Origin of the sequence: Citrifermentans bremense R1 (assembly GCF_000426865.1) — a bacterium.
Classification (GTDB): Bacteria; Desulfobacterota; Desulfuromonadia; order Geobacterales; family Geobacteraceae; genus Geomonas; species Geomonas bremensis.
On sequence record NZ_KE384581.1, the window covers coordinates 226,800 to 280,477 of the forward strand.

Sequence of the window (53,678 nt, forward strand, 5' to 3'; positions counted from 1 at the left end):
AATGGCGCAGAAGCTCGGGTTGCTTCCGGCCGCAGGGAAGTGACACGGGGGAAGGACTAGCCCGCATCTAACGACAAATGAATCTCGTTCCCAAGGCGTTCCCAAGGTTCACCTTGGGAACGCAATGCCAGTTGAAGCTCCAGCTTCCGTCGGGCGCCAAGCTGGAGCTTGCGCTGCCTTGGGTTCCCAAGCTGGAGCTTGGGAACCAGAAAAATGAACTTTTGCAAAAGAATGCTGGCAGGCAATTAATGAAGCTGGAGCCGGGCGCTATTCATGATAAAATACCTCAAGCGGGAATGCCCCGGGGCCGATACGTTGAAAGGCATGTTCCGACCCGTTTCGGGCTCATTCTGAAAGGATAATCGACGAGGAGGTTGCATGAGCATGGTAGAGAAGCGGTTCATCCCCATAGCGTTGGTCCTCTGTCTGGCACTGGGACGGGGACAGGCGGCACCGGCCCAGGAGATTGTAAGGCTCAGCGGCACGGGAGCGGGAGTGGCCCTGATGGCGCCGCTCGTCGAGGCGTTCGAGAAGGAGAATAAGGGGATCAAGGTCCACCTGGAGAAAAGCCTGGGGAGCACGGCCTCCATAAAGGCGACGGGCAGGAGCGCGCTGGACCTTGCCATTTCCGGGCGTCCGCTGAAGCCGGCCGAGAGCGCGGAGGGGCTGGTCCAGCTCGAATACGGCAAGAGTCCTTTCGTGGTGGTGGCCCATGCCGGTACCAAGCAGAGGAACATCTCGCTGAAAGAGGTGATCGACATGTACTCCGGGAAGATCCCCAAGTGGCCCAACGGCGACTACGTCCGCGTGGTGCTGCGCCCCAACGAGGATGTCGACACCAAGCTCGTGCGCGCCATCTCGCCCGATATGGACATGGCCGTGACAGCCGCACAGGCGCGCAAGGACATGCTGCTCGCCATCACCGACAACGATGGGTTCGACGCGTTGAAAAGGACCCCGGGGACGATCGCCTTCCTGGCGCTCACCCTTCCCCTCTCCCAGCCTGGGAGCGTCAAGGTCCTGCGCCTGGACGGCATGCAGGGAAGCGTCGCCACCCTGGCCGGGGGGAAGTACCCCTACGTCAAGCCGCTCTACCTGGTGACCAGGAAAGAGAACTCCGCCGCGACCGAGAAGTTCGTGAAGTTCCTCTACTCTAAGAAGGGAAAGTCGCTGGCAGTCAGGTACGGGCTGCTGCCGACCGGGAATAAATGACCCAGGAAAGCCAAAACATCCGGCGCAGGACCACCTTCATCGCGCTGATCGTCTCCACGATGCTGACGGTGGTTCCCCCCGCCATCTACTTCGTCATGTCCTTCTCTCATATGAAGGGCGTGGTCGAGGCCGAAGGGGAAATCAACGCCCGCCTCGTCGGGGCGCTCGTGGTGGCGAACCCCCAGATGTGGGAGTTCGAGGAACTGCGCCTCAAGGAGTTGCTCGGGCGTCGCTCCAAAGCCGGGGTGAAGGAAATAAGAAGGATCTACAACCTGAAGCACGAGGTGATCGCTGAGAGCGGAGAGCCGCTGCCGCGGCCGGTCTTCGCCCTCTCCTTCTCCGTTCACGACGCAGGGCACGAGGTGGCCTTGCTCGAGGTCTCCCGCTCTTTGCAGCCGGTTCTGCTCAAGACGCTCCTGGCCCTTTTGGGGGGCGCCCTCGTGGGGGCATACGCCTTTTTCCGGCTGAGGACCGTGCCGCTGCGCGCACTCGACGAGGCGTACCGAGTCCTGAAGCAGAGCGAGGAGAAGTACCGCTCCGTGTACGAGTCGCTCAACGAAGGGCTGGCGCTGTACCGGGCCTCCCGTCGGGAGGACGGCACCGCCGACCTGGTCCTGACCGACGTGAACCCCGCCGCCATCAACGTGTTCGGCTTCAGCAGGGACGACATCGGCGGCTGGATCAGCGAGCTTCTGGACGGCCTCTTCGAGGAATGCGCCGAGCAGGTCTTCGGGGCGCTGCAGGCCCGGGGCGAGGTGAGCCTGGAACTGGAGCAGAACTCCACCGGCCGCATCTTCTCGCTCACCGCGTTCCCCATGGGGTACGGCATGGTGGCGACGCTCCTTGAGGACGTGACGGAGAAGAAAAGGACCGCGGAGCAGTTGGAGCGGCTCGCCTACTACGACAGCCTCACCGGGCTTTTGAACCGCCGCATGCTGTTGGACCGGATGGAGCAGGCCATCGGGACCGCGCAGCGTGAGGGGATGAAAGTGGCCACGCTCTTCATGGACCTGAACGGCTTCAAGGTGATCAACGACACGCTCGGGCACAAGGCGGGGGACCAGATACTTGTCGAGGTGGCAAAGCGCCTGCAGAAGATGGTGCGCAAGAGGGATACTCTGGCGAGGCTTGGGGGGGACGAGTTCGTGGTGGCGGCGACCTTCGAGAAGGACGAAAACGCGAGCGCCATCGCCAAGAACCTGATCAACGCCATCACCCCGGTTTACCAGGTCTGCGACCGGGAGGTCTACGTGGGGGCGAGTGTTGGGATCTCCATTTTCCCCGACGACGGGGATGTACCCGAGACCCTCTTGAAGAACGCCGACATCGCCATGTACAACGCCAAAAGACAGGGGCAGGGCGGCTTCTGCTTCTACAGCGCGCAGCTGAACGAAAGGCTGCACGAACGGATGCAGCTGGAATTCAAGCTGAGGGGGGCCGTGGAGCGCGAGGAATTCTTCCTGGAGTACCAGCCCATCCTGGACAGCAAGACCGGGCGCATCACCGCGGTGGAGGCGCTGTTGCGCTGGAACGACCCGGAAAAGGGGAGGGTGATGCCCGACTCCTTCATCCCGCTCGCCGAGGATACCGGCGTCATCCTCCCACTTGGGGAATGGGTGCTCCGCACTGCCTGCGCCAAGCTCAGGCAGTGGCAGGACGCAGGGGTCATGCCGGTGCGGATGGCGGTGAACATCTCGGGGAGACAGTTCACCCAGGGGGACCTGGCGAAGACGGTGGAAGATGCCCTGCTGCAAAGCGGCGTCCACCCCTCCTGGCTGGAGCTGGAATTGACCGAGACCTGCCTGATTAAGAACGTCGAGGAGACGGTGAAAAAGCTCTGCCGCCTCAAGGGGTTGTGCGTCTCCATCTCCATCGACGACTTCGGGACCGGCTACTCCTCGCTGCAGTACCTGAAGAACTTCCCCATCGACCACCTGAAGATCGACAGGGGGTTCATCAACAACGTCTGCGAGCTCCCGGACGACAGGGCCATCGTGGACGCCATCATCGGCATAGCGAAGGCGATGGATCTCCACGTCATCGCGGAAGGGGTCGAGACGAGGCAGCAGGCGGAGCACCTGATGCGGCGCGGCTGCGACGAGTTCCAGGGGTACTACTTCTACCGGCCGCTCCCCGAGGAGAAGCTCCTGGAGGTGCTGGCGAGCAAGGCCGCCGCGGGCCTTCCCGCCGGCGAAGACGCCGACTGGCTGGAGCTTCAGGCCTAGAGGCAAGGTCAAAGGCGCAGCACGCGGATAGGACGGATAGGACGGATAGGACGGATAAGGCGATACAGGCGGAATAAAGGCTAAACGAAAAAGGGGGGCTCTCAGGAGCCCCCTTTTTTTATTCGCCGCAGCCGCACCCTTTGTTTTTGGGGTCGAGCGGGGTTTTCTTGCCGCACTTCTGGCACCGCCAGAAGAGGCCCCCTCAACCGGGTATCAGCACCATGAGCCCCTGGCAATCGGGGCACTGTTGTTCGTTTTTCATCCGATTCTCCTTTTTCTATTTATTTGACCGAGACCTGCAGTCTCCCCACTTGGGTAATTTCGGCGACGACGCTGTCCCCGCTTTTGATCGGGCCGACGCCGGCCGGGGTGCCGGTCAGCACCAGGTCGCCCGGCTCCAGGGTGAAGATGGAGGAGAGGTAGGAGATGAGCTCCGGGATGCGGTGGATCATGAGGCCGGTCGAGCCGTCCTGCCGCTTGACCCCGTTGACGCTGAGCGTGATGGTGAGCGCCTGCGGGTCGGCCACAGCGCCTGCCGGCACGAAGTCGGAGAGGGGGCAGGCGGTGTCGAACCCCTTGGCGATCTCCCAGGGGAGCCCCTTTTTCTTCTGCTCCGCCTGCACGTCCCTGAGGGTCAGGTCGATGGCGACGCCGTACCCGGCCAGGTGGCCTAACGCCTGCGCGGGGGGGATATTGCTCCCGCCGGTGCCGATCAAAAGCGCCAGCTCCGCCTCGTGGTGGCAGTCGCTGGAGTAGGGGGGGATCACGATCTCTTCCCCTTCGCCGATGACGCTGGAGGCCGGCTTCATGAAGATCACCGGGCGTTCCGGGGTCTCGTTCCCCAGTTCCTTGATGTGGTCGGCGTAGTTCCTCCCGATGCAGAGGATCTTGCCGATCCGGTACTCTTTTGCTGCTCCCTTGACCCTTGCCGTCTTCATGTTTCTCCTCGCTTTAGCTAGCCGTTCACCGCGCGCATCTCGCAACCCACCCGGCACCCCTGCCAGCTCCCGCGCCTTTTCAGCTCGTTCACCACCGCGTACCACATCTGGTTGTTCTTCAGGTTCCAGTTGGGGGCGACCCGGATGGAGAGGGGCGCCGAGCCGTAGAGCCTCTGGATCGAGACCCTGGGCGAGAGCTCTTCCAGGAAGTCGCAGGCCGCAGCTACGTATTCGGCAAGCGAGATGGGGAGGTAGCTCCCGTCGCGGTACATGCGGGCGAGCTTGGTTCCCTCCACCGCGTGCAGTTGGTGCAGCTTTACCGCGGTCACCGGGAGCGAGGAGATGAGACGCGCCCCCTTGACGAAGCCGCTCCTTTGTTCCCCGGGAAAGCCGTAGATGAGGTGGGTGCAGATGTCGATGCCGCGCCCGGCAAGCCGGTCCACGGTCGAGAGGTACTCGGCGAAGCTGTGGCCGCGGTTGATCCCGGTGAGGATGGCGTCGTCGATGGACTGAAGCCCGAGTTCCACGCAGACGTAGCGGTCGCGGGCAAGCTCGGTCAAAAGCGCCACGGCGTCGTCGTCGATCGAGTCGGGCCTGGTGCCGACCGAGATCCCCACTACGTCCGGATGCGAAAGGGCGCGACGGTACAAATCGGAGAGCTTCTCCACCGGCGCGTAGGTGTTGGTGAATTTCTGGAAATAGACGATGAACTTCTCGCTCGCCAGGCGGGTCCGGTGGTAGGCCATCCCGGCCGCCATCTGCTCCTCGATGGGGATGACGGCTACCGTCTCCTTGGGGGAGAACGAGCTGTTGTCGCAGTAGATGCAGCCGCCGGTGCCGCGGCTGCCGTCGCGGTTGGGGCAGGTGAAGCCGCCGTCCACGTTCACCTTGGAGACGCGGCAGGAAAAGCGCCTTCTCAGGTAGGAGCCGTAGGAGTTGATGCGGAGCTCGCTATGGATGGGGGAATCGGCCATGTCAGTCGGCGTGCTCCAGGGGGGGGAGAAGGGCGATGAGCTTCTTCGCTGCCTCACGCGGGTCGGCTGCGGAGAGGACGGCGGAGATGAGCGCGACGCCGCGCACGCCGCAGCCGGCTGCCTCGGCGCAGTTCTCCTTTTTGATCCCCCCGAGCGCGAAGACCGGGACCTGCAAAAGCCCCGCCACGGCTTGAAGCTTCGCGGTCCCCACCGGGTCGCCGTAGGAGGCCTTGGAGGGGGTGTAGTAGACCGGGCCGAAGGTGATGAAGTCGGCCCCCATCTCCTGGGCGGCGATGGCCTGCGCCTTGTTGTGGCAGGAGACCCCGATCAGCTTCCGCTCTCCCAGAATCCGCCGCACCTTGTAGATGGGCATGCTGGCGCTTCCTATGTGCACGCCGTCGGCGTCGACGGCGAGCGCTATGTCGGCGCGGTCGTTGATGATGAGCTTCGCGCCGTAGCGCGAGGTGAGGCGGCGCAGCTCGTGGGCCGTCTCGTAGAGTTCCTTGCTGGAGGCATCCTTGTCGCGGTACTGTACCGCGCGCACTCCCCCCTTGAGAGCTTCCTCGACCACGTACTCGAGGGGGCGCCCCTGCGTCTCCTCCCTGCCGGTGATCAGGTAGAGGTTGAAGTCTATCCAGGGTGATTCCAGCTCTTTCACCCGATGAGCCCAGCCAAGGGGGAGGAGGCGCTGGCGTAGAGCTTCCTGGGGATGCGCCCGGCCAGGTAGGCGAGCCTCCCCGCGCGCACCGCGCAGTTCATCGCCTCTGCCATGGCGACCGGGTCCTTGGCCCCGGCGATGGCGGTGTTCATGAGGACGCCGTGGCAGCCGAGCTCCATGGCGATGGCAGCGTCCGAGGCGGTCCCGACCCCAGCGTCAACGATGACCGGCACCTTGACGCTCTCCAGGATGATCTGGATGTTGTAGGGGTTGCGGATGCCGAGGCCGCTTCCGATGGGCGCTCCCAGCGGCATCACCGCGGCGCATCCCATGTCCTCCAGCTTTTTGCAGATGATGGGGTCGTCGCTTGTGTAGGGAAGGACGGTGAACCCCTCGGCCAGAAGCACCTTGGCCGCCTTCAGGAGCTCCTCGTTGTTGGGGTAGAGCGTCTTCTCGTCCCCCAGCACCTCGAGCTTCACGAAATCGGAAAGGCCGGCCTCGCGCGCCAGGCGGCAGGTGCGGATGGCGTCCTCGGCGGTGTAGCAGCCGGCGGTGTTGGGAAGGAGCGTGTACTTCTTCAGGTCGATGTGGTCGAGCAGCGACTCCTTGCTGCGGTCCGAGATGTTGACCCTTCTCACCGCCACGGTGATGATCTGCGCCCCGGAAACCTCGATGGCGCGCACCATCTGCTGGAAGTCGGCGTATTTCCCGGTGCCGACCATGAGGCGGGAGTCGAATTCGCGTCCTGCAATAACGAGCTTGTCGTTTGTCTGGGTCATCTCGATTCTCCAATTATCTGTTTCCGGGAAGGATCCGGGGGGCGCCGGCCCGGGTGCGGCGGACGCTCGTCATCCTGCCTTGGGCAGGGAAGCCGGAAGGCTTCCTCCTCCCACGAACTGGACTATCTCCAGGGTGTCTCCCTCTTTGAGGTCCGTGGTTTCGTACTGCGCCTTGGGAAGGATCTCCAGGTTCAGCTCGACGGCGACCCGGCGCGGGTCGATGCCCAGGGAGAGGAGGTACTCTTGAACGTTAAGGGGATCGATGGATACGGCTTCGCCGTTGGTGGTGATGTTCACTGCTGCTCCGGTATTGCGCGCGGCTGTTAGCGGTTCTCCCCCGCCGGGGCCTTCTCAGGGCCCGCGGGGCGAGGGGACGAATGCCGTAAACTATCAATATGCCTTGCCGCTGTCAATCGTTTTCTTCCGCGCAGTTGCGCTGCCGCGAGGGGGAGGAAGGGGGAATGGTCGTCTTGTATACAGGGTCAGGCGCAGGGACGGGAGGAAGGTTCACCGGGGGGGGAGAGCGGGGGGAGGGGCAGGGGGGTGACCGAGGCGCGGTCGGGGAGGGGGAGGGTGACGGTGAAGGCGGTCCCCACCCCGATTTCGCTGGTGACGTCGATGCGCCCGCCGTGCTCCTGCACGATCCCGTAGGAGACGGAGAGCCCGAGGCCGGTCCCTTTGTTGGCCTTGGTGGAGAAGAAGGGGTCGAAGATCTTGGTGAGGTTTTGCTCGGAGATGCCGCAGCCGTTGTCCACGATCCTGATGAAGGCCGCCCCCTCGCCAGGTTCCACATCGGTCGTTAGGTGCAGCACCCCTTCGCCGAGCATGGCGTGCCCGGCGTTGACGAACATGTTGACCAGTACCTGCTCGATCTGGTTCGCGTCGATCAAAAGCTTGGGGAGATCGCTTGCGTACTCGCGGATGATGGTCACGTCCTGGAACAGTATCTGGTGCTGGATCAGGGTGAGCGCCGCCTCCGCGATCTCGCTCAGGCTGTGCAGCTCCTTTTGGGGGGGCGCGCAGCGGGCGAACTCCAGGAGCCCCTTCACGATCCCCGCGCAGCGCTTGGTCTCCCTGATCACCGTCTCTATGTCGTTTCTGAGCGTTTCATCGAGCTTCTTGTTGCTCTGGATCAGCGAGGCGAAGACCAGGATCCCGGTCAGCGGGTTGTTGATCTCGTGGGCGATGCCCGCTACCAGCTCGCCTAACGAGGCGAGCTTTTCGCTGCGGATCAGTTGCGCCTGCATCTGGGTCACTTCGTAGGTCCTTTGCTGCACCATCTCTTCCAGGTCCCGCCCCCATCCCTCCAGGTCCTGGCGCGCCCTTTTCAGGTTCAGGGTCATGGCGTTGAAGGAGTCGGCAAGTTCCCCCAGTTCGTCGTTGGCGAAGCCTTGCACCAGGCCGTCCAGCTCCCCGCGCGAGAGCATCTGGGTGTGCTCCAAAAGCTCGCGCACCGGGCGGTTTACCAGCTTCTGGGTGAAGAGGGTGATGCAAAGGGCGGTGAGGGTGAGGACCAAAAGGGTGAGGGCGATGCTGCGGTTGCGGAAGGCGTCCAGGACCGAGTGCATCCGGTCCAGCGGGACCACCACGTCGAGAACCCCCAGCACCTTGAAGTTCTCCGGGTGGAAATGGCAGCTCGCCGAGTAGCAGCTCTCCTCGTTGTAGATGGCGCTGGTGATCCCCAAGAGTTCGCCGCCGCTTTCGCTGAAAAAGCGCCGGCTCCTGTGCTTGGAGGAGGCGGTCAGTAGAAGCTGCGAACCTCCATGGCAGACGGCGCAGACCTCGGCATCCTTTTTCAGCAGGAACCCGGTTTCGGCGTCTTTGGTGGAAAAGATGACGCGGCCGGTCTTGTTGATCAGCCTGATCCGCTCCACCCCCTGCTGGCTCCCCATCTCCTCTATGGTTTTGTAGAACAGCGGGCGGTCGTCCCTGAGCATCTGGTTGTGGGTGGTGCGCAGTATGGTTTCGCTGATGCGGTCCGCCTCGGAGATGGCCTCCTGCAAAAGCAGGCCCTGAAGGCTTCGGAAATTGAGATAGGCGAAGAGCGCCATGGTGCTCAAGAGCACCAGGCTGGTGGCGATGGCAAGTTTGGAAATCAGGTTGAGACGCACAGGGCTCTCCGTCCTTGGGAAGCTGCCTCAGTCGTGTTGGTCCTGTTTTAAAATCGCATGGGGACATGCTTTTTTGCTGCTTGACTTCTTTAGAACATTATTCTACATTTTCACTGCATACCGAAGCTATCCCCCGTCCGTGTCGCCGGGACTGCGGTTTACGCTGTTTTGGCGGGGGAGGGCGAGGGCGTCCGGGCGCGAGTTGGCTAGCGCGAGTTTAATCACATTAAAAGCGTTTATCAAGTTATTTATTTCCTTGACAGCTTTTATTAAATATCCTAGTTAATACTGTTTGAAATTTTTTCCATAACAGAATAGGTGCAGCCAATGGCGAAAAAAGAGAAATCCGAGTACATCATCCAGGCCGTTTCGCACGCTCTCGACCTGCTGGAGCAGTTTCACGACGAAGTGGACGAGCTGGGCGTGACGGAGCTGAGCAAAAGGCTCAAGCTTCATAAGAACAACGTTTTCAGGCTTCTCGCTACCCTGGAGTCGAGAAACTACATCGAGCAGAACAGGGTCACGGAGAACTACCGGCTGGGGCTCAAGACCCTGGAGCTCGGGCAGACCTTCATCAAGCAGATGGGGCTTTTAAGGCAGTCCCGCCCGGTGTTGGAGACGCTGGTGAAGGAGTGCAACGAGACCACCTACGTGGCGATCCTCAAGGAGTTCCACATCGTCTATCTCGACGTGGTGGAGACCGACCTGACCGTGAGGGTGGTGCCGAGGGTCGGCGCCCGGCTCCCCGCCTACTGCACGGCGGCAGGGAAGGTCCAGATCGCCTACATGACCGACGAGGAACTGGAGAACTACCTTCCCACCAAGGAGATGAAGCGCTACACCCCAAAGACGGTGACCGACCGCGAGGAGCTGAAGAAGCACCTCAAGGTGATTGCGGACCAGGGTTACGCCATAGACGACGAGGAGATGGATGTCGGCGTGAAATGCGTCGGCGCCCCGATCCGCGACTACACCCGCAGGATCATCGGCGCGGTGAGCATCTCCGGCCCCTCGATGCGCTTCACCGACGAGCGCCTGGAGAAGGAGCTGATCCCGCTGGTGATTCGCTCCGGCGAGGAGATCTCCCACAAGCTCGGCTATCACAAATAAAGAAAAGGCCCCGTTCGCGGGGCCTTTTTCTTATTCAGTTCTACGGCTCGGCGGCGGGGGCTCCCTCCCGGGCCGCGATCTCCTCGCGCCAGACCCTCAGCACCTCCGCCTCCAGATCCTCCCTGCTCCCCCGGTTGTCGATCACGACCCTTCCCAGCCGCTTCTTCTCCTCCATCGGCATCTGCGAAGCGATGCGCGAAAGCGCCGCCTCGCGCGAGAGCCCGTCCCGCGCCATCAGGCGGGCCAGCTGGGTCTCGTGGTCGAGGTAGACCACCCAGACCTCGTGCACCCTGGAGGTGATCCCGGCTTCGATCAGGAGCGGCGCCACGTAGAAGGCGGTCTTCGCCCCCGCAGCCTTTAGCCTTGCGAGCTTCTCCTCGGCCCGCTCCTTGATGGCGGGGTGGGTGATCGACTCAAGCCTTCGCCTTTTTCCCGGGTCGGCGAAGACGATTTCCCCCAGGGCCGCCCGGTTCAGCGTCCCGTCCGCATTCAGGACCCCGTTGCCGAAGCTCTCCGCTATCTGCGCCAGCGCCCGCTCGCCCGGTTCCACCACCTCCCGGGCCAACTGGTCCGCGTCGATGACCGGCGCGCCGAGCCGTTCCAGGAGGTTCGCCACGCTCGTTTTTCCCGAGGCTATCCCCCCGGTGAGCCCTATGATGCGCATCGTTCACTCCGGCGCAACGATTTGCAGTCAGGTGGGGTGGGTTTCATGAGTAGATGATTCCCTGTTCACCCAGGGCGAAGGTCGGGTTGGTCAGGTCCTCCTCGATCATCAGCGCCGTCGAGCCGATCCTGATCTGCGTCCCCAGGAAGGCGTCGCGTTCCACCTCCACCCTTGCCTGCGCGTTGATCTCCATTCTTTTCTCCAGTCGCTTCTTCTCGCCGGTGAGTTCGGCGATCTCCCCCTGGTACTTGGCGTAGATCCGCTCTTTGAGGGCCAGGAGGCCGGGCTCCATTTTTCCAGGGTTCTCGCGCACGTAGGCGAGCGTCTTGGCCAGTTCCTCGATGAGGCGCCCCTTCTCGGCAAAAGCGTCCAGCACTATCTCGAGCTTCTTGTTCAGCGCCGGGTCGACCCCCACCTCGATGACGGTGGGGACCCCGGCGTGGGAGCCGACCACCACGGCATGCACCAGCGAGACGGCGCGGCAGACCCCGCCGATGAGGTGCCCTTTGCGCGCCCCCTTTTCGCCGACCGTGATGCTGGAGCCGGAGGTGAGTTCGCTCTGCATGGAGAGTTCCTTGACCACGATCTCGCCCCCGGCGTTGATGAGGGCGTTCTCGGCGAACTGCACCCAGACCGTGCCTCCCGCCTCCAGCTGCGCCATCTCCTTGCGGTTCTCCACCTTCCCCTGCGCACCTTTGCCGTGGCCGATCACCCCGCCGCTGACCACGATGTTCCCGCCCGCCGTGACTCTCGCCGCCTCGACGATCCCCCCGACGTTGATGTCGTGGGTGGCGCTCACCTCCATCCCCTCCAGCACGTCCCCCTCGATATCGAGGGATCCCTTGAAGTGGAGGTTGCCGGTGGAGAGGTCGACCCGTTTCACCTTGAAGACCGGGTCGACGATCACCCCGCGGGGAACGATGACCGGGTGCCCCGAGATGGCGGCGACCAGGAGATCGCAGTCGGTGAGATCGCAGGCGATCCCGGTGAGGTTCTCGGCGAAGGAGAGCTCGACCCCGTCGGTGGTGGGGAGTTCGACCCCCAAAAGGTTCACCCCCGGGATCCCCTGAGTGGGGTGGGTGCGGCGCAAAAGCGGGTCCCCAAGGCTTACGCTGACGATGTCCCCGAGGTTGCGGTAGTCGGCCGTGTCGTCATCGGAGAGCTGCGGCGCCTGGGCGGTTATCTCCGGGATGAGCGAGATGAACTGGGTGTCCTCGCCAGGTACCGGCGGGGTGCCCGCGGCGATGACGAGCTTCGGCGCCTCGCCCGCTTCGACGGCGCACCTGATCTCGTCGTAGAGGATGCCGCAGACTACGCCCCGGGCGGCCAGTTCCTGCTCCACCTCCTCGACCGTGATGCGGCGCCCCCCGAAGGCGGGCTGGATGGTCATGACGGCCTGCATCATGTCGTCCGGGATCTGGATGGCGAGGGTGGCGTCACGCCGCTCCCCTATCTGCAGGGAGAACGCCATGGGGGAGACTTCCCACTTCTTCAGGAACTGCCCGAGCGCGTCCCGGGAGATGAAGAGGTCGCCGTAGCCTTCCTCGGCGATCGCCTCCTCCAGCTGTTCCTGGCTGATCCCCTGCTTGTTCACCACCGGGGTGAACGAAGCGGTGAGCACCCTCTGGTCGGGGCTCAATTTGAACGCGATTCCTGTCCCTTCGAGACGATTGCTCTGCATAACTCCTCCGCCCAAGGCGCCCGCCGCTTTGTCGGCGCGCTGTCGCAATATATATCGGCATTTCGCGGGAAAGATTTAATAAATGCTGTAGCTAGGCGCTTTTGCGTCGGAAAGGGTGCAGTCGCGGCGGTCGCCAAGGCGTCCGGGGGATGTTAGGTCGGAACCGGATTAAAAACAACAATTAAATCGGGCAGGGGAAAAGTGGACGCGCGCGGGGTGCACAGCCCGATGTTGTATACGAGCTACACCGGCGATAATCCGAGCGATTTTTCACTTGATTAGAGCTGAGTGATGTGATAAAAACTGGATACTGTATACAATCTGACCAATACGATTTGCTTAATAAATGTAAACATTTAGCCGTTAAAAAGGTGAAATCTAACAGCTATTTCGGAGGCCTAAGTGGCAGAGGTTGTTTTTTCCAGCTGGGGCAGAAACATAGTTGATAACCGCAAGGGGGGCGAGGCCAAAGAGGTCAGCTTCAAGCTCCCGGTCAGCTACGACGGAGAGCGCCCGCTTTCGGCCTTTATCGGCTGGGACGGGATCATCCTGTACAACAAGGACGTCGACGTCCCCGCCATGGTCGCCGAGTACATGAAGCGAGTGCAGACCAAGTACGTCTGCGGCAAATGCACCCCCGGCAAGAAGGGGACGCGGGTGATGATGGACGCGCTTCTCGCCATCGTCGAGGGGCGCGGCAGCGAGCAGGACCTGGACACCATCCTCGACCTGGGGGAGGTGCTCAAGCACTGCAAATGCACCCTCTGCCCGAGCTCGTCCGTGCCGGTCATCGATGCCGTCACCCACTTCCGCGACGCCTTCGTCAACTACGTCCGCGGCGCCAAGAGCCTCTCGAAGGAGTTCCGCTACATCGAGAAGTACACGGCTCCCTGCATGGACAAGTGCCCGGCCCACATCGACATCCCCGCCTACATCGAGGCGGTGAAGGATTACCGCTTCGGCGACTCGCTCTCCACCATCCGCGACTCCATGCCGCTTCCCTCTGTCTGCGGGCGCGTCTGTCCGCATCCCTGCGAGACGGCCTGCCGCAGGAAGAACGTCGACGAGTCGATCAACATCATGGTGCTGAAAAGAAGCGCCTCCGACTACGAGTGGCAGCACGGCCACCTCCCCCCCATGGTCCCCAAGGAGAGGAGGTCGAAGAAAGTGGCCGTCGTGGGCGCGGGTCCGGCAGGCCTTGCCGCAGCCTACTACCTGGCGCTGGAAGGGTACCCGGTAACCATCTACGAAGCGCTTCCCCTGGGAGGCGGCATGGTAGCGGTCGGGATTCCCCCGTACCGTCAGCCGCGCCACCTCTTGCAGCGCGACATCGACATCATCTCCTCGCTCGGCGTCGAGATCGTCTACAACACCCGGATCGGCAAGGACATCACGCTGGACGAGCTGAGGCAGAAGTTCGACGCGGTCTTTCTCGCCCCGGGCGCGCACCGCTCGAAACCGATGGGGGTCGAGGGGGAGGACAAGGGTTACAAGGGTTTCCTCACCGGCGGCATCGACTTTTTGAGAAACGTCTACCTGGGCCTTCCCACCGGTATGGGGAAGAAGGTCTTCGTGGTCGGCGGCGGCAACACGGCCATCGACTGCGTCAGGGTGGCGCTCAGGGAAGGGGCCGAGGAATCGGTGCTGGTCTACCGCCGCTCCAGGAAAGAGATGCCGGCTGACGTCTGGGAGGTCGACGGGGCGGACGAGGAAGGTGTGCGCTTCGAGTTCCAGGTGCTCCCGACCCGCGTCGTCGCCAACGACAAGAACGAGGTCACCGGGGTCGAGCTGATCAGGATGGCCATGGGCGAGCCTGACGCCTCCGGGCGCCGCCGTCCCGAGCCGGTCCCGGGCTCCGAGTTCGTCATCGAGTGCGACACCATCATCCCGGCCATCGGCCAGGATGCGGACCTCTCCTTCATCCCGGCCGAGGCGGGGATCGACACCACCAAGTGGAGCACCATCGTCACCAAGCACATCCCGCTCTCCGGGCACGACGGCAAGGCGCTGAAGGACGGCATGGGGAACGATCTCTCCAGGACGCTCATCACCAACTGCGACGGCGTCTTCGCCGGGGGCGACGCCGAGATCGGCCCGCTCACCGTCGTAGCCTGCGTGGGTAGCGGCCACCGCGCCGCCAACGTGATCGCCCGCTACCTAGAGGGGAAGGGGGTCTCTCTTACCGATCAGGAGCGGATGGAGGACATCCTCACCTACTTCGGCGTCTACGACAAAAACGAGAATGTCCAGTGGCTGGACAGCGCCTCCCGGGAGCACCAGGCGGAGGTGCACGGCAAGGAGAGGGCGAGCTACAAGAACTACTGCGAGGTGGAGCTTGGTTACGCCAACAGCCAGGCGGTGCGCGAGGCGGAACGCTGCCTGCGCTGCTACCGCGTCGCCATGGTCGCGGTCTAAGGGGCGCGCCGGCAGGACCTGTTAAATTCAATTCACGGAAATATTGAGGTTTCTTATATGGTCAGCTTAACCATCGATGGCAAAAGCGTGCAGGTCGAAAAAGGTACCACCATACTGGAGGCCGCGGCCACAGTCGGGATCAAGATCCCGACCCTTTGCTGGCTGCAGAAGGTCTCTCCGACCGGCGCCTGCCGCGTCTGCGCCGTGGAGGTAGCCGGCGTGGAGCGCACCATGACCGCCTGCAACACCCCGGTCAAGGAAGGGATCCAGGTCACCACCGACACCCCGGCGCTCAGGGAAGCGCGCAAGAAGATCATGGAGCTCATGCTGGTGAACCACCCGCTGGACTGCCCGGTCTGCGACGCCGGCGGCGAGTGCGACCTGCAGGATTCCTGCTACGCGCTGGACGCGACCAAGCAGGAGTATTCGGCGCTCCTCGAGCGCCGCCCGATCCGCTACGACTGGCCGCTCATCGAAAGCGACCCGAACCGCTGCATCCTCTGCGAGAAGTGCGTCAAGGTGGACCACGAGATCGTCGGCTGCGACGCCATCGAGGTGGTGAACAAGGGTGAGGCGGCCATCATCGACACGGTGGACGGAAAGCCGCTCAACTGCGAGTTCTGCGGCAACTGCGTCGCCGCCTGCCCGACCGGGGCTCTGATCACCAAGCCCTTCAAGTTCAAGGGTCGCCCCTGGTCCTTCAGCACGGTTCCCAGCGTCTGCGCCTTCTGCGGCGCCGGTTGCCAGATCGACTACCATGCCAAAAACGGCCGCGTCGAGCGCGTCACCAGCGACGACGGCAGCTACAACAACGGCAACCTCTGCATCAACGGCCGCTTCGGCTACCGCTACCTCCACTCGCTGGAGCGGCTCTCGGACCCGATGCTGCGCGACGGCTCCGGCCGCCTCGCCAAAGCCGACTGGGAAACCGCCCTTACCGCCGCGGCCGACAAGCTGAAGCAGATCGTCTCCCAAAACGGCGGCAAGGCCGTCGCCGGCTTAAGCTCCCCCAGGGTGACCAACGAGGAGAACTTCCTCTTCAAAAAGTTCCTCACCGAGGCGATAGGCTCCGCGAACGTCGACTCCGAGGCGCGCTTGGGCTTCGCCCAAGCCCAGGCCCAGATGTCGCGCCGTTTCGGCTTCACCGGCGCCAGCACCACCATCGACGCGCTCGACAATGCCCAGGCCATCCTGGTCTTCGGCTGCGACCTGAACGCCGAGGCCACCGGCCTCGAATACCGGGTGATCAAGGCCGCCACCAAGAAGGACGCGCGGCTTATCCTGGTCAACATGCGCGACGTGAAGCTGAGGAAGTTCTCCAACGCGCAGCTGAAGCATCTTCCGGGGAGCGAGCTCTCCGTGATCTACGCGCTGATGAAGGGGATCCTCGCCGCAGGGGGCGCGCTTCCGGCCGGCTCCGAGGCGATCAAGGAGGCTCTGGACAAGCTCTCCATGGCGGAGCTCTGCAGCCAGGCAGGGGTTACCGAAAAGGCCGTGGCCGACGCCGCCTCGCTCATCGCGGGCAAAAGCCGCGTCTCCATCGTCTTCGGCGCCGACCTGATCAGAAGCGCAGACGCGGCCCAGAAGATATCGGCGCTCGCCGATCTCGCCGTCCTGACCGGTTCGGCCGCGAAGGAAGGCGGCGGGCTCTTCCCGGTCGACGCCAAGAACAACACGGTCGGCCTCCTCGACATGGGGGTCGCCCCGGGCGCCGACGGAAAGGACCTCTGGGGGATGGTCGAGGGTATCGAAGAGGGCTCGATCAAGGCGCTCTACCTTCTTGGGTGCGACCTGGCCTCCTTCCCGGACAACCAGAGGATCAGGAAGGCGCTCGGAAAGCTCGAACTCCTCATCGTCCAGGACGTGTTCCAGGGCGATTCCCTCGAGTTCGCCCACGTGGTCTTCCCCGCCTCCGCCGCCGCCGAGAAGAGCGGAAGCTTCACCTCGCTCGACAACCGGGTGCAGCCGATCTTCAAATCGACCGCCGCCCCCGGCGCCGCCCGCGAGGACTGGGCCATCGTCTCCGAGCTCTACGGCAAGGTCACCGGAACCGTCCCGTCCTTCACCCCGGCAAGCCTCATGGCGCAGATCAAGAGCGAGATCCCGGCCTACCAGCCGTTCGACGGCTCCAGGAACGGCTTCGTGAAGTCCGGTAACGGCAAGGTGGCACCCGCCCTCGCCCCCATAGCCAATCCGGCCGCGCCCGCACAGGCAACGTTCCAGCTCCTGGTCGGCCCGATCGGGTTCCACAACGGCACCTCGACCACCCGCTCCGACGCGAACCTGAGCGTCGCCCCGGCAGGGTTCGTCGAGCTGCATCCGGCCGACGCCGGGAAGCTCGGCATCGCAGAGGGGGGGAGCGTCAAGGTGATCTCGGCGAACACGTCCTTCACCGCGCCGGCCAGAATCAGCGACAAGCTGCAGCCGGGGCTCCTCTTCGCCCCCTCGCACTTCAGGGAGCTGAATGCCAACGCGCTTCTTACCGGCGGCTGCAACCTGGCCGAGGTGAAGGTGGAGAAGGGGTAGCGCTTGCGCGTACAACCGCTCATGCAACGAAAAAGGCCCCGGTTTCCGACCGGGGCCTTTTTGCTGGCAAGCCTTGACGGCACATGTTAGGCTGGCATTCGATCCGCTGTCGCAGCATCAAGCCGCATCTATCGGGAGGTGTACCATGGACGAGAAACTGGCACGTGTGGCGGTCCTGGCAGGCGCCAACAGCGAGGTCGCCGAAACCCTGGACAAGGTCCTTACCGGCCCCAACGACCGCGCCTACGTGGTCTGCGGCTACCTGGATTGCAAGCAGAACCTCAAGGGGAACTGCACCATCTACACGGTGCTGGACGTGCCGCGCATGAAGACCGGCCGCCCCTGCAGCAGCTACGAGAAGCGCCAGGTCGCCGAGAACTGAGATGAAGGGAATTACAACTCGGGGGAATCTTCCTCGGGGGGGAGACGGCCGTTTCGGTCCAGGAAGGCGAGCTGCTCGGTCCTTTTCCCGACCTGGTCGCTGCAGAAGGTCCAGATGCGGTAGCTCTCCAGGCAGAGGATGGTGAACCCGGCGCCGAAGACCGCCCAGTAGTTGTCGGCCAAGGCCTCGGCGAAATAGTAGAAGAGGTAGAAGCCGGCCAGGTAGCCGACGTGGCAAAAGCTGCTCGGGTGCCTGAGCCCGGCCATCATCCGGGAGAGGCTCAGGATGATGGCGGAAAAGGTGTAGAGCACCAGCACCAGGCTGATCATGAGCGGCGTCGGGGGCGCGCCCAGCGCCTGGATCACGGACTGGGGCGCGGGGAGGAACCAGAACTCGCGCCAGGCCAGCATGCTCAAAAGCAGAAACAGGGAAAGCGCCCAGAGTCCCCGGTTCGAGAACCTCTTCAGGCGCTTTATCTCGTCCAAAAGCCCCTGGCGCAACGCGGCCTGCGAGTCGCACGGCGCCTGCCCCATAACCCCTGTCTTATCGTTCTCCGCCTGCTCCATTCACACACTCGATTGCTGACACTGGCTTAAGTTACAGCTACTTGTTCCGGCAGGCGGCTGCGTTGTTGACCGGCTTGAAGGGTTCTTGCTCAATCTCGTTTAATTTGACTCTGATAAAGTAGTAAGATTGAGCGATCTTGTCAAGCTCGTAAGGCAGATTCGTAGGCCGCAATGCTTCCGAGTTCCTCTCACTTCTCTCTGTGTATTCCTGCAGCTTCCTCATCGGCACCAAAACGATCATCTTTAACAGAGTGATCACCCCGGCGACTGTCAGCACCAGCGTCAAGAGTGAGAAAATCAGCATCTGGATCTTGATCGATGCCAGTGCCCCCTGGGTCGCCTCCTGCGAGAGACCGATGTCGAGGGTACCCAGGACCTTCTGGCTTGCGGGGTGGAAGTGGCAGGCGGCGTTGGCGCATTCCGGGTCGTTGTAGATCGGGGCCGTGATGGCCAAAACCCCTTCGCCTGCGGCGTTTTTGAACTGCCGCGCCTTCTCCATGCTCCCCAGGGTCGATACCGGCGCCTCCTTCTCGTGGCACATGACGCACCCTTCGGCCTTCTTGTCCACCTGGCGGTTCACTTCCTCGGGCTTGGAGGAGAAGGCGACTACCCCCTTCTTGTTGAAGATCCTGACGTGCTGCACGCCGCTTTGGGCGCTGATGTTCTGGATGATGGCCCGGTTCAGTTCGGCATCGGACTTCATCATGGCGTAGCGGGTCGATTTGAGCACTATGCCGGCCAGGTTGTTCGCCTGCAGTATCGAGTCGCGGATCACCACCTGCTTTATGGCGGCGTAAAGGAGCACGAAGCAGACCACGAGAAATCCGGTTACCACTATGCCTACGGGGACCAGGGCCCTTCCTGCGATCTTGTCGAACATGGCGCCATCTCCCTTGCGCTCTTCGCGCGCCTTACCCTGGCGGCTCGCCGGACCTCGTTTCGTCCTTTGAGCCGCCGCCGGTTTCGCGAGGGTCAATCCAGTTTGGTCATTTTGCTGTAGGAGGCGACGGCCACGGGGCTCGCCTCGCGGCGGCCAGCCGCCGGCGCGGTCACCGCCTCGGTCACCGTAACCTCTTCCTCCTGCTGCCTCCACTTGTAGAGGATGGGGAGGCGGTACAGGATGAAGCGGTACACCACGATGTAGATGGCGAAGATGGTCAGGCTGATGACGACCTCGCGCCAGGGGGGGATCTCCCTTTCCGGCAGTTTCCAGTTGAAGGTGATGATGGCGGTGTTGACCCGGTTCAGCACCACGCCGAAGACGGTGGCGAAGGCGCCCAGGCGGATGACCCCCATCTTGCGGGTGTGCACGCCGTAGGTCATCAGCACGAGCGGCAGCATGAAGCCGACGATGATCTCGAGCATGAACCACTGCCCCCAACCGCTGTCGAGATAGCTCCACTTGTTGTCATGGGCGATGCCGATGAGCTTGATGGTGATGTAGGTCGCGATCCCCATGCAGGCCCCCTTGGCTAGGGTCACGGTGCAGCGGTCGAGGGCTTCCTTGAACCTTCTGTCGGTGCGCCATCCCATGAACTTGGAGGCGATGGTGCTGACGGTGATCACCATGCAAAGGCCCCCGGGAAGTGACGACACGAAGAAATGCAGCCACTGGAAGGACGAGGAGTACCAAAGCGGGTGCACCTTGCCGGGCGCGTAGGTGAAGAGCGCGCCTAACGCCCCCTGGTGCAGCGTGGAGAGGATGATCCCCGAAACGGTGAGCCCCAAGGTGATCCTGCGCACCCCGCGCTTGCCCGCCGGGAATCCGATCCACTCGAAGAAGGCGGTGGAGACCTCGGCCACCTGCACCGACAGGTAGGTGGCGACGTGCCAGGCGACCAGGAAGAGGACGGCCGCCGGGCCGAAGGAGACCACCATCGGGTAGGGGAGCCGCCAGGGCTGCCCCAGGTCCGCCAGCAGGTAGACTACCGCGAAGAAGTAGCCCAAGAGCCCGTTCAAAAGGGCGAGCCGCTCGATCGGCTCCAGGTCGTGGCGGCCGAAGATCTCGCAGGCGGTTCCCAACTGGAACCCCGAGGAGGATAGCGGCACCATGGCGAAGAGGCCGAAGCCCAGGAAAAGGCCCCAGGGGTAGTCGTTGGAGCCGCTGGTGGCCCAGGCGAGCCCGAAGACGAAGCGCCCCAAAAGGATCGGGATGCCGACGGCGAAGATGGCGGCGAGTATCCAGTTGAAGGGGTTCCTGAACGCCTGCAACAGGTACTGGCTCGGGGTGAGCCCCAGAAGGAGCTTCTGGACCACGGTCCGCTTCTTTCCGGACTCGTCATAGGGCGAATCGACGACGGCCAAGCCGTGCTTGATCATGTTTTTCATGGTTAGGGCTCCTCCTCTTTGGATTCGGTGTCATGTCCCTCTCCCCCCGAGTCGTGTTTGGAGAGGAGGTGGATCCCGGAAAAGAGCGCCGGCCAGATGGAAAGCACCATGGGCACCATGCCGAGGAAGTCCTTCACGTTGGAGATGATCGGGTCGTTGCTGAGCGACGGGTCGAAGCCGATCTTGTCGAACTCGGTGCCTGAAAGGTAGAGCCAGCTGGTGCCGCCGACCTCCTTTTCGCCGTAGACATGGTCGAGGTAGCGGTCGGGGTTGGAGCGGATCCGCTCGTGCGCGATCTTGATCAGGTCGGCCCGGTGCCCGAAGGTGAGCGCCTCCTGCGGGCAGATATCGACGCACGCCGGCGGTTTGCCCACCTTGAGGCGGGTGTCGTAGCAAAGGATGCATTTCTTGATCACCGGGTTGGTGACGCTTTCGTAGTCGTACCCCGGGACGTTGAAGGGGCAGGCGATCATGCAGTTGCGGCAGCCGACGCAGACCTTGGAGTTGTAGATGACCGCCCCCTCCTTGGTCTTCGTATAGGCGTTCACGAAGCACGAGGTGAGGCAGGCCGGTTCGTTGCAGTGGTTGCACTGCACCTTGCGGTAGACGGGGCCTCCGGGCTTTTCCTTCTCGTACTGGTTCACCACCGTGTACGCCTTGGCCGTCGGGCGGCGGGGCTCCTCGAATACCGACTTGTCGTCGAAGGAGGTGTCCGGCTCCGGCAGTTTCTGTTCCTTGTTGCAGGCAGCCTCGCAGCTGCGGCAGCCGATGCAGCGGGTGGTATCCACCAGGACCCCCATCGATTCCGGGTATCCTTCGAAGGAACCACTTGCCCACCCCTTGTTGGTCTTGCCCATCGCTATGGTGGTCCCGCCAATCAGGCACGCCTTCAGGAAGTTTCTTCGTTTCATCAGCGTCCTCCTCAAATCATGAATGAGCTGCTATCGATGTCGATTCTAGTGCTTCTTGGCATGGGCGGGTTTGGCCCCCAGTCGCGAAGAGCTGTTGAACGCCTCTCCCGCTTCCGTGCGGGGATGGCATTCCTGGCAGCCGACCGGACCGGCTCCTTCCTTCTGGTGGCAGCCGATGCAGCTTTGGTGCATGGCCCCTTTGAGCCCCATCTTGTCCTTGTGGTAGCGCTGCTTGTCGGCGTGCTTTTCGGCCAAGGTCTCCGGGGAGAAAGGCTTGGCCGAGTGGCACCCCTTGCAGGAGACCACGGCGGTGGGGCTCGAGTTCTGGTGGCACCTGGCGCACTCGGGGTCGAGCACCAGCGTGCCGGTTGTGTGGTGATGGCAGCCGGCGCATTCCTTCAACTGCTGGATGTGCTTCGCGTGGTTGAAGGCGAACGGTTTGTACAGCGTGCCGTTTTGATTGAGGGTGACGGAGTCGGGAACCGCCGCGCATTGAGCCGCGAGAGGGGTGAACACCGAAATGGCGCCCAGGGAAAGCGCAGCAACTATAAGGTGTTTATAAGAGGACATGTCATGTTCTCCTGGCTGTGAGAGTTGGGGAGGCGGACTCCCTTGAACCGTGCAGCTATCTCTAGTGATGCGTTTGCGTCTTCGTCTGCTGCTCCTTGTGGTGCAGGTAGCGGTAGAACATCGGGAACCCGATGAAGAAGGCGACGCAGATCAGGTACTCGACCCCCTTGATGTACTGGTAGAAGTCGACCAGAGTGAAGACCTCCTTGATCTGTCCTATCGATCCCAGTGATTGCTCGACCATGGTAGTGGCTCCTTTTTGACGGAAATGAAAGCCTGGCGGCTAGTGCGACTTCACGCGCGACGGCGATTTCTCCTGCTCCTTGCCCAGCCCCTTCAGCATGCCGTAAAGGGTCATCATGGCCGGGATCAACTGCACCACGAGCACCAGTGCGCAAAAGCCCAGGAAAATGAAGATCCCCAGCTTGCTGACGAAGACCTTGCTGGTAGAGGCGGCGAAAGCGTTAGCTGTCGTCATGAGAAAAACTATGGCAGTGTTGACTGCCGCCGACATACGCATTCTCGTTTTCATGGTGTTCCTCCTTTTTAGTTGATGTTGAAAAGGACGTGCCGGGCGCGGTACCCGGTTTGTTCCTGGGCTGATGTCATGCGAGCTGCGGTCTCAGGCTCTCGAAGGCGCAGCGCACCGCCTGCCTGATCTCCTCCCTGTCCTCGGCGTTCACCGGTTTCAGCGCGTGGTAGAAAATCCCTTCGCTTCTGAGCTTTCTGGAGAGCGGCAGCGACGCGCCGGCGGCGATCAGTATGATGGTCAGCCTGCGGTTGCACTGCTTTAAGAGCGGTATCAATTCGGCAGCGGTGAACTCGTCGAACTTGGTTCCCAAAAGCACTACCTGGGCCGTCTTCTTCAGTATCCCGGAGAGCGCGCTCTCAACGGAGTTGGTAACGATCACGTTGTAGCCGGACTCGATGAACATCTCTGCCATCTGCTTTCTGCAATCCATATCTTCATCCACTATGAGAAGTCCTTGCATGGCTTTACCCTCACATGGCTTGGAACGTTGCAAGCGGGCACCGGACCAAAAGACGCTCGGCCCGGCGGTTTCAGGAGTCACACCCCGGTCTTGTTCTCCTTGACCGCGTCTTGAGCTCGGCTCTCGGCCTCCGAGGAGAAAATACCTTTCACGATGTCAACGAACATGTTCAGGCCGGGGAGCAGCTGGAACAGGATCACCACGGCGATGAAGGCTATGAAAACGATGCCGGCAAGGCCGAGCCCGGACGATTCTTTCGCTCCGGAGGCTGCCAAGGCCTGGGTTCCGGTAACCAATAGTGACGCTGTAGCTGCGGATAGAAGTTTCATGATAATCTCCTTTCCTTTTTCAGGTTTCCAGACAGCGGATGACAGCTTTTACCGGCTTGCCTACCTGAATAGCATCGACCGTGCCATATGGATTTTAATTTTATACTTCGTGTAATTTCGGTGCCTTAGCGTGAGGGGGACGCACGGGAGAGGCGCTTTCAGGGGGAAAATGTATAGGCGCGGTATACACGCCATTTGCCCCCTTGAAAGCCAGAAAGAGGGCATATCAGCCAAAAATCAATGATTTCAGGTATTAAGCTTGGGTAGGGTGGTGTATGGCTAGGCAATACACCCGTTTTTCGCTCCGCCGCCTCCCCCGGCGTATAGGGTGGACCGCCGTACCGAACTGAAGAGAGCATGTGAGGTGAATGTCTTTTCATGTCTTTTTGTTGACACCAGCTTTATTGTGGGCTATTCATAGCAGCACGATGGACTGCTACTATGCCAGTAGCTCCCTCACAGCGGCAACTTCCTGGACACAGTGGCTGCACCTGGCTCAACAACCTCATCTAGCCTCATGACAACGTGGCGCATCTATAACTGAAGTATGAAATGGTGGCTTGCATGAATATTCTCGTGGTTGATGATGAGTCTGTGATCAGAGACGGCCTTGCCAGAATACTGGAGGGAGATTCTTTCACGGTGGATACGGCAAAGAGCGGTCATGTCGCCATTGAGCATCTCCAGCAAAAAGAATTCGACCTGATAATAACCGACCTGAAGATGCCGGGGATGAGCGGCTTCGAGGTCCTTGCCGCGGTGAAGACGCTGCAGCCGGATACCCCGGTCATCATGATCACCGGCTTCGCCACTGTGGAGACTGCGGTCGATGCGATGAAAAACGGCACGGTCGACTACATCGTGAAGCCCTTCACCCCGGAACAGATACTGGAAAAGGTGCGCCTGGCGCTGGAGCAGAAGAAGAACACGGTGGAAGATCTCTACGTGAAGAAGGAGATCGACTGCCATCACGGCTTCGACCAGTTCATCGGCGACAGCCGGGAGATGCAGAAGGTCTACCGCCGCATCATGCAGGTTGCCGCCACCGACAGCACCGTCCTCATCACCGGGGAGAGCGGCACCGGAAAGGAACTGGCGGCGCGTGCGATCCACAAGAACAGCCCGAGGAGGGACCTTCCCTTCGTCGCCGTCGATTGCACGGCACTCGCCGAAAACCTCCTGGAGAGCGAGCTGTTCGGGCACGTGAAGGGTTCCTTCACCGGCGCGATGCAGACCAAGATGGGGCTCTTCATGGTCGCCGACGGCGGCACGCTCTTTCTGGACGAGGTCTCCAACATAAGCCTCGCCACGCAGGCGAAGCTGTTGCGGGCCCTGCAGGAGAGGCAGGTGACTCCCATCGGCGGGACGCAGCCGGTCTCCTTCAACATACACCTCGTAGCCGCCACCAACCGCAACCTGAAGAGCATGGTGTCGGAGGGGACCTTCCGCGAAGACCTTTATTTCCGGCTCAACATCATCCCCCTGGACCTCCCCCCCCTGAGGGAGCGCAAGGGGGACATCCCGCTTTTGGTCCGCCACTTCATGAACAAGTTCATGGAGGAGGTGGGGAAGGACCTGCGCGGCATCTCGCCCGAGGCGATGCAGTTTTTGGAAAACTACTCCTACCCCGGCAACGTCAGGGAACTGGTGAACACCCTGGAGCGCGCCGTGGTGCTGGCCGAGGGGGACGTGATCCAGAAGGAGAACCTGGAACTGGGGGACTCCGCCGAGACCGAGCTTTGCACCGGGTTCGACGGTTTCGTGCCGACCAGCGCCGAGGCCTTGAAGGAGATGAAGCGCCACATCCGCGACCGCTCGGTGGAAAACGTCGAGAAAGCCTTCGTCATCAACGCGCTCAAGCGGAGCAACTGGAACATCTCCCGCGCTGCAGAGGAGACTGGGATGCTGCGCCCCAACTTCCAGACCATGCTGAAGCGGCTGGGGATCTCGGTGAAGGACTACTTCGGCAAGTAGTTCCTGCAGAGCAACTGGTTTCAAACTGGTAAGTCGATCCCTGGCGCACTCATCTGTTCCTTTCCCGCAACATCTCCCCAGTTCTCACTGGACCTGCCGTCGCCTTTGCAGGAACAGTGGAATGTCTAAAACTCCCTGCTACAGCGCCGCGTTCCTGCGTCCTGACAGAAAAAACCCCCTTCTATAGCAAGATTCGATCTCTGTGCTACACTGGGTTCCATTGTTCTTCTCTAACGGTTGTTGCCCAGACAGAGGTCAACCTATGAGCCATGCAGAGAGCAGGAGAAGATTGACCCCATTCAACATCACCATGGCCTATGCCACCTTCGGTGTCGCATGGGGCGCTGCGTCCTGTCTGTTCCCCGCGGTCCTAGCACATCAAACCTTCATGTACGACGCAGTCGAAACAGTGAACCATGCCTTCTTCGTATTCGGCACCGCCTGCCTTTTGTACCTACTGATCAAGCGCAGCGAGGGCGAGGCGTCCCGCGGCCGCGAGTCCCTCTCCAGGGTGAACCGTGCGCTCAAAACCTTCAGCGGCTGCAACCAGGCGCTGGTGCGCGCCAGCGACGAACTCCAGCTGATGCAGGAAATCTGCCGCACCATCGTCGAGGTGGGGGGGTACCGGCTCGCCTGGGTAGGGGTAGCCGAGCACGACGCCTGGAAGACGGTCCGCCCGGTGGCCCAGTGCGGAGACCGCGACGGTTACCTCACCGACCTGGACCTCAGCTGGGCGAACATAGACCACGGCCGGGGGCCGACCGGGACGGCGATCAGGACCTGCACCACCCAGATCGTGCAGAACATCAAGTACGACCCCTCCTGGGCGCTCTGGCGGGAGGCCGGGGTGCAGCACGGCTTCGCCTCCTCCATCTCGCTGCCGCTCGTCGGGAGGGACCGCGCCATGGGCGCGCTGGTGATCTTCGCCGCGGAAAAAAGGGCTTTCGGCAAGGAGGAGGTGAAGCTTCTCGAAGAACTGTCGTCGGACCTTTCCTACGGCATAGAAGCGCTGCGGATGGATGCCGAGCGCAAGAAGGCGGAGAAGGAGATCCTTCTCCTCGCCTCGGTGCTAGAGCAGTCGATGGAGGGGCTGCTCCTTTTGGACAGCGACGGCACCGTGAAGTACGTGAACCCCGCCATCGAGATCATCACCGGCCTCGATGCGGTGGACATCGTCGGGCACGACCTGGCCACGCTCGGCGTCGACGAGGAGAGCGGCGGTTTTTACCGCTACCTCTTGGACGCGCTGGAAAAGGGGGAATGCCGGAGCGGGCACTTCATCCATACCGGCGACGACGGCGACTTCTACGAGATAGACGCGACGCTTTGGTCCATCGCGGACAATTCGGGTGCGGTCAACAACTACGCGGTGCTGATCCGGGACGTGACCCACGAGGTGAAGCTGGAGCGGCAACTGCGCCAAGCCCAGCGGATGGAGGCCATCGCCACCCTCGCCGGGGGGATCGCCCACGACTTTAACAACAACTTAGCTTCGATCATCACCTGCACCGAGATGGCGCGGGACGACGTTCCCCCGGAGAGCCCGCTGCGCGAGTTGCTGGACGTGGTGCTGAAATCGAGCTACCGCGGCAGGAAACTGGTGAAGCAGATACTCACCTTCTGCTGCCAAGGAGAGCAGGAGAGGCAGCCGGTGCAGATCGACCCCATCGTGACGGAGTGCCTGAACCTGATGCGCGCCTCCCTCTCCTCCACGATCAGCGTCAGGACGGAGATGGGGGAGAACCTCGGCCTGATCATGGCGGACCCGACCCAGATCCACCAGATCATCATGAACCTGATCACCAACGCAGCCCATGCCATGCGGCACAAGGGTGGCATGCTCGACGTCGCCGTCGAGAACGTGGGGCTCGACACCGCCGCGGTATCCGGGTCCCCCGATCTCCCCTCCGGGCGCTACCTGAAGCTGACCGTGAAGGATACCGGGCACGGCATGGACCAAAAGACCATGGAACGCATCTTCGATCCCTTCTTCACCACCAAGAGCCATTCGGAGGGGACCGGGCTCGGCCTTTCCGTGGTGCACGGCATCGTGAGAAACCACGGCGGCGCCATCTCGGTGAGCAGCAAGCCGGGCGGCGGCGCCACCTTCGAGGTCTACCTCCCCCGCATCGACCAGTCCGGGACGGCACCGGGGGCGGTGGGGGAACGGGCCGACCTGTCCGGCAGCGGAAGCATCCTGTTCGTGGACGACGAGGAGGACGTGGTCTTTGGCTGCAAGAAGATGCTGGAGCGGCTGGGGTACCAGGTGACTACCGGAGCCGACGGCTTGCAGGCGCTGGAACTGTTCCGGGGGAACCCGGAGGGGTTCGACCTGGTGGTCACCGACCAGACCATGCCGCGCATGACCGGGACCGAGCTCTCGCGGGAACTCTTGCAGATACGCCCCGACATCCCGGTCATCCTCTGCACCGGGCTTGGTGCCGCGGCGGAGAAAGCGCAGTTGAAAGAGGAGGCCGAACAGGCCGGGATACGCGAGTTGGCGCTGAAGCCCTTGGACCGTGAGGAGTTCGCGTCGACGATACGGCGGGTGCTGGCGGGAAGGGCGCAGGGGTGAAGAGGCCATGGCGAAGATTCTGATTATCGACGATGAAGAGACCGTCTGCGAGTCGATGGCGCTGATAGGAAGGCGCAGCGGCCATGAAACGAGCTGCGCCCGGACCCTCGCGGCTGGGCTGGAGCTTGCCAATACCGGGGCGTTCGACCTGGTGTTCTTGGACGTGAAGCTGCCGGACGGCAACGGCCTGGAATTCCTTCCCCGCCTGACGCAGGCCCCCTCCAGGCCGGACATCATCATCATGACCGGGTACGGCGATCCCCAGGGGGCGGAACTCGCCATCAACAGCGGCGCCTGGGACTACATCGAGAAGGGGTGCTCCGCCAAGGACATCACCCTGACCCTGGCCCGCGCCCTGGAATACCGCAAGCAGAAGCTGACCCTCGCCGGGGCCAAGGGGGTGGTGGCCCTGAAGCGGGAGAACATCGTCGGGAACAGCGCGAGCCTGAACGCCTGCCTGGACCAGGTGGCCTGCGCCGCCGGGAGCGAGGCGGGGGTGCTCATCATGGGGGAGACCGGGACCGGAAAGGAGCTCTTCGCCCGTGCCGTGCACCAAAACAGCAAGCGGGCGGACAAGCAGTTCGTGGTGGTCGATTGCGCGAGCCTGCCGGAAACGCTGGTAGAGAGCATCCTCTTCGGGCACGACAAGGGGGCCTTCACCGGCGCGGAACGCGCGCGCGAGGGGCTCGTCGCCGAGGCTAACGGCGGAACCCTTTTCCTCGACGAGGTAGGGGAGCTGCCGCTTGCCACGCAGAAGGCTTTCCTGAGGGTGCTCCAGGAAAGGCGCTTCCGGCCGGTGGGAAGCCCCCGGGAGATCGAGAGCGACTTCAGGCTCGTCGCGGCGACCAACAGGGACTTGAACGCCATGGCGCAGGCAGGCGACTTCAGAAGCGACCTCCTCTTCCGTCTCAGCTCCGTGGTCATCAACCTCCCCCCGCTAAGGGAGCGCCGCGACGACATCAAGGAACTGGCCCGCTACTACATGGACAAGTTCTGCGAGCGCAACGGACTCTCCCCCAAAGGGAGCTGCCCGGAGTTCATGGCCACGCTGATGGCTTACAGCTGGCCCGGCAACATCCGGGAGTTCATCAACACCATCGAGCGCACCGTCATCTCCGCGCGCGAGGAGCCGGTGCTCTTCGCGCAGCATCTCCCCACCGCCATCCGCGCCCAGGTCGCCCAGAGCGGCGTCGGGCACCGGGGGGCGCCGCCGGCAGCCGAGGAGCAGAGCGCGCCGCCCGCGGTCGAGGGCGAGCTCCCGAGGCTCAACGACTTCCGCGAGACCATCTATGCCAAGGCCGAGAAGCAATATCTTGCCGACCTGATGTCGGTGGCCCGCAACGACATTCCCGCCGCTTGCAGGCTTTCGGGGCTGTCGCAGTCGCGGCTGTACGCGCTTTTGAAAACCCACGAGTTGCACCGCTCTCCCTAGCTTTTCGCCGATCTCCCCGGTCGTTCCCGCCGTCCCCTCACTCCCGCCATATTCTCACCTCTTTGCTCTTTCCCTCACCCCCGCCCCTCTCCCAGAGGGCGAGGGGAGACCAGCCACCCGCCTCTTTGTTCTCGTTCCGAAGGTCCACCTTGGGAACGCAATGCCAGTACGAAGCTTCAGCTTCACCCGGGTGCCAAGCTGGAGCTTGGGAACCAGAAAAAACGGCAAACAGATCGCCTGTCCATCCCCTCTCCCTCTGGGAGAGGGTGGCCGAAGGCCGGGTGAGGGAGATGCCATCGCTTCATTCTTGCGGCGCAGGAAATTCCTGTGCGGCAGGAAACCTGCCCCAACTGCTGAACCCGCCTCTCGTTGAAGCTAAGTTGCAGGAATGACAACTGGTTTTTCTGCCGCTCCTCCCCGTCGCCGGGGCTTGGCCCGATATGGGCGTTTTGTCGGCTCTTTCTTGCTAACTGGCTGTAATTGTTTGTTAAATCAACAAAATGAAGTTTCGGCACCCTCTATGCTAATACTTGGGTAACCCCACGGGGAATCAAATGAAAAAAGGAGATAGCCATGAAAAAGGAAACCGAAAATTCACTGGCAGGGAAAGTGACGAGTTGGTCGATCATAGGCGTCGTGCTGGCCGGTACCCTTCTCATCTCCGGCATAGCAGATGTATCCGAGGGGAGCGGGATCATGGCGAAGCTGTTCCTGTTCTTCATCGGCGCCATCATCGTGGTCCAGGTGATCCCGGGCGTCATGCTCTTCAGCGCCATGCTTAAGGGGATCTACGGCCTGGTCGGCAAGAAGGCGAAAGCGACGGTGGAAGAGAAGAAGTAGCAAAGCGGCGCTAGGGCGCGAGGTGAGTTATGGACGAGCGGGGAATCATGATAGCGGACCGTGACGCCGACTTCCGCAGCCAGGTGGCTGAGCACTTCAGGAAGGCGGGGTACCGGGTGGAAACGACCGATTCGGCAGTCCATGTACTTTGCAACATTCTGGAGAAACAAACGCCGGTCCTGCTTTTGGGAAACGATTTCGATCAGAAGATCTCGTCGGCGGACCTGATCCACCTTTTGAAGAAATGCAACCGCCACCTGCACGTCATCCTCGTCTCCGACGAGATGCCGCTGGCCCAGGCCCGGCAGGTGCGCCAGGAAGGGATTTTCTATCACGCCTTGAAACCGGCCGATGCTATGGACAACGAGGAACTGGGACTTGCCGTGGAATGCGCCTTCAACAAGGAGCGTGACAGATCAGCAGCAACGCCGGAGCCGGCCGTAAAGGAAGGGGGACTGCTTTCCTGGCTGGCCCCCCTGGCGGTTCTCGTTTGCGGTACCAGTCTGGTAGCACTGGCGACGGCAGCCAGCATGGAGCAGGGAAGCAGCATGGCGATCTGGTTGTTCCTTGCTTTCTGCGCGCTGCTTCTCGTGACGCAGTTGCTGCCGGTTTTCCGGATCACCCTGCCGGCGCCGATGCGCAAGCTGGGGGCGGAGCGAAAACAGGAAGCGAAGGTCGAAAAGAAATAACCCAAAGCCGCTGGGGGAAGCGACCCCCGGCAAAAGGAGGGGTACGTGAAATACAGGGAAACCGCATTTTTTCTTACGCTGTCGATTGCCGCCTGGGTCTGCCTGAGCGTCTTGGCGCAACCCGGCGCATCGGCTTTTTCCTACGGTGAGGAGGCCGGCAAGAACGAGAGTTGCCTGACCTGCCACGGCGATTCGGCGCAGGTCCCCAAAGGCTTCTTCATCGACACCAAGCACTTCAACCAGACCACCCACGCGAGGATCGGGTGCGAGGCCTGTCACGCGGCGGTCCCGGCCACCCATCCGGACGGCGCGAAGGTGGCAAGGGCTGGGTGCGGCGAGTGCCATGCCGACGTGGACCGGGAATACGCCACCGGGCTGCACGTGAAAAAGACCACCTGCAACGGTTGCCACAACCCGCACATGGTGCATAGCCCCAAGGAGGTCTCCGGGCAGGAGATCAACGCCATGTGCTCCAACTGCCACAACACGCTGGAAATGACGGCCAGGCACGGCGAGTGGCTCCCCCAGTCGGAACTGCACCTGCGGATGCTGCCGTGCATAACCTGCCATACCGGATCGAAGGAGTATTTCATCAGCATGTACATAGTGAAGAGCAAGAACGGTTCGCTGTTCGGCAAGCAGGAGGTGGCGGGGTACGACGAGTTGAAGCAGATCTCCGGGGGGAAGGAGATCGTCTCGCTGATCGACAAAAACCGCGACAACTACGTCTCGCTTGAGGAGCTGCGCGTCTTCAACCGCAGCCAGAACTCGCTGCGCCTGCACGGCATGATGACGCCGGTCTCCGTCTCGCACAAGTTCGAGATCCTCGACGACCGCCGCAACTGCACCTTCTGCCACACCTCAGGCCCGGCGCTGATGCAGACGAGCATCATCGCGGTGCCGGAAGCCGACGGCAGCTACAGCCGCGTGCCGGTGGAAAAGGGAGCGGTCCTGGACGCCCTTTACGGGACGCCGGATTTCTACATGATGGGGTCGACCAAGAACGGCGCCCTGAACAAGATCGGGCTGGCCATCATCTGCGGCGGATTGATCATGCCGGTAGGCCACGGCTTCGTCCGCTTCCTGACCCGTAAAAACAGGAATACAAAGGAGCATAAGTCATGAGCGAAAATCCGAGCGAGAAAAAGAGGATCTACCTTCAACCCTGGCCGGTCCGCATCTGGCACTGGATCAACGCCACCGGCATCATCGTCCTGATCGTAACCGGCGCGCAGATCCGCTTCCCGGAAAGCGTCGCCGTCCTGTCGAGCTACAAGAGCGCCATCGACGTCCACAACGTAACCGGGCTCATCGTCTCCATCTCGTTTTCCTTCTGGTTCTTCTATTACAAGATGGTGAAGAACACCCTGGACAAGCTCTACATCCCGGACGAGGAGGACCTGAAGCACGGCCTGGTGCGCCAGCTGCTTTACTACTGCTTCTGGTACTTCCTGGGGAGGCCGAGCCCGTACCATGCAACGCCCGACCACAAGTTCAACCCGATGCAGAAATCCGCCTACCTGGCCGTCATGTTCGTCCTGATGCCGCTGGTGGGACTTACCGGGATACTGCTTTTGAACGTCACCCCGCTGCGCATCCTGGTCCTCATGTGGGGGGGCATCAAGTTCATCGTGGCGCTGCATTTCCTGTTAGCCTGCTCGCTCCTCGCCTTTCTTTGCACCCACGTTTATCTCGCCACGCTGGGGAACTACATAAAGCCGATGCTGATCGGGTGGGAGGACGTGGAAGAGCACGAGGAGAAGCATGTCGAAGCGCCGGCCGCCATACCGGGATACCGCCCGGTGCGCCACTACCCCGAGTACGCCGAGATGCAGCATGAGCAGCGACAAGGATAGTTGTTCCATCGGGCTGCTCCCTTAGGGAAAGGAGAAACGCCATGTCAGGCCATGCCATAGAACAGATAAAGACCAAGCCGGCTGCCGCTTTGGGCCGAAGCGTAGAGAGTTCGATTGCTGCCAACCGCTGCCGCGAAGAGCTGGCCAGAAACGTCGACGAACTGCACGCGCTTTCCCGCAGGGGACTCTGGGGACTGCTACTGTTCCTTGGCGTGAGCGCCGCCGCCCTTTACCTGAGCCAGATGGAAGCGTGCAGCCTGATCCAGCTCCAGTTGAAGGAGATCTTCGGACCCCCCCCCCCTAGCGATTTGTTGCATGTGGTGCTGGCCGTTTCCTGGCTCTCGGGTTTCGTGCTGATCCTGGGGCGCCGGGGGGCGGACGGCAAACCTGGCTACAACTGGTGCAACATTGCGCTTCCCACCGCCTTCTACCCGCTCTACGTCTTCTCCGATGCAGCCGGCGCTTACTTTCCCGCGGTCTTTTGCGCCGGGCTCGTCATCTTGCTTTTGGAACATGGCTTTGCCGTCTGCTATGCCCGCAAGGTGATCCGCGAGGCCAACGACAGACTCAGCCGGCTTCCCCTATGACAAAAGCCACAAACGCAGCGACCGATAGGAAACCGGCCACTCGTCAGCGAGCGGCCGGTCTCGTTTTTACCGCTAGCCGCGCTGGTGACAGGAGTCGCAGTTGCCGGTGACCGAGAAGGCGCTCTTGCCGTCATGGCAGGCGCCGCATGACTTGGCCTTATTCATCTCCGCCATCGATACCGGCTTCCCTCCCCTTTTGGTGGGGAAGGTCCTGGTATGGCACTCGCCGCACTTGTACATCCCCAGGTGCGTGGCATGGCTGAACTTGACGTCCCCAACCCGGGAGACCCGGAATTTCACCTCCTGCACCGGGTGGCACTTCTCGCACTGTGCAACAGCGAACGCTTCCTTGGCATTGTGGCACGCACCGCATGATTTCCCCTTTTCCATGGCCGCCATGGTGACCGACTTGCCCGATCCGATAGGGTAGAGTTTGGTGTGGCAGGCGCTGCAGCTGTACATCTCGACGTGCTTTGAGTGGCTGAAGACGGTCGGTCCGGTTTCCTTCACCTTGAACACCACCTGCTTGGGAGCGGGGTGGCACCCGTCGCACTTGGCTAGGGCGAAGGCCTTGCCGCCGTTATGGCAGGCGCCGCACGATTTCCCTTTCTCCATCTCGGCCATCGAGACCTTCTTGTTGGGACCCGTCTTGTACAGGGCGTTGTGGCAGGCGCTGCACTGCATGCTCTTCAGGTGCTTGACGTGGCTGAAGAGCACAGGCCCTGTCTCCTTGATCTGGAAGGTGACGTTCTTCACCTTGTGGCAGCCGGTGCACTTGGCTACGCTGAAGGCCCGCTGGCCGTTATGGCACTTGCCGCACGATTTCCCCTTCTCCATATCCGCCATGGTGTACTTGGTCTTGGCCGTGCGCGGATTTTCATGGCAGCTCTTGCAGCTTACGTTGGGACTCTTGGCGGTCTTCTTTTTCAGGTGCTGTTGATGGCTGAAGACCACCTTCCCCCCGCCATCGGTGTTGTAGGTGACGTCCTTGATCTCAAGGGCGTACGCTCCGGATGACCCGACTGCGAGCGCGACCATGACGATGAATGCCGATCTGAATCCCATGGTTATCCTCCTTGTATGCTTTTATGAGCCACGCGTCCCTCTGCTCTGGTAGCCGAAAACATTTTCACGTCGATCTCTTTAGCATCAGTCGTGCCTAATCTGAATCAAACACTCCCTTTATGTGCAACTGTCCGTTTTTGCAGGCATTCCCTTTTCGGCGCCTAAGACGGGTCTCGCGGCTGGAGGCAAAAATGTATAGCGCCGCTATACAGCGGGGCTTTTGGCCCCGCTGCAGTCGGTTGGTAAAACGCATAAGTTCTCTATTGGTAGGCGCTTAGGGTATCGCCGGGAGATGTATAGAAAAGATATACGTGTGCCAAAAGCAGAAAATCGGGCAGGAAAAGAGGCACGTTCGCAGTCGCGGCGGGCCATTTATCTCCGGGGCACCCCTGGCCGGTCACCACCAGCACTATGTGCACCAGGATGCTCTTTCCTATGGTGGCGAAGGGGAAGACGCCGGCGTACCCCTGGTCGGCCAGGTCGTTGCCGGTCTGCTCCTTGATGTAGCCAAGCCCCGGCGTCGAGGTGTGCTAATGATTGCTTGGCAAGCCGTGCTCTAAACCAAGCGGGGTCGGGGGGGCGGGAAGGAGCGTGATGGATGGGGAGGTCAAGCGGAGTCGGTACTTCTAATGAATGAAAAAAGCCTGCGCTGGGCAGGCTTGCAAATGAACGGGAATTTGCGGTGGCGGGGCGCGGCTAACCGAAGATCCTCTTGAAGAGTCCCTTCTTCTCGGCTTCGCGCCTCTCCCGGATCAGCCGCATCCCCCCCAGGGCATGCCGCTCTTGCGGGTTCAGCCTGAGCGCCTTCTGAAACTCCCCCTCGGCGAGCCCGTCTCTTCCCTCGTCCAGCAGCATGCACCCCCGGAAGGCGAAAGCCTCGGCGCTGCGCCCCATCTGCAGGCTCTTGGAGAGGAGCATGCGGCACTTTTCCAGGGCGACTTGGGAACCGTTGTTGGCGGGGTTCTTGTAGATGGACCAGGCCAGATAGGCGCTGGTCTGCGAGTCCTCCGCGTCGAGGGTGTAGGCATCCTGCAGGGCGCGCTCGGCGTTGTTGTAGTCCTCCATCTCCAGAAAGACCTTGCCGGACTGGAACTGTATGCGCGCCTGGAGCGCGTCTTCCTGGCGCCCCCCGAGGCCGATCACGTTGGCGTTCAGCATCTCGTCGTAACGTTCCTTGGCGATGACGCTGGATAGGGTGTTGTAGGCGTTGGCGTAATGGGAAAGGACGTCCTGCGCGCGGGAGAGGGTGTCGCCGGAAAGCTGCATGAACTTTTCCGGGGAGTACTGGCGCGTCTTGAAGAAATAGGATTCCTTGAGGCTCGGGAAGCTGAAATTCGCCTGGGAGAGTCCGAAGATCTCGTAGTAGTTCTTGTTCTGGATGGCGGCGTAGTCGCGCTGGACCTCCTGCTCGAAGTCGATCTCGCTTGCCGAAAGCGGCGCGGCCATGCCGGTCTCGCCCACCGCCAGGTCTATGGAGTCGGAGACCTCGTCCACCAGGTCGTCGAAGCTCATCCCCTGGACCTCCACCTCGACCATCTCTTCGATCGGGCGGTTGAAGAGCAGCTTCTGGGGGAAACCCGCATCCCGGTCCTCAGCCGGTTCCAGGGCGAGGTTCACCATGCCCATCCGCACCAGGAAATCGAGGAACCACGCCTGCCGCGCGGGGGGGGCTGAGGCGAAGATTTCCCGGACGCTTTTACCTTGCCCCAACTGCTCCAGTACTCCGATCTCCTCGGGGCCCAGCCCCAGCAGGTTGGCCAGGCGGTAGTACGCCTCCGTTCTCAAGGGGAAGAGCGCTCCAAAACGGTTCAGGAAGCTGTCGGCCCCGAAACGGCCGCCCCCCTGTTTCGCCGCCTGGTACAGCAGGCGCGGCAACGAAAGGGGCGTGAGCGGGGGCTCGATGCCCCCTGCGTCCGGCAGAAACTGCGGGGTCTGATTCTGCAGCACCGCCTCGACGAGGACCTTGGCGAGGAACAGGCGCGACTGCTCCTGCAGCTCGTCGTAGCTCAAAAGTCCCGCCTCGCAGAGCGGCATCTTGCCCGGCCGGCTGAGCGGGTACTTCTCCAGGTCGCCGCGCAACAGGCGCCCCTCCGCCACCAGGAACGGGACGAACCCGGGCGAGGAGAAAGAGGCGGGTTCCCCGGAAAGAAAAACGACGCGCGTCCCGCCTCCCAACTGAAGTACGCCGCTTTTGCCGTTATGGTAGAGGTCGAGCAGCATGGCTGATAACTCCCTTGGTCCCGGCGGCGGGGCGAGGGCGGCGCCGACTGCCTCAAAAAAGGCGTCCTTGCCAAACGGCTTCTCCAGGTACGCCTTTACCCCAAGCTTCGCCGCTGCCCGCGCGTATCCCTCGCCGCGGAAAACGCCGGTCATGATGATTACCGGGAGCTCTTTCAGCTCCGGGTTCCTGCGCACCCGCTGCAGCAGTTCCACCCCGTTCATCCCGGCGAGTTTCAGGTCCAGGACCAGCAGGTCGAATTTTTCCTTTCCGAGGAGGGCTAGCGCCGTCTCGGCGTCGGCCAAAGCGCGCACCTCGTGCCCGAGCGACGCGAGGAAGCTGGTCAGCATCCCCGCCAGGCGGTCGTTGTCCTCGACCAGAAGGATGCGGTGTTTCACTTGGTCCCTCTCGGGGGCGCTGGCGGCGCCTTCAGGTACTTGTTCACGGCGTTGTTGTGGGAAGCCAGGTCCCGCGAGAACTGGTGGCTCCCGTCACCGCGTCCCACGAAGTAGAGGTAGGGGACGCGGGGCGGGTTCAGCACCGCCTCGATGGCGTCCCTGCCGGGGTTGCCGATGGGGCCCGGAGGGAGTGCCGGTATCTGGTAGGTGTTGTAGGGGGTCTCTTTCATGATGTCGTCACGGGAGACCTTGCCGGCGAAGGCGCGCACGCCGTAAAGTGCCGTGGGGTCGCTTTGCAGCCGCATCCCGATCTTGAGCCGGTTCTGGAACACCGCGGCGATGAGCGGCTTCTCCGCCGGCTGCACCGCTTCCTTTTCCACCATCGAGGCGAGGGTCAACAGTTGGATCTCGGAAAGCCCGCGGGCCTTCAAACGGTTCCTTACCCCGTTTTTCAGGAATTCCTGCTGCCGCTCTATCATCTCGCGCACCACCTCCTGCTCCGTTCTTCCGGGAAGGATGTTGTAGCTGCCGGGAAAGAGGTATCCCTCCGCGCTGGGTGCCTGAACCCCCAGCTGGGACAGCATCACCTCGTCGCGGCAGGCCCTGAGGAACTTTTCCTTGGTGAAGATGCCGCGCTTGTCCAGCATCTCGGCCACCTGAAAGCTCGAGTACCCTTCGGGGAGCGCGAAGAGCCGCTGGTACACGTCTCCGGTCAGCATCTTGGAAAGGATCCGGCCCGGCCGCATCCCGTTGTCGAAAAGGTAGACGCCGGCCTTCACCCTGGAGTCCCCTCCCATGAGGCGGGCGTACAGCGCGAAGAGTCGCCCGCTGGAGACGATGCCGCGGCTCTCCAGCTCCTGTGCCACGGCGCGCAGCGGGCGGCCCTTACCCAGTTCGACCATTTCGGTTCGTCTGCCGTCGCCTGCCGGCAATGACAGGAAGAGGGCAAAACGGGCAGCAGGCAGCAGTACGACTATCACAAGCAACGCAATGAACAACTTGCGGCGCGTTTTGAGGGCGTTTATAAGGCTGGAAGGTACGATGGCACTTATCCTATGTAAAAACGGGCTATTGCTGATTCAGTGACTAGGTGTAGGGGAAATCTCAAACTGTGTCAAGGGCAAATCCCTGACCGGAAAGGGATAGTACTGGATATTTCGCAAACTTAATAATAATTTTTTTAAAGACAGTCCAGGTATTCCAATGTATCATATCTGACCGTCCCGCCCTGCCGGGACCCGACCACAACCATACCGAGGCCACGAGGTGTCCGATGAAGCAGAGATTGATTAACTCCGACTATTTTCCCTTCCAGATACAGATCTCGGCGGATTGCGGCTCGAAGATTGAGCTGCGCGATCTGCTCGAGGAGCTGGAAGAGGTGCCCGGCATCATATACGCCAGGCGGGTGGCGGCCAAGCTGAACCGCCAGTTGGCCCCGCAGGAAACCCCGGTCCAGCCCGGCCTTTTGCATCTATATTCCATCCTGAGCCGGGTTTACCGCTACGTGCTCAGCCAGTACTGCTCCAAACAGCAGCCGGGCATACTGGCGGCCTTGATGGCTCAGGCGGGCTACCCGGATTTCTCCGGCGAGGCCGGCCGCGCCCTTTACCGTTTCATGGAGCTTTTCCCTTCCCGGCAGATGGTCCTGGGGAACGAAACCCCGGAAGGGCTATTGGCGCAGGACGGCGACGACCTCTCGCGCCGGCAGGCCTTGACCGCGGAGCTGCTCCTCATGCTCTTAAACGGGGAGAACCGTGCGCTGAACCAGTTTAGGCGCATCTTCGACGCTTCGGAACTGGCCTCCTCCTCCCCCTACCTCGCCGTGACCCTGGAGCTCGACCGCCGCCTGGCGAAGGCCCCCCCCTTCGAGCCGGTGGGGGTGGCGCTCACTGAGCTTCTGCGCGCCCCGCTGAAAGCCTCCCCCGACTCCCTTTCCGGCCAGATCGCCTACATCAGGGACAACTGGGCCTCTTTTCTCCCGCAGGAGCTTCTGGGCGAACTCGTTACCGCTCTCGACATCGTCTCCCAGGAAGGGCGCGCCTTCTTCGGCGGGCCGGGCGAGCCGAAAGTGCTCAAATTCGGCAGGAACGCGCAGCGCGGCGGCGACGACTATCCCGAGTATGAGCGCTTCTCCCGGGACGCCGACTGGATGGCCAACGTGGTGATGATCGCGAAGATGGTCTACGTCTGGCTGGGGCAGTTGGCGAAGACCTACCAGACCGAGGTGCGCACGCTGGACCAGATCCCGGATGCCGAGCTGGACCGGCTGTCGCGCTACGGTTTCTCGGCCCTGTGGCTGATCGGCATCTGGGAGCGCTCCCCTGCCTCCCAGACCATCAAGCGCATCTCCGGGAACCAGGAGGCGATCTCCTCGGCCTATTCGCTCTACGACTACGTAATCGCGCACGACCTGGGTGGTGAGTGGGCCCTGGAGAACCTGAGAAGGCGCTGCGCCGCGCGCGGCATCAGGCTTGCCAGCGACATGGTCCCCAACCATACCGGCCTCTACTCCAAGTGGACCGTGGAGCACCCCGACTGGTTCATCCAGCTCGATTACCCCCCCTATCCCGACTACCAGTTCAACGGGCCCGACCTCTCCCCCGACGGCCGGGTGGGGCTTTTCATCGAGGACGGATACTGGGACAAGCGCGACGCGGCGGTGGTGTTCAAGCACCTGGACCGCGGCAACGGCAGGGTGCGCTACATCTATCACGGCAACGACGGCACCAGCACCCCCTGGAACGACACGGCGCAGCTGAACTACCTGATCCCCGAGGTGCGCGAGGCGGTGATAGGGACCATCCTCCACGTGGCGCGCCAGTTCCCGATCATCCGTTTCGACGCCGCCATGACCCTTGCCAAGAAGCACTACCAGCGCCTGTGGTTCCCGCTCCCCGGGCACGGCTCCGGCGTCCCCTCGCGGGCCGAACACGGCATGGACCGCCCCGGTTTCGACGAGGTCTTCCCGGTCGAGTTCTGGCGCGACGTGGTGGACCGGGTCGCGGTCGAGGCTCCCGACACGCTCCTCCTGGCGGAGGCGTTCTGGCTCATGGAGGGGTACTTCGTGCGCACCCTCGGCATGCACCGGGTCTACAACAGCGCCTTCATGAACATGCTGAAGATGGAGGAGAACGCCAAGTACCGGCAGACGATGAAGAACGTGCTGGAGTTCGAGCCGGAGATTCTGAAGCGCTTCGTCAACTTCATGAACAACCCCGACGAGCGCACCGCCGTAGAGCAGTTCGGCAAGGAAGGGAAGTACTTCGGCGCGACGGTGCTCCTGGTGACCATGCCGGGGCTCCCCATGATCGGGCACGGACAGATCGAGGGGTTCCACGAGAAGTACGGCATGGAGTACAGGCGGGCCTACTGGGACGAGCCGGTGGACGAGCATCTGGTGGCCCGGCACGAGAGCGACATCTTTCCGCTCATGCGCAGGCGCCACATCTTCTCGGGGAGCGAGCAGTTCACCCTGTACGACTTCTTCAGCGGCAACAGCGTGAACGAGAACGTCTTCGCCTACTCCAACCGCAACGACGGCGAGCGTGGGCTGATCCTGTTCCACAACGCCTACGCCTCCACCGCAGGGTGGATCAGGAGCTCTTGCGCCGTGCTCAGGAAGAACGCCGCAGGGGGGACCTCGCTGGTCCAGACCAACCTGGGGGAGGCGTTGGGCTTCAAGGGGGACGGCCGTCATTACTACTCGTTCCGGGATTACGCCTCGGGGCTTTGCTACTTGAGAAACGGCCGGGACCTCTGCGACCAGGGGCTTTACGTGGAGATGGGGGGGTACGAGTACCACGCCTTCCTAGACTTCGAGGAGATCTACGACGACGACTTCGGGACCTGGGGCGCGCTTTGCTACCGCATGAACGGGGCGGGGGTGGAGAGCATCGAGGAGGAGGTGAAGCAGGTTCGCTACGCCTCGGCCCACGGCGCCCTGCAATCGCTGCTCGCCAAGGCGGCCGCTGCAGCTAAGGAGCAGGGCGCCACCGCGCAGATCATCCTGTCCCAGCTGGAGCCGCTTCTGGCAGCCTTCTTCAAGGCCCTCGCGCCGCAGGCTCCCGAAAAAGTGCAGCGCCTTCTGGTGAGCGCTTTCGGAACCGAAGCGGACGACGCGCTGCGGGGGGGAGCGGCCGATCCGGCACGCGCCCCCGGGGACTGGCTCCTTCTTTGCGCCTATATGGCCCTGCATCGGATCGGCGATCTTTCAGGCGAGGAATCGGCGGAGGTGGTCGATGCGCTGGGCCTGGTGCGCCCGGTGGTGCACGCCTTTCACGCGCTTCCCCCCGCCGAGCCGGAGGAGGCGGCAGACCTCTCGCCGGACGCTTACGGGAAGCTTTTGCGGGTGCTTTTGCGCCATGACTCCTTCTTCTCGCGCTGCCGCGAGCTTGGGGTGCTGAAGAGCTGTGCGGCGCTTTTCTCCGACCCGCCGGCGGCCGGGTTCGTCTACCTGCATGAAAGCGCGGGGGTGCAGTGGTTCAACAAGGAGCGCTTCGAGCTCCTGCTCGATTGGTTACTGAAGCTGGACGAGGACCGTGCGCTGCACGGGATGCTCAAAGAGAGTGCTGCGGTCGCCGGCTACCGGCTCGATGAGCTAATTAAAATCTTGGGGTCTCCTTCCTGATTTTTCGTTTTAACCTGATAAACTCGAAGGCTGGCGCTTGACCACGCGGGGCGTCCTATCTATCGGCGGTACTAACGTGGAAGGAGAAACCAATGGCGGTCATCAGTACCCAGTTGCAGGACAATATCGGGACCATCACATTCAACGATCCGGACCACAGAAACGCCTTGAGCGGCGTGCTGATAGACGAGATGCTGCAGTCGATCGGCGCACTGCAGAAGGGGAAGATGCGGGTGCTGGTGATCCGGGCGCCCAAGGGATCGAAGGTCTGGTCGGCGGGGCACGACGTGCACGAGTTGCCCATGCCCGGCCGCGACCCGCTGGCCTACAACGACCCGCTGGTCACCGTCTTGAGGTCGATCCAGTCGCTTCCCATACCGGTGATCGCCATGATCGAGGGAAGCGTTTGGGGCGGCGCCTGCGACCTGGCGCTTTCCTGCGACATCCTGATCGGCTGCCACAGTTCCACCTTCTGCATGACCCCCGCGAAGATCGGGGTCCCCTACAACGTCTCGGGCATCCTGCATTTCATGAACATCATGGGGGTCAACTTCGCCAAGGAGATGTTCTTCACGGCGGAGCCGCTCTCGGCGGAGGAGGCGGTTAGGGCGGGCCTTTTGAACCACCTGGTGGAGAGCGAAAAGCTTGAGGAATTCACCTACGCCATGGCGGCCAAGATCACCAGGAACAGCCCGCTCAGCATCGGGGTGATCAAAGAGCAGATCCGGCTCCTGGCGAGCGCCCACCCGCTTTCCCCGCTCACCTTCGAGAGGGTGCAGGGGCTGCGCCGCACTGTGTACGACAGCAAGGACTACGCGGAGGGGATCAAGGCGTTCCTGGAAAAGCGGACGCCGGTGTTCAGCGGCGAGTAGTAATGCCCGGCCCCTGTCGCCATGTAGGGCCAGGGATGTCTCACCCCTGCCTTGTGGGAGAGGGGCTGGGGTGAGGGCGGCGCCAAGGCGAGCCGCACGCATCACCTGAAACGCAGAAGGGCCAGGCAAAACGCCTGGCCCTCTTGTTTTTGGATTTCTTCCGGGATAATTCCGGATTACTCCTCTTTCTCGAAGTTCCCCTTTTCCTGGCACTGCGGGCACTTTTGAGGCTTGCATCTTCCTTCCTTGGTGAACCCGCAGCTCTTGCATTTCCAATTTGCCATGGTCTTCCTCCTATTTGTTGTTGTTCAGCTTTATTTCCTGCACCGTCCCGAACAAGGAAAGCGGCTGGTCGAACTTCTTCTCATTTCCTACCACCACCAGTTTCATGGCGTCCGGGCGCAGGTACTGCCTGGCCACCCTCAGTACGTCGGCGCGGGTGACGCGGGCGATGTTGTCGCGGTAGTGCTCCAGGTACCCTTCCGGGTAGCCGTAGAACTCGAGTCTCGCCTGCTGGTTCACCACCGTGCTGCTGCGGTCGAACCCGAAGATGAAGGAGTTGATGATGGAGTCCTTGGCGAGCTTCAGTTCCTCGTCCGAGACCTCCGCCTGCGTCATGCCGGTGATGATGGCGTTGAGCAGTGTGATCGCCTTGGCGGTCGATTCCGACTTGGTCTCGGTCTCGGCCACAAACGACCCCTTGAAGCGCCGCCCGACCTCGAAGTAGCTGTCCACGTTGTAGGCAAGTCCCTGGTTGGAGCGGATCTCCTGGGTCAGCCTGGAAGTGAAGCCGCCCCCCAGGATATAGTCCATCACCTTGATCGCGTAGAGGTCCGGGTTGTTCTTGTCGATGCCCAGGTGCCCCATCCGGATCACCGACTGGTTCACGTCCTTTTGCACGTGCAGCACGGCCGGGGTCAGCTCCTCGCTTGGTTTCGGGACCGGCGGGAAAGGCGCGGTCCGGTTGGGCCAGTCGGCGAAGAGTTTTTCGAGGTTTTGCAGCAGCTTTTCGCGGTCGAAGTCGCCGGAGACGGCGAGTATCATGTTGGCGGGGTAGAAATAACGCTTCTGGAACTCGACCATGTCTTCGCGGGTGACGGCCTTCACCGTGGCGATGGTCGGTATGCGCCCCAGCGGATGGTCTGCATAGATAGCGCGGGCCAACTCGCGCCCGGCGATCTCCTTGGGGTCGTCGTTTTGCCGGCGGATACCCTCAAAGGCGTGGCTCTTGGCGATCTCGACCCGCGCCGGATCGAACGCCGGCTCCTTGAGGATCTCGGCGAAAAGCGCCAGGGTCTTGTCCAAGTTGACGCTCAGGGTCGAGAAGGAAACCCCTGCGTGGTCGGAGTTGATGGAGGATTCGATGGAGGAGGCCATGAACTCCAGCTCGCGGTCCAACTGCTCGGGCGGGGTCTTCAGCGTCCCTCCGCTTCTGAGCACCGCGCCGGTCAGGGCGGCAAGCCCCACCTTCTCCTTCGGCTCGTAGATGCTCCCGGCGTTCAGGTACGCGGTCAGGTTTACGATGGGGAGTTCGCGGTCCTGCAAAAGGTAGACGATCATGCCGTTTTTGAGCTGGACCCGGTCGCTCTTGGGGAGCTTGAAGTTAAGAGGCGGGAAGCTCATGTTGCGTGGCTGCGCCAGCTGTTGCGCCTGCGGGGCGTCGGGTTTCGCAGCGCTTCCCTGCATGGTGCTGCAGCCGGCGGTAAAGGCCAGCAGTATCCCAAAGAGCGTCAACCTCGCTTGGCTTTTCTTGTTAAACAAGCTGTTTCCGAATGAAATCATTACTTATGGTCCCCTTGTCGAATTGCAGTGGGATTCTCTATGGCTACTGGGCCTTCGGGGTGATGAAGCCTACGTTCCTGTTCTCGCGCGTGAAGTACTGCTTGGCCACCCGTATCACGTCCTCGGGGGTGATACGGGCTACCTTCTGGCGATGCTCGATGAGGTAGCGCCAGGTGCCTGCGATCGCCTCGTATTCGGTCAGGTTTCTGGCGAGGCCGCCGTTGGACGCCATCTGGCGCGATTCCTCGAACTCCAGGTGGTTCAGGATCTGCTGCAGCTCGTCTTTCGTCATAGGCTCAGTCTTCAGCCGCTCCAGCTCCTCGTAGATCGCCGCCTCGACCTCCGCCACCGTGTGCGGCGCCCTGGGGGTAGCGTTGATGATGAAAAGGTTAGGATAGCGGCTTCCGGGTGCGCCGAAGGAGGAGACCGAGGTGGCCAGCTTCTTCTCCAGCACGAGCTTCTTGTAAAGCCTGGAGGTGCGGCCGTCGGTCAGCAGCATGTCGATCGCGTCGAACACGTAGTCGTCCGGGGCGGGAAGGGTCGGCTTGTGGAACCCGACCATCAACTCCGGCTCGGCATCCCCGACCACCTCGGTCCGCTTCTCGCCCGCCTGTTCCGGTTCCTCCACGGCAACCGGTGGGACCGGCGTCCCCGGAGGTATGTTCCCGAAGTATTTCTCCACCAGCGCGATCGCCTTCTGGGGGTCTATGTCCCCCACCAGCGCGACGATGGCGTTATTGGGGGCGTAGTACTTGTGCAGGAAGTTCTCCGCCTTGGTCCTGGTCAGGTTCTCTATGTCCGACATCCAGCCGATGGTCGGCTGGCCGTTGGGATGCGCGTTGAAGGCGTCGGCGATGAAGGTCTCCCAGAGTTTCCCCTGGGGCTCGGCGTCATACGAACGCCGCCGCTCCTCCATCACCACGTTTCTTTCGGTGTAGAACTCCCTGAGCACCGCGTTCTGCATCCGGTCGCTCTCGATGCTGGCCCAGAGTTCCAGCTTGTTGGAGGGGAGATTGATCAGGTAGGTGGTCCCGTCCTTGCTGGTGAAGGCGTTGTAGCCCGACCCGCCGTTTCGGGCGTAGATGTCGGCAAACTCCTCCTTAACCACGTACTTCTCCGCCTCCTTCTCCAGGCGTGCCAGTTCCGCGGTCAGTTGTTCGATCCGCTTCGGGTCGGCCTGATCCCTCTTGATTCTCTCCGCCATCAGCTTCTGGGCCGTAGCCTCGATCCGGTCCAGGACCGGCTTTTCAGCAGCATAGTCCCGGGTCCCGAGCGTTTTGGTCCCCTTGAAAAGCATGTGTTCCAGCAGGTGGGCCAGGCCGCGCTCGTCGCTGCGCTCGTCCACGCTCCCCACCCTGAAACGGATCCAGGCCGCGACGGTGGGGGAGGTGTGACGCTCCACCATGAGGAGCTTCATCCCGTTTTTCAGGGTGTGTTCCTGCACCCGCTCCGCGAGCCCCTGTGCGAAGCTGGTGGCGGCGCCGGCGACAATGGCGAGAACGACGACGCATCTTGATATGGTCTTCATGACTACCTCAGCTTGGTCCGTTTAATGTGAAGCGAACAAAAAGATAGCATTTGTCCTGTTGAAGCGCAAGGGGGGAGGGGGGCTTAAAGATGCTGGGAGAATAGCTTGGGGATGGCGGGGACATCCCCCCTCGCCCAACTGGGTGGGGAGGGGGGGCGATTTGTTATTGAGGAGGAGGCGCTCCCGCCGGAGTACGGGCAGAAGTGGCGGCGGTAGGAGCAGGGGAAGTGGGGTTGAGAGCCTGAACGAACACCTCGCGGATATCCTCTACGAAGAAGAATTCCAGTTCGTTCTTCACGTTCTCGGGGATGTCCTCAAGGTCCTTCTTGTTCTTGGCGGGGGCCAGCACCTTCTTCACCCCGGCGCGCCGCGCGGCCAGCACCTTCTCCTTGAGCCCGCCGATGGCGAGGACCCGCCCGGTGAGGCTCATCTCGCCGGTCATGGCCACGTCCCTTCGCGCTGCGCGTCCGGAGAAGAGCGAGACGATTGCGGTGGCCATGGTGATCCCGGCGGAAGGGCCGTCCTTGGGGATGCTCCCGGCCGGGACGTGAATGTGGAGCGTGGTCTCGTCGAACATCTTCTTGTCGATACCGAGTTCAGCGCAGTTGGCCTTCACGAAGGAAAGCGCGGCCCGCACCGATTCCTTCATCACCTCGCCCAGCGATCCGGTGAGGATCAGGTCCTCTTTTCCCTTCATCTTGGTCGCTTCCACGAAGATGATGTCCCCGCCGCTTTCGGTCCAGGCAAGCCCCGTCGCCACGCCGACCCGGTCCTTTTCCGAGGCGACCTCGTCGAAGAACTTCGGCGCACCCAAGAGCTCCGAGACGGTTTCTGGATCGACCATGGGGCGCACCTTCTTCCCTTGGGCCACTTCCTTGGCGATCTTGCGGCAGATGGAGGCTATGTTGCGTTGCAGGTTCCTGACGCCGGCCTCGCGGGTGTAGTCGTGGGTGACCCGGTAGATGGCCTCGTCGGTGAACTGGGGCGCCATGCTGGCGAGCCCGTTCTCCTCGACCTCGCGTGCGACCAGATAGCTCTTGGCTATGTTCAGCTTCTCCTCGTCGGTGTACCCGGAAAGGGTGATCACCTCCATCCTGTCCTTGAGCGGCGCGGGGATGGGGTCGAGCTGGTTTGCCGTGGTGATGAACATCACGTTGGTAAGGTCGAACGGGACGTCCAGGTAGTGGTCCGTGAAGGAGAAGTTCTGCTCGGGGTCGAGCACTTCGAGGAGCGCGCTGGCCGGGTCGCCCCGGAAATCCGCGCCGATCTTGTCTACTTCGTCCAGCATGAAGACGGGGTTGTTGGAGCCAGCCCGGTTGATCTCCTGGATGATGCGCCCCGGAAGCGCGCCGATGTAGGTGCGCCGGTGCCCCCTGATCTCGGCCTCGTCGCGCATGCCGCCCAAAGAGATCCTGATGAATTTGCGTCCCAGCGTTCTTGCGATCGACTTCCCGAGGCTGGTCTTGCCGACGCCCGGAGGGCCCACGAAGCAGAGGATCGGACCCTTCATCTTGTCCTTGAGCGACCGGACCGCCAGGTATTCCAGTATGCGTTCCTTCACCTTCTTCAGGTCGTAGTGGTCCTCGTTGAGGATGGTCTCGGCCTGGTTGATGTCACGGTTGTCCGGGGTGCTGACCTGCCAGGGGATGGTGGTCAGGTAGTCGAGGTAGGTGCGGGAGACAGTGTACTCGGGGGAGGCCGGGTTGATCCGCTCCAGCCTGCGCATCTCCTTTTCCGCGATCCTGCGCACGTCCTCGGGCATATGGGCGCTTTCGACTTTGGACCTCAGTTCGTTCGCCTCGCCCAGCCTGGAGTCCTCCTCCCCCAGTTCCTCCTGGATCTGCTTCATCTGCTCGCGCAGCAGGAACTCTTTCTGGCTCTTCCCGACCTTCTTGGTTACCTCAGCCTGCACCTCACCTTTGATCTGCAGGCGCTGGACCTCGTTGGTCAGGTGCATGTAGACCTTTTTCAGCCGCTCCAGTGGATCTAAGGTTTCCAGGAGCTTCTGCAGTTCATCGATGGGGAGGTTCAGGTAGAGTGCCACCAGGTCGGAAAGGCGCGCCGGGTTGTCGATGAAGTCGATCATCTTCATGACATCGTCGGGGAGGGGGCGGCCGTAGGAGAGGGCGATCTTGAGGAGGGCGTTGAGGCTTCCTACCAGCGCCTCGGACACCATGGACTTTTCGGCGAACTCGCGCACCGGTTCCAGCCTGGAGAGCGCCACCGGCGTCTGCTGCACGATGGCCAGCACCCTGACCCTGATCACCCCTTCGAGGACGACCTTGGCTCCGCCGCCGGCCAGTTTGTTGATCTGCATCACCTTGCACAGTGTGCCGATTTCATGCAGCGCCGGAAACAACTCTCCGGTCGGCTCTTCGCGGAGTTTGACCAGTGCCACCAGGTTGTTGAACAGCACCGCTTCCTCGAATGGAGGCATGTCCTCCTGTTTGAGGAAAATGGTGAAGACCATGTATGGAAAGGCAATGATTTCCCGCAAGGGATAAAGCGGGACGATCTCCGGCATATTTATGGTGATGTTCTCTGTCATGGCGGGTTCCAGGTGTTTTTGTTAGGGGTTTTGAAAACTTAAATAGAGTACTGGAACCCTTTGCTGTGTCAACCGCGACTGCCGTTTACGCCGACTCCCATGCTTGGTACAGCGACGCGATTTCTTCGGTCAGTTGCGCGTGCCGTTCACCCGCTAGACGCGCGGCTTCATGGTCCGAGAAGAAGTCGGGTGCGGCCATCGCCTGCTCCAGTTCGGCCAGTTCCCCCTCCTTCACGGCGATCTTCTGCTCCAGCTCTGCCTGCTTGCGCTCGCGGGCGCGCTCCTCTTTCTGGCGCTGTTTGTCCTGCTCGCGCTGCTGCTGCCGTGACAGCCGGTCCCCCCCGGCGTCGCTGTCGTAAGATTCGGTCTTTTTCTGTTCCGCGGGCGAAGGGGTGAGGCGTCCTCCGCCGTCGCTAGCCGACGCCGGCGCCGTTCCGGAGGTCTTCTCCAGGTAGTATTCGTAGTCGCCGTAGAAGCTTTCCAGCTTCCCCCCGCCGACCTCGACCACCCTGGTGGCGAGGCCGTCTATGAAGTGGCGGTCATGGGAGACGAAGACCACGGTGCCCGGGAAATTCTTGAGCGCCTCGAGGAGGACCTCCTTGCTGAAGAGGTCGAGGTGGTTGGTCGGCTCGTCCATGAGGAGCAGGTTGGAGGGGCGCAGAAGCAGCTTGGCGAGCGCCAGGCGGTTTCTTTCGCCCCCCGAGAGGACCGCGACCCTCTTGTGGATGTCGTCGCCGGAAAAGAGGAAGGCGCCAAGGATGTCGCGCAGTTGCGGCACCATGTCGAAGGGGGCGTCCGCCAGGAGTTCGTCGTAGGCGCTCCTGGAGGCATCCAACTCCTGCGCCTGGTCCTGGGCGAAGTAGTCCTTGATCACGTTGTGGCCGTCCTTCACGCTACCGGAGGTGACGTCGGCGTTTGCCATTACCCGCATCAGGGTCGACTTGCCGGCGCCGTTGTGCCCAACGAGGGCGATCCGCTCGCCGCTTTCCACCGTGAGGTCGATGCCGTCCAGGACCACGTTGCTGCCGTACGCCTTGGTGATGTTGGTCAACTCCATCACGGTCTTGCCGCTTTTGGGAGGGGTGGGGAAGCTGAAACGGATCTTCTTCCTCTCCGGCGGCAGCACGATGCGTTCGATCTTCTCCAGCTGCTTGATGCGCGACTGCACCAGCGCCGCCTTGTCGGTCTTGTAGCGGAAGCGGGAGATGAAGTCCTCGATCTTCTCCACCTCCTCATCCTGACGTTTTTTAGCGTCCCTGAGTGCGGAGACCCGCTCCTCCCTGAGCACCAGATAGCGGCTGTAGTTGCAGTGGTAGTCGGAGATGTCGTGGTTCCATACCTCGGCTATGCGCGAGCAGACCTGGTCCAGGAAGAAGCGGTCGTGCGAGACCAGCATTACCGAGTACGGGTAACCCTGCAGGTACCCTTCGAGCCAGTTGCGTGCCTCGATATCCAGGTGGTTGGTCGGCTCGTCCAGAAGGAGCACGTTCGGTTTTTTCAGGAGCAGTTTGGCCAAGGCGATGCGCATCTGCCAACCGCCCGAGAACTCGCCGCACTCCTTTTCCCAGTCGGCGGGGGAGAAGCCGAGGCCGGTGAGGACGTTTCCCACCTCGCTTTCCATCGAGTACCCCCCCTTGAGGCGGAACTCCTCCTGGAGATGTCCGAAGCGGTCGAGCAACTGGTCGTGTCCCGGGGCGTCGTGGGGTTCCCGCTCCAGCCGCGTCGTGAGCTGCGCGATCTCGCTCTCTATTTCCTGCAGCTCCGAGAGCGCCGTCATCACCTCGGCGAAAAGAGGCTGTCCCTTCGCCACGATGCCGTCCTGGGGGAGGTAGCCTACCGTCCCGCCGCGCGCGATCTGGATCTCGCCGCTGGTGCTTTCCACCTCGCCAGCGATGATGCGCATCAAGGTGGATTTGCCGGCGCCATTCTCGCCGACGAGACCAACGCGCTCGCCCTTTTTCAGGTGCCAGCTGATATCAGTGAAAAGCGGTTTCCCCGCGAAGTCCTTGGAAAGCTTCTTCAGGTGCAGCATGTCTGGATGTTCCTTTTGGGATATGAGAGGTGGGGCCTAGCCCTGCACATTAACGGGGTATTGTAGGAGGAGAGGCGGGAGTTTGTCAAAACCAAAACCATTAACAAGGAGAACATCTGAGGACATCTGAGAAAATCAGGAGAGAAGCCTAAACCTGTAGCCACGGAGAAAATCTGAGGCCGTCTGAGAAAAAGCTGGAGCCAAACAACCACAGGGGAAAACCGGGAAAACAAGGGCAGAAGAAACAAAAGGCGGGGAAGCCTCTAGTTCCATGCTTCTCTCCCGCAGTGCTCAGATTTTCTCAGAAGTTCTCCTTGTGAGAGGTTTTCAGGGTTTCTTCTCTTTCCCCTCAAGGTACTCGGCGAGGATGGTGCGGCTGTGCTCGTCGTCGTGACAGTAGACGCAGAGGTTCTCCCAGTTGCTCCCGTCGGGCGGGTTGTAGTTATGGTTGCCGTCTTTATGGTGCACGGTCAAAAGGTGCAGGTTGGCAAGCTCGAACTCCCTCCCGCACTTGGCGCAGATCCAGCCGTGCAGCTTGAGCGAGCGCTCCCGGTAGTTGTCGGGGCGCTGCTGCTCGCCGCGCATCTTGCGGACCAACTCGTCTATCTCCTCGGCGCTCTTGGGCGGGACGCTCTTAGGTCCGCGCGGACGAAACGATGGACTCATCTCTGTCTCCTTTTCGGGGCGCTACAGGTTCCCTTTTAGTCCGATGGCTTCGGCCTCGGTACGCATCCCGTCGATGGTGTCGGCGATCAACTCGGGAAGTTCGACGCCGAGCATGGCGGCACCCTTCTCGATAACCGACCGGTCGGCGCCGGCGGCAAATGCCTTGTCCTTCCATTTCTTGGTGACGCTCTTCACCGGGAGGTCCAGGATGCTCTTGGACGGCCGCACCAAGGCTGAGGCTGCCACGAGCCCGGTCAATTCGTCGATGGTGAAAAGGGTCTTCTCCAACCGGGAGAGCGGCTCGACATCGCTGCAGATCCCCCAACCGTGGGAGACGACGGCGCGGATGTATTCTTCGGGCCATCCCGCTTCACTGAGGATCTCCGGAGCCCGGTGGCAGTGCTGGTCCGGGTACCGCTCGTAATCGACGTCATGCGCCAGCCCGATCACCCCCCACATCTCCTCGTCTTCCCCGTACTTCTTAGCCAGGTGCCGCATCACGGCTTCGACCGCCAGCGAATGCCTCTGCATCTGGTCACTTGGCAGGTACTCTTTGATCAGTTCCCAGGTCGTCTCCCTGGTCGGTTTATTACTCATAGGTCTTCCCTCCGCTTTCATCGATTTAGACAAAGACAAAGAAATGCGTGCGACGGACGCGAATGTAGCCAACAACGGATGAGGTGTCAATGCTCCAGCGGACGCGCCGTCTCAGTCGGCAATGGCCTGCGATCTGACATAGAGCACGAGTCCCAATAACGACAGCACGACCCCGGCGCCCCCTGCGTATCCCGGCCACGCCCCGCCCAGAAAGATGATCTCCCCTAACAGCGAGAAGACCACCTCCATAGCCTGGGTGGCATCCACCGCGGAAAGCTCGAAAGGGGTCCGCGCCAAGTGCCGCGCCTTGAAGAAAAGCGTGGTGGCGATGACGCCGGAGAAAACGGCAACGATGGCGGTATTGAGCAACTGCCCCCCGGTCGGTGCGGGAGGCCGCAGTACGACTGTCAGCACCACCCAGAAAGGGAGGGAGCCAATCACCATGATCAAGACCCTGCCGATGCTGTTGTCGAGTACGCCACTTTCCACCTTGGGGATGAACGCCATGCTCCCGTGCCGCGCCTCCCATACCAACTGGTTGCCGAGGGGGTAGGCGAATGCGGCGGCAAGGACCGGGACGATGCCGAGCATGGTTTCCCTCCACGACGCGGCCGTTGCCTGCTCGCAGGTGACAAGGACGATGCCGGTGAAGATCAAAAGCGTGAAGAGGATTCCCCGCATGGGTACGCGCTTGCGGAAAAGGAGCAGCACCAGCGGCGTGGCCAGGATGGTGGACTGCCAGGTGGTGGCTACTACCCATCCCGGCGCGAAGGACGAACTAAAGGTGAGCAGGGAGTAAAAAACGCCGAACCCGGTGCTGCCTGCGATGGTCCAGAAACACCAGTTGCGCCGGTAGGTGGCGAAAACCTCCCACAGCAGGCGCGACTTTCCGGTCAATACCAGCCAGGCGCTCAGCATGGCGAACATGTAAAGGTATCGAAGGCTTGCACTCCAGAGCCAGTGCCCACCCTGCAGGCTCATGGCACGGTTGAGGACGAAGGTGCTGCTGAAGAAAAGTGCGGAAAATACGCCGGTTATTATCAGTCGTGTCATTGGGGCCTTTACTTGGTAAACGATCAATTCTGCCGGAGGGGTAACTCTGTAACTGAAATCCCGCTCCAGGTAAAGAGAAAACTCCGGTGCTCGGGCAGGCGCAAACGCCCGAAAAAGTGCCGTGGAATGGGGCTCGGCACGGGTGTCAAAAGCGCCATTCTGCGTTGACAATAATTGTCTATAGTGATACTTTCCGACACGTTCAACGCTTTATACCCTACCGCTCGGAAAGGTTCACACGTGCATTTTTATAATATTTTCCGTGCTTCATTGTCAAAGATCCTCATTGTCCTGCTTTTGGTTGCGCTCACAGTACCGGCGCCCTCCTTTGCTCTTGATTCAGAAGATTCTCAGATCTTTATCTCAGGATTTAATGCCTATCAGAAAAAGGAATATAAGACTGCCATTGACAGTATGTCAGTGCTTCTCAAGAAGTATCCTGACACACCGCTCAAGGACATGGCGATATTTTGGCTGGCGAGGGCGCACTATAAGGCCGGGCATCAGCAGGACGCAGCAAAATACATGGCGCAGTTCCTGCGGGAATACCCGGAGAGCCCGCTCAAAGCGACGGTCGAGGATGGGCTGCTGGCGCTGGCGGACAAATATGAGAAGGGCGAGCCTCTTGAGCTGACTTCGAAGCCGGTTGAGAAACCGGTTGCGGCGCCGGCAGCAACTGCCATTGCAAAGGCAGCTGCTGCCGAGAAAGCCGCTGCCGAGAAAGCCGCTGCCGAGAAAGCCGCTGCAGAGAAAGCCGCTGCAGAGAAAGCTGCTGCAGAGAAAGCTGCTGCAGAGAAAGCTGCTGCAGAGAAAGCTGCTGCAGAGAAAGCTGCTGCAGAGAAAGCCGCTGCGGCAAAGGCTGCTGTCGCAAAGATTGCCGCCGAGAGAGCTGCCGCTGAGAAAGCCGCTGCCGAGAAGGCTGTTGCCGAGAAGGCTGCTGCAGAGAAGGCTGCTGCAGAGAAGGC

Annotated in this window: 46 protein-coding genes (1 of these 46 only partly in view); 18 read left to right on the forward strand and 28 right to left on the reverse strand. The window is 61.8% G+C overall.

The window, feature by feature from the left end; genetic code table 11:
• The 3 genes from K419_RS0119965 to K419_RS0119980 all read left to right on the forward strand — a co-directional run.
• Positions 1 to 43, forward strand: partial view of a PstS family phosphate ABC transporter substrate-binding protein gene (locus tag K419_RS0119965; RefSeq protein ID WP_035497650.1) — the 3' end only. The gene continues 785 nt to the left of window position 1, outside the view; only the last 43 of its 828 coding nucleotides appear in the window; its start codon lies off the left edge, out of view; the stop codon is at positions 41 to 43.
• Positions 44 to 378: 335 nt separating this feature from the next.
• The gene (locus K419_RS0119975; protein ID WP_026843087.1) at positions 379 to 1,212 is read left to right on the forward strand and encodes a PstS family phosphate ABC transporter substrate-binding protein; all 834 of its coding nucleotides are present in this window, start codon (positions 379 to 381) and stop codon (positions 1,210 to 1,212) included.
• Positions 1,209 to 3,437, forward strand: coding sequence for a putative bifunctional diguanylate cyclase/phosphodiesterase (locus K419_RS0119980; protein WP_026843088.1), 2,229 nt, complete (start codon positions 1,209 to 1,211; stop codon positions 3,435 to 3,437). The genes K419_RS0119975 and K419_RS0119980 overlap by 4 nt, the downstream gene beginning before the upstream one ends.
• A gap of 281 nt (positions 3,438 to 3,718) precedes the next feature.
• On the opposite strand, the gene K419_RS0119985 is transcribed toward K419_RS0119980, so the two are convergent.
• The 6 genes from K419_RS0119985 to K419_RS0120010 all read right to left on the reverse strand — a co-directional run bounded on the left by K419_RS0119985 (position 3,719) and on the right by K419_RS0120010 (position 8,897).
• Positions 3,719 to 4,375 carry a fumarylacetoacetate hydrolase family protein gene (locus K419_RS0119985; protein WP_026843089.1) on the reverse strand — a complete coding sequence of 219 codons (657 nt, stop codon included), beginning with the start codon at positions 4,373 to 4,375 and terminating at the stop codon, positions 3,719 to 3,721.
• 17 nt (positions 4,376 to 4,392) lie between these two features.
• Complete coding sequence (locus tag K419_RS0119990; protein WP_026843090.1) at positions 4,393 to 5,349, reverse strand: TIGR01212 family radical SAM protein; 957 nt, start codon at positions 5,347 to 5,349, stop codon at positions 4,393 to 4,395.
• A gap of 1 nt (position 5,350) precedes the next feature.
• Positions 5,351 to 6,007, reverse strand: a complete 657-nt coding sequence (gene thiE / locus K419_RS0119995) for a thiamine phosphate synthase (RefSeq protein ID WP_026843091.1) — start codon at positions 6,005 to 6,007, stop codon at positions 5,351 to 5,353.
• On the reverse strand, positions 6,004 to 6,786 hold the full coding sequence (locus tag K419_RS0120000) for a thiazole synthase (protein ID WP_012529089.1): 783 nt from the start codon (positions 6,784 to 6,786) through the stop codon (positions 6,004 to 6,006). Before K419_RS0120000 ends, thiE begins: the two co-directional genes overlap by 4 nt.
• Positions 6,787 to 6,855: 69 nt before the next feature.
• A complete protein-coding gene (thiS, locus tag K419_RS23765) occupies positions 6,856 to 7,083 on the reverse strand; it encodes a sulfur carrier protein ThiS (RefSeq protein ID WP_026843092.1) in 228 nt (75 codons plus the stop codon).
• 185 nt (positions 7,084 to 7,268) lie between these two features.
• Positions 7,269 to 8,897, reverse strand: coding sequence for a sensor histidine kinase (locus K419_RS0120010; protein ID WP_026843093.1), 1,629 nt, complete (start codon positions 8,895 to 8,897; stop codon positions 7,269 to 7,271).
• Positions 8,898 to 9,224: 327 nt separating this feature from the next.
• Here K419_RS0120010 and K419_RS0120015 point away from each other — a divergent pair, with 327 nt between their 5' ends.
• Positions 9,225 to 10,007: an IclR family transcriptional regulator gene (locus K419_RS0120015; RefSeq protein ID WP_026843094.1), complete on the forward strand. Its 783-nt coding sequence runs from the start codon at positions 9,225 to 9,227 to the stop codon at positions 10,005 to 10,007.
• A 40-nt stretch (positions 10,008 to 10,047) separates the two neighbouring features.
• Here K419_RS0120015 and coaE read toward each other — a convergent pair whose 3' ends face one another.
• Both coaE and K419_RS0120025 read right to left on the reverse strand, forming a co-directional pair.
• Positions 10,048 to 10,671, reverse strand: coding sequence for a dephospho-CoA kinase (gene coaE, locus K419_RS0120020; RefSeq protein ID WP_026843095.1), 624 nt, complete (start codon positions 10,669 to 10,671; stop codon positions 10,048 to 10,050).
• 43 nt (positions 10,672 to 10,714) lie between these two features.
• Positions 10,715 to 12,352, reverse strand: coding sequence for a DUF342 domain-containing protein (locus K419_RS0120025; RefSeq protein WP_026843096.1), 1,638 nt, complete (start codon positions 12,350 to 12,352; stop codon positions 10,715 to 10,717).
• A 402-nt stretch (positions 12,353 to 12,754) separates the two neighbouring features.
• Between K419_RS0120025 and K419_RS0120030 the strand changes: the two genes are divergently transcribed.
• The 3 genes from K419_RS0120030 to K419_RS0120040 all read left to right on the forward strand — a co-directional run bounded on the left by K419_RS0120030 (position 12,755) and on the right by K419_RS0120040 (position 17,675).
• The gene (locus K419_RS0120030; protein WP_026843097.1) at positions 12,755 to 14,767 is read left to right on the forward strand and encodes an FAD-dependent oxidoreductase; all 2,013 of its coding nucleotides are present in this window, start codon (positions 12,755 to 12,757) and stop codon (positions 14,765 to 14,767) included.
• 57 nt (positions 14,768 to 14,824) lie between these two features.
• Complete coding sequence (locus K419_RS0120035; RefSeq protein WP_026843098.1) at positions 14,825 to 17,293, forward strand: molybdopterin-dependent oxidoreductase; 2,469 nt, start codon at positions 14,825 to 14,827, stop codon at positions 17,291 to 17,293.
• A 145-nt stretch (positions 17,294 to 17,438) separates the two neighbouring features.
• Positions 17,439 to 17,675, forward strand: a complete 237-nt coding sequence (locus K419_RS0120040; protein ID WP_026843099.1) for a hypothetical protein — start codon at positions 17,439 to 17,441, stop codon at positions 17,673 to 17,675.
• Positions 17,676 to 17,686: 11 nt separating this feature from the next.
• Here K419_RS0120040 and K419_RS0120045 read toward each other — a convergent pair whose 3' ends face one another.
• The 9 genes from K419_RS0120045 to K419_RS0120085 form a co-directional block, all read right to left on the reverse strand.
• Positions 17,687 to 18,241 (reverse strand): hypothetical protein, encoded by a 555-nt coding sequence (locus K419_RS0120045; protein WP_026843100.1) that lies wholly within the window; start codon positions 18,239 to 18,241, stop codon positions 17,687 to 17,689.
• A gap of 37 nt (positions 18,242 to 18,278) precedes the next feature.
• On the reverse strand, positions 18,279 to 19,121 hold the full coding sequence (locus tag K419_RS0120050; protein WP_026843101.1) for a hypothetical protein: 843 nt from the start codon (positions 19,119 to 19,121) through the stop codon (positions 18,279 to 18,281).
• A 92-nt stretch (positions 19,122 to 19,213) separates the two neighbouring features.
• Positions 19,214 to 20,569, reverse strand: coding sequence for a polysulfide reductase NrfD family protein (locus tag K419_RS0120055; RefSeq protein WP_026843102.1), 1,356 nt, complete (start codon positions 20,567 to 20,569; stop codon positions 19,214 to 19,216).
• A gap of 2 nt (positions 20,570 to 20,571) precedes the next feature.
• Entirely contained in the window at positions 20,572 to 21,480 is a 909-nt protein-coding gene (locus tag K419_RS0120060; protein WP_026843103.1) for a 4Fe-4S dicluster domain-containing protein, read from the reverse strand.
• Positions 21,481 to 21,525: 45 nt separating this feature from the next.
• Positions 21,526 to 22,050: a cytochrome c3 family protein gene (locus K419_RS0120065; protein WP_026843104.1), complete on the reverse strand. Its 525-nt coding sequence runs from the start codon at positions 22,048 to 22,050 to the stop codon at positions 21,526 to 21,528.
• 61 nt (positions 22,051 to 22,111) lie between these two features.
• The gene (locus K419_RS0120070) at positions 22,112 to 22,294 is read right to left on the reverse strand and encodes a hypothetical protein (RefSeq protein WP_012529103.1); all 183 of its coding nucleotides are present in this window, start codon (positions 22,292 to 22,294) and stop codon (positions 22,112 to 22,114) included.
• Positions 22,295 to 22,333: 39 nt separating this feature from the next.
• Positions 22,334 to 22,582, reverse strand: coding sequence for a hypothetical protein (locus tag K419_RS0120075; protein WP_035497653.1), 249 nt, complete (start codon positions 22,580 to 22,582; stop codon positions 22,334 to 22,336).
• Between the two features lie 73 nt (positions 22,583 to 22,655).
• Positions 22,656 to 23,042, reverse strand: a complete 387-nt coding sequence (locus tag K419_RS0120080; RefSeq protein WP_012774376.1) for a response regulator — start codon at positions 23,040 to 23,042, stop codon at positions 22,656 to 22,658.
• 77 nt (positions 23,043 to 23,119) lie between these two features.
• On the reverse strand, positions 23,120 to 23,371 hold the full coding sequence (locus K419_RS0120085) for a hypothetical protein (RefSeq protein ID WP_026843106.1): 252 nt from the start codon (positions 23,369 to 23,371) through the stop codon (positions 23,120 to 23,122).
• 564 nt (positions 23,372 to 23,935) lie between these two features.
• On the opposite strand from K419_RS0120085, the gene K419_RS0120095 reads away from it, so the two are divergent.
• From K419_RS0120095 to K419_RS0120130, 8 genes are all read left to right on the forward strand, one after another.
• A complete protein-coding gene (locus K419_RS0120095; protein WP_026843107.1) occupies positions 23,936 to 25,345 on the forward strand; it encodes a sigma-54-dependent transcriptional regulator in 1,410 nt (469 codons plus the stop codon).
• 262 nt (positions 25,346 to 25,607) lie between these two features.
• Positions 25,608 to 27,920, forward strand: a complete 2,313-nt coding sequence (locus tag K419_RS0120100) for a hybrid sensor histidine kinase/response regulator (RefSeq protein ID WP_026843108.1) — start codon at positions 25,608 to 25,610, stop codon at positions 27,918 to 27,920.
• A gap of 7 nt (positions 27,921 to 27,927) precedes the next feature.
• Entirely contained in the window at positions 27,928 to 29,352 is a 1,425-nt protein-coding gene (locus K419_RS0120105; protein WP_026843109.1) for a sigma-54-dependent transcriptional regulator, read from the forward strand.
• Positions 29,353 to 29,925: 573 nt separating this feature from the next.
• Positions 29,926 to 30,192, forward strand: coding sequence for a hypothetical protein (locus tag K419_RS0120110; protein ID WP_026843110.1), 267 nt, complete (start codon positions 29,926 to 29,928; stop codon positions 30,190 to 30,192).
• A 29-nt stretch (positions 30,193 to 30,221) separates the two neighbouring features.
• Complete coding sequence (locus K419_RS0120115; RefSeq protein ID WP_026843111.1) at positions 30,222 to 30,881, forward strand: DNA-binding transcriptional response regulator; 660 nt, start codon at positions 30,222 to 30,224, stop codon at positions 30,879 to 30,881.
• A 45-nt stretch (positions 30,882 to 30,926) separates the two neighbouring features.
• A complete protein-coding gene (locus tag K419_RS0120120; protein ID WP_026843112.1) occupies positions 30,927 to 32,006 on the forward strand; it encodes a multiheme c-type cytochrome in 1,080 nt (359 codons plus the stop codon).
• The gene (locus K419_RS0120125; protein WP_026843113.1) at positions 32,003 to 32,737 is read left to right on the forward strand and encodes a cytochrome b/b6 domain-containing protein; all 735 of its coding nucleotides are present in this window, start codon (positions 32,003 to 32,005) and stop codon (positions 32,735 to 32,737) included. The genes K419_RS0120120 and K419_RS0120125 overlap by 4 nt, the downstream gene beginning before the upstream one ends.
• Before the next feature lie 41 nt (positions 32,738 to 32,778).
• Complete coding sequence (locus K419_RS0120130; protein ID WP_026843114.1) at positions 32,779 to 33,324, forward strand: hypothetical protein; 546 nt, start codon at positions 32,779 to 32,781, stop codon at positions 33,322 to 33,324.
• Positions 33,325 to 33,396: 72 nt separating this feature from the next.
• Here K419_RS0120130 and K419_RS0120135 read toward each other — a convergent pair whose 3' ends face one another.
• The 3 genes from K419_RS0120135 to mltG form a co-directional block, all read right to left on the reverse strand.
• On the reverse strand, positions 33,397 to 34,389 hold the full coding sequence (locus tag K419_RS0120135; RefSeq protein ID WP_026843115.1) for a cytochrome c3 family protein: 993 nt from the start codon (positions 34,387 to 34,389) through the stop codon (positions 33,397 to 33,399).
• 696 nt (positions 34,390 to 35,085) lie between these two features.
• Entirely contained in the window at positions 35,086 to 37,005 is a 1,920-nt protein-coding gene (locus K419_RS0120145) for a response regulator (protein ID WP_026843117.1), read from the reverse strand.
• Positions 37,002 to 38,003: an endolytic transglycosylase MltG gene (mltG, locus tag K419_RS0120150; protein WP_084154297.1), complete on the reverse strand. Its 1,002-nt coding sequence runs from the start codon at positions 38,001 to 38,003 to the stop codon at positions 37,002 to 37,004. Before mltG ends, K419_RS0120145 begins: the two co-directional genes overlap by 4 nt.
• A gap of 275 nt (positions 38,004 to 38,278) precedes the next feature.
• Here mltG and K419_RS0120155 point away from each other — a divergent pair, with 275 nt between their 5' ends.
• Positions 38,279 to 41,635: an alpha-amylase family glycosyl hydrolase gene (locus K419_RS0120155; protein WP_026843119.1), complete on the forward strand. Its 3,357-nt coding sequence runs from the start codon at positions 38,279 to 38,281 to the stop codon at positions 41,633 to 41,635.
• 92 nt (positions 41,636 to 41,727) lie between these two features.
• Positions 41,728 to 42,507 (forward strand): methylmalonyl-CoA decarboxylase, encoded by a 780-nt coding sequence (scpB, locus tag K419_RS0120160; protein ID WP_026843120.1) that lies wholly within the window; start codon positions 41,728 to 41,730, stop codon positions 42,505 to 42,507.
• 176 nt (positions 42,508 to 42,683) lie between these two features.
• Here scpB and K419_RS0120165 read toward each other — a convergent pair whose 3' ends face one another.
• From K419_RS0120165 to K419_RS0120200, 8 genes are all read right to left on the reverse strand, one after another.
• Positions 42,684 to 42,791 carry an RCKP-type rubredoxin-like domain-containing protein gene (locus tag K419_RS0120165; RefSeq protein WP_012529120.1) on the reverse strand — a complete coding sequence of 36 codons (108 nt, stop codon included), beginning with the start codon at positions 42,789 to 42,791 and terminating at the stop codon, positions 42,684 to 42,686.
• A 10-nt stretch (positions 42,792 to 42,801) separates the two neighbouring features.
• The gene (locus K419_RS0120170; protein WP_026843121.1) at positions 42,802 to 44,289 is read right to left on the reverse strand and encodes a M16 family metallopeptidase; all 1,488 of its coding nucleotides are present in this window, start codon (positions 44,287 to 44,289) and stop codon (positions 42,802 to 42,804) included.
• Between the two features lie 43 nt (positions 44,290 to 44,332).
• Positions 44,333 to 45,817 carry a M16 family metallopeptidase gene (locus K419_RS0120175; RefSeq protein WP_026843122.1) on the reverse strand — a complete coding sequence of 495 codons (1,485 nt, stop codon included), beginning with the start codon at positions 45,815 to 45,817 and terminating at the stop codon, positions 44,333 to 44,335.
• Between the two features lie 163 nt (positions 45,818 to 45,980).
• Positions 45,981 to 48,365, reverse strand: coding sequence for an endopeptidase La (gene lon / locus K419_RS0120180; protein WP_026843123.1), 2,385 nt, complete (start codon positions 48,363 to 48,365; stop codon positions 45,981 to 45,983).
• Between the two features lie 85 nt (positions 48,366 to 48,450).
• Positions 48,451 to 50,397, reverse strand: coding sequence for an ABC-F family ATP-binding cassette domain-containing protein (locus tag K419_RS0120185; protein WP_026843124.1), 1,947 nt, complete (start codon positions 50,395 to 50,397; stop codon positions 48,451 to 48,453).
• 327 nt (positions 50,398 to 50,724) lie between these two features.
• Positions 50,725 to 51,063 carry a YajD family HNH nuclease gene (locus K419_RS0120190; RefSeq protein ID WP_012529125.1) on the reverse strand — a complete coding sequence of 113 codons (339 nt, stop codon included), beginning with the start codon at positions 51,061 to 51,063 and terminating at the stop codon, positions 50,725 to 50,727.
• 21 nt (positions 51,064 to 51,084) lie between these two features.
• On the reverse strand, positions 51,085 to 51,660 hold the full coding sequence (locus K419_RS0120195) for an HDIG domain-containing metalloprotein (protein ID WP_026843125.1): 576 nt from the start codon (positions 51,658 to 51,660) through the stop codon (positions 51,085 to 51,087).
• Between the two features lie 111 nt (positions 51,661 to 51,771).
• The gene (locus K419_RS0120200; RefSeq protein WP_026843126.1) at positions 51,772 to 52,713 is read right to left on the reverse strand and encodes a DMT family transporter; all 942 of its coding nucleotides are present in this window, start codon (positions 52,711 to 52,713) and stop codon (positions 51,772 to 51,774) included.
• A gap of 270 nt (positions 52,714 to 52,983) precedes the next feature.
• Here K419_RS0120200 and K419_RS24215 point away from each other — a divergent pair.
• Positions 52,984 to 53,678: tetratricopeptide repeat protein (locus K419_RS24215; RefSeq protein WP_226377747.1), on the forward strand; the 695-nt coding region annotated here is incomplete at its 3' end.

Excerpts from the sequence above, each read along its gene's own strand:
- K419_RS0119975 (WP_026843087.1), top strand. The coding sequence starts at position 379 with ATGAGCATGGTAGAGAAGCGGTTCATCCCCATAGCGTTGGTCCTCTGT.
- K419_RS0119980 (WP_026843088.1), top strand. The coding sequence starts at position 1,209 with ATGACCCAGGAAAGCCAAAACATCCGGCGCAGGACCACCTTCATCGCG.
- K419_RS0119985 (WP_026843089.1), bottom strand. The coding sequence starts at position 4,375 with ATGAAGACGGCAAGGGTCAAGGGAGCAGCAAAAGAGTACCGGATCGGC.
- K419_RS0119990 (WP_026843090.1), bottom strand. The coding sequence starts at position 5,349 with ATGGCCGATTCCCCCATCCATAGCGAGCTCCGCATCAACTCCTACGGC.
- K419_RS0120000 (WP_012529089.1), bottom strand. The coding sequence starts at position 6,786 with ATGACCCAGACAAACGACAAGCTCGTTATTGCAGGACGCGAATTCGAC.
- K419_RS0120015 (WP_026843094.1), top strand. The coding sequence starts at position 9,225 with ATGGCGAAAAAAGAGAAATCCGAGTACATCATCCAGGCCGTTTCGCAC.
- coaE (WP_026843095.1), bottom strand. The coding sequence starts at position 10,671 with ATGCGCATCATAGGGCTCACCGGGGGGATAGCCTCGGGAAAAACGAGC.
- K419_RS0120025 (WP_026843096.1), bottom strand. The coding sequence starts at position 12,352 with ATGCAGAGCAATCGTCTCGAAGGGACAGGAATCGCGTTCAAATTGAGC.
- K419_RS0120035 (WP_026843098.1), top strand. The coding sequence starts at position 14,825 with ATGGTCAGCTTAACCATCGATGGCAAAAGCGTGCAGGTCGAAAAAGGT.
- K419_RS0120040 (WP_026843099.1), top strand. The coding sequence starts at position 17,439 with ATGGACGAGAAACTGGCACGTGTGGCGGTCCTGGCAGGCGCCAACAGC.
- K419_RS0120045 (WP_026843100.1), bottom strand. The coding sequence starts at position 18,241 with ATGGAGCAGGCGGAGAACGATAAGACAGGGGTTATGGGGCAGGCGCCG.
- K419_RS0120050 (WP_026843101.1), bottom strand. The coding sequence starts at position 19,121 with ATGTTCGACAAGATCGCAGGAAGGGCCCTGGTCCCCGTAGGCATAGTG.
- K419_RS0120055 (WP_026843102.1), bottom strand. The coding sequence starts at position 20,569 with ATGAAAAACATGATCAAGCACGGCTTGGCCGTCGTCGATTCGCCCTAT.
- K419_RS0120060 (WP_026843103.1), bottom strand. The coding sequence starts at position 21,480 with ATGAAACGAAGAAACTTCCTGAAGGCGTGCCTGATTGGCGGGACCACC.
- K419_RS0120065 (WP_026843104.1), bottom strand. The coding sequence starts at position 22,050 with ATGTCCTCTTATAAACACCTTATAGTTGCTGCGCTTTCCCTGGGCGCC.
- K419_RS0120070 (WP_012529103.1), bottom strand. The coding sequence starts at position 22,294 with ATGGTCGAGCAATCACTGGGATCGATAGGACAGATCAAGGAGGTCTTC.
- K419_RS0120075 (WP_035497653.1), bottom strand. The coding sequence starts at position 22,582 with ATGAAAACGAGAATGCGTATGTCGGCGGCAGTCAACACTGCCATAGTT.
- K419_RS0120080 (WP_012774376.1), bottom strand. The coding sequence starts at position 23,042 with ATGCAAGGACTTCTCATAGTGGATGAAGATATGGATTGCAGAAAGCAG.
- K419_RS0120085 (WP_026843106.1), bottom strand. The coding sequence starts at position 23,371 with ATGAAACTTCTATCCGCAGCTACAGCGTCACTATTGGTTACCGGAACC.
- K419_RS0120095 (WP_026843107.1), top strand. The coding sequence starts at position 23,936 with ATGAATATTCTCGTGGTTGATGATGAGTCTGTGATCAGAGACGGCCTT.
- K419_RS0120100 (WP_026843108.1), top strand. The coding sequence starts at position 25,608 with ATGAGCCATGCAGAGAGCAGGAGAAGATTGACCCCATTCAACATCACC.
- K419_RS0120105 (WP_026843109.1), top strand. The coding sequence starts at position 27,928 with ATGGCGAAGATTCTGATTATCGACGATGAAGAGACCGTCTGCGAGTCG.
- K419_RS0120110 (WP_026843110.1), top strand. The coding sequence starts at position 29,926 with ATGAAAAAGGAAACCGAAAATTCACTGGCAGGGAAAGTGACGAGTTGG.
- K419_RS0120115 (WP_026843111.1), top strand. The coding sequence starts at position 30,222 with ATGGACGAGCGGGGAATCATGATAGCGGACCGTGACGCCGACTTCCGC.
- K419_RS0120125 (WP_026843113.1), top strand. The coding sequence starts at position 32,003 with ATGAGCGAAAATCCGAGCGAGAAAAAGAGGATCTACCTTCAACCCTGG.
- K419_RS0120130 (WP_026843114.1), top strand. The coding sequence starts at position 32,779 with ATGTCAGGCCATGCCATAGAACAGATAAAGACCAAGCCGGCTGCCGCT.
- K419_RS0120135 (WP_026843115.1), bottom strand. The coding sequence starts at position 34,389 with ATGGGATTCAGATCGGCATTCATCGTCATGGTCGCGCTCGCAGTCGGG.
- K419_RS0120155 (WP_026843119.1), top strand. The coding sequence starts at position 38,279 with ATGAAGCAGAGATTGATTAACTCCGACTATTTTCCCTTCCAGATACAG.
- scpB (WP_026843120.1), top strand. The coding sequence starts at position 41,728 with ATGGCGGTCATCAGTACCCAGTTGCAGGACAATATCGGGACCATCACA.
- K419_RS0120165 (WP_012529120.1), bottom strand. The coding sequence starts at position 42,791 with ATGGCAAATTGGAAATGCAAGAGCTGCGGGTTCACCAAGGAAGGAAGA.
- K419_RS0120170 (WP_026843121.1), bottom strand. The coding sequence starts at position 44,289 with ATGATTTCATTCGGAAACAGCTTGTTTAACAAGAAAAGCCAAGCGAGG.
- K419_RS0120175 (WP_026843122.1), bottom strand. The coding sequence starts at position 45,817 with ATGAAGACCATATCAAGATGCGTCGTCGTTCTCGCCATTGTCGCCGGC.
- lon (WP_026843123.1), bottom strand. The coding sequence starts at position 48,365 with ATGACAGAGAACATCACCATAAATATGCCGGAGATCGTCCCGCTTTAT.
- K419_RS0120185 (WP_026843124.1), bottom strand. The coding sequence starts at position 50,397 with ATGCTGCACCTGAAGAAGCTTTCCAAGGACTTCGCGGGGAAACCGCTT.
- K419_RS0120190 (WP_012529125.1), bottom strand. The coding sequence starts at position 51,063 with ATGAGTCCATCGTTTCGTCCGCGCGGACCTAAGAGCGTCCCGCCCAAG.
- K419_RS0120195 (WP_026843125.1), bottom strand. The coding sequence starts at position 51,660 with ATGAGTAATAAACCGACCAGGGAGACGACCTGGGAACTGATCAAAGAG.
- K419_RS0120200 (WP_026843126.1), bottom strand. The coding sequence starts at position 52,713 with ATGACACGACTGATAATAACCGGCGTATTTTCCGCACTTTTCTTCAGC.